The organism is Streptomyces tropicalis, assembly GCF_029269835.1.
Lineage (GTDB): Bacteria > Actinomycetota > Actinomycetes > Streptomycetales > Streptomycetaceae > Streptomyces > Streptomyces tropicalis.
This window is the reverse complement of record NZ_JARJBB010000001.1, coordinates 341,686-397,197: the sequence shown is the minus strand read 5'-3', so window position 1 is coordinate 397,197 and position 55,512 is coordinate 341,686. Positions and strand designations below refer to the sequence as shown.

Below are 55,512 nucleotides of genomic sequence, written 5' to 3'. Positions count from 1 at the left end.
ATCGTCGCCCATCAGGGGCGTGGTCGCGCGGGTCGGTGGGGGTGCGGTGGGCGGGTGCCGGGGGAGCACGGGCCGGAGTGCGACGGGGTGGGGTGGGACAGTGTTCGCCCCGGCGGCCTCCGCGGCTACTCACCGGGGTGACAAATTCCGGGTGGGATCGGCAACAGTGAACGCCTCTTGACGGAGCGTCAAAGACCACTCGACACTGGGCCGACGACGGGCAGGGGCGGAGTGCCGGGGTGGGACGACCGCCGGTGCGGCTCCGGACCGGCTTCTCGGACAGAGAGGCAGACCCTGCGATGTCACAACCGCACACGCACATCCTCGCTCCCTCCGCCGCGCACGCCCGCGCGCCGTTCGCCGCGCCGCCCGCCCTGCGCGCCGCCGTGTGCGCCCGCCCCACCCGCCGGCGGGCCGGCCGGAAGGGCTGACCCGTGCCCGTCCCCCACCGGGCCTCCGCCCCCCACACCGGTCCCTCATCCCCCCACCCCCACCACTCCACCCCCCGCGCCGTCCCCTCCCTCCCTCACCCGGATCCCTCCGACCCGCCCCCGCCGCCCGTGTCCTGCGCGCCGGACACCCCCGCACGTTCCGCCTGGCGCGACGTGCCGCGGACACGGGTCCGGCAGTTCGTGGCCGTGGCGCTCGCCGAGACGCCCGCGCTGGCCGAGGAGATCCTGCGGGAGATCCGGCGGGAGCACCCGCACCTGCCCTTCGTCGTCGACGCGAGCGGCCGCCCCGTCGCGCTGCTCGGCATACGCCGGGCCATCGAGGTGTTCGTGCGCCGGCTGGAGCGCCCCGGGGACCGGGCCGGCGGCCCCACCGTCCCGCCCGACGTCTTCCACGAGTTCGGACGCGGCGAGGGCCTGCACGGCCGCAGCCTCGACTCGCTCCAGGCGGTCTACCGGCTGGGCGTCCGCCTGGCCTGGCGCCGGCTCGCCGACATCGGCCAGCGGGTGGGCATCCCGGCCCCCGCCATGTACGAACTCGTCGACGCCGGTTACGCCTACCTGGACGGCCTGGTCGAACGGTCCCTGCGCGGCTATGCCGAGGCCGCCGCCCGCCAGGCCGGCGAGCGCCTGCGGCTCCAGCGCCGGCTGATGGAGCTGCTCCTGGCCGAGCGGCACCGCGGCGACCGGCCCGACGCGCTCGCCGAGCGTGCCGCGCGGATCGGCTGGCCGCTGCCGCGCCGGGTCGCCGCCGGGGTGCTGCTGCGCCCCGCGCCGGAGGCGATGGCGCCGGCGGTCGGCCACGGGGTGCTGCTGGACATGGAGTACGAGCGTCCGCGTCTGGTCGTGCCCGAGCCGGACGCCGCCGGACGCCCCGGGATGCTGCACCGGGCCCTGGCCGGCTGGGCGGGGGCCATCGGGCCGCCGGTGCCGCTCGCCGACGCGGCGAAGTCGCTGCGCTGGGCGGAGGTCGCGGTCGGCCTGATGGAGCGGGGCCTGCTGCCCTCGGGCCGGGTGCTCCACTGCGCCGAGCACACCCAGGCCCTCGTCCTGCTCCAGCCGGAGGAGCTCGTCGAGGACCTCGCCGCGCGCTGCCTGGCGCCCCTGGAGCACTGCGGCGCCGGCCACGCGCGGCGGCTGGAGGAGACCCTGCTGGCCTGGCTGGAGACCCGCGGCGGCGCCCCGGAGGTGGCCGCCCGGCTGGGTGTCCACCCGCAGACCGTCCGCTACCGCCTGCGCCAGATCAGGGAGTTGTGGGGCGGAGAGATCGACGACCCGGACCGCCGCTTCGAACTGGAACTGGTCCTGCGGGCCCGGCGCCTGCGCGCCGCCCCCGGCACCTCCGGAGCGCGCAGGTAGGTGCCCCGCCGCCCCCGGACCGGCGGGCCGCCCCGACCCGCGCGTACGGGTCCCCGTGACTCCGCGCGGGCGCCGTCCGCCCATGGCCCGGGTACCGCGCGGTGGCCAGCCTGTGTTCGCCCCGACGTCAGCTGTGTCGCCGCGCCCGTGCGCGACCGCGCCGGCCAGGTGGTCGCGGCCCTGTCCGTCTCGGTGCCGATGGTCCGCTGGAGCGAGGAGCGCCGGGCGGAGCTGGAGCGGCTCGCCGTGCGGGGCGCCGCCGAGCTGTCCGAGCGGCTCGGCCACCCGGGCGCGACGTGACGTACGAGGTGGCGGTGCCCGCCGGAGCGGCCCTCGGTGAGGGGCCGACCCGGGACCCGGCGGCCGGGCGGGGCTGCTCTGGGTGGACATCCCCGGCGCGCGGGTGCACGGCTACGACCCGGTGGTGGCCCTGTGGGACGGCGGCGCCGTACGCCGCTGCACGCCCGCCGGCACGCTGGACCGGGTGGTCGGGTTGCCGGTGACGCGCCCGACGGCCTGCGCCTTCGGCGGCGCCGGGCTCACCGACCTGTACGTCACCACGGCCCGCTCCGGCCGGTCCGCGTCCCACCCGCTGGCGGGCTCGCTGCTGGTGCTCCCGTCGGCCTGACGGGGCCTGCCCCAGCCGCCGTTCGCGGGCTGACCCCCGTCGCACCAGCCTCTCCCAGCCTGCCCGCGGCCGCCTCGGCCCCACCACCGGCACGCCCGTGGTGGGCCCGGGTCAGGCGGAGGACCGCGGTACGGGCTGCACCGGACGCGCCGCCGAGACCGGTGGGACGGGACGCCCCGCACGCGGAGCCCCGCCCGGGCCCCCGGCGGAAGGGCCGCCCCCGCCGGAGGGACCGCCCCCGCCGGAGGGACCGCCCCCCGTGGCCAGGTAGGGCCGGAAGGCCGTGGCCAGGCCGTGGCCGAAGGCGTCGGCCTCGGCCTCGTCCCGTTCGCGTGAACCGCCGCGCGCGGCACCGGCCGTGCCGCCCTGCGTCGGCACGGCGGGAAGCCCGGGGGAGGGGCCCGCCCCCGACAGCCGGGCCGACAGTCCCGCCGCCGTGAACCGGGCCGACAGTCCCGCGGCCGACAGCCGCGGCAGGAACCCCGGGGGCGGGGACGGGGGCGGCGGCAGGAGTGCGGGCTCGGCGGCCCGGGGGAGCCGGTCGGCCGCGGCGCCTGCGGGTGCCCCGCCCGGCCCCGCGGACCCGGTGGCACGGCCCGGGCGGTGATGCCGGTGCCCGGCGTGCAGATGCCACAACTCGTGCCCGAAGATGATCAGTTGCTGCACCGCCTCGGCCCGTTCCTCGACGATGACGAGGTCGAAGTCCTGGAACTCCACCCACAGCCCGGTGGTCTCGATCTCGTCCGGGAAGCGTTCGAAGCGCAGCTCCACGGGCCGCCCGCCGCGCCGTGCGGCCATCTCCTCGCACAGGGCGCGGCACAGTTCGCGCACATCGCCGGGGCGGCGGGGGCGGGAGCGCAGTGCGGCGGCGAGATCGCAGGTCAGGGCGCGCATGGCGGATCCGGTGCGGCTCCTGCCGCCGGCCCGGTCGGGGCCGGCCCTCCGCCCGGCCCGCCGCAGCGCCCCGCCGAGCCGGGCCGCCGTCCTGCGCGCGCCCGCGAAAGCCATCGCCGCACCTTTCCGCCGCCCGTGCCGGGGCGAGCCGTACGAGCCTACGCGGCCGTAAGTGCTCGCGTCATGCGATCCGTTGAGCGTTGTTCAACCACGAACGACCGGGCGGTGCCACCCGGTCCGGCAGGACGCCGTGCCGTGGCGGGCGGACCCCGCGAGGGGCCCGCCCCGGTGCCGGCACGGCCTCCGCGGCCTCACCGCCCCGGCGCCGGCACCGGCGTCACCCGGACTCCGCCGGCGGTCACGCCGAGCAGCGTGAGGCGGACCCGGCCGGGCCCGGACGGCGTGCTCGGCTCGGACAGCACGGCGAGGGCGAGGGTGTTGGTGCCCCGGGTGCGCAGGATCCCGTTCGGCAGGACGAAGGTGTGCTGCGGGCCGACGTCGTTGATGTACTGGCCCATGTTCCAGCCGTTGAGGAAGATCTGCACGCGGTAGGCGCGCCGCGGGTCGTCCTCCAGGACCAGCCCGACGGAGGCGTCGGTGCCCGGGTCCACCGCGAGCGGGAAGGTGGTCCGGTACCAGGCCACGCCCTGCCGCTGCTCGGCGCGCGGGAGGCCGACGGCCTGCCAGTCGTGGTCGGGGAAGCCGGGCAGGTGCCAGCCCTCCCGTTCGCCGTGCAGGCCGCCGTTGTTCATCGGCCCGCGCACCGGGTCCGGTGCGGCCTCGCCCCGGATCCGCCAGGTCACCTCGGGGGAGTCCCCGGCGAAGGTGACCGCGGTCAGGCCGCGGGCCGCCTTGTGGGTGTCGAGGGCCGCGCCGTCCTGGTCGTGCTGCATGCGCCGGACCAGGACCGACAGCACGTGCCGCCCGGGGGTGCGCAGTTCGGGCCGCACCGGGAGGACGGCCGTGTCGGTCCAGGTGCCCCGGCGGACCGTCGCGCGGTCCGGCACCGGCATCCGGTGCGTGCCGATCGGACGGCCGTCGAGCCACGCCATCAGCATCCCCTGGGTGCCGGTGCTGTAGGCGAGGCGGACGGCCTCGACGCCGGTGGCGCCGGTGAAGGTCCCGCGGTACCAGACGTCCCCGTAGTGGAAGCCGTAGTCGTCGGCGAACAGCACCGGCTGCCCCTGCGGGACCGGTGTGGTGCTGTGGGACGTGGTCCGGTCGGCGGTGCGCCAGCCGGAGTCGTCGTAGCCGGGCTCGGCCTCGGGGTTCTCGGTGCGGGTCCGCCAGCCGTCCAGCTCGGGCAGCGCCACCGCGCCCACGGCGGGCAGCGGCGCGGTGGCGCGCAGGCTCCCGGAGGCGGTGGGCGAGGTGGGCACCGCGCGGCCGTTCCACTCGACCCGGTCGATGCCGGCGCCCGGCGGCCCCCACACCTCCAGCGGGGCCGCGCCCGTGGTGTCGCCGGTGAGCCGGAGCGTGGAGCCCTGCAGGGCGGCGGTGCGCAGCAGGTCGGGGCCGTGCACCAGCAGGGTGCCGGAGGGGGTGTCGCGGGGCCACAGGCGCAGGGAGGACGCCTCGTCGGCGAAGAGCAGCAGCAGCGGGCGGTCCGCGTCCTCGCCCTGGACCAGGAGCCGGACCGGCCAGTTGCCGCCGAGGGGCGCGGTCACCCGCAGCAGGCCCTGGTCGTAGACGTACGCGGCCGCCTGGTCCAGCCGGGTGACCGTCGGCTCGTCGGCGGACGTCAGGGCCAGGTGCGCCATCTCGCCGCGCCAGCCGGTGAACACGGCGACGTCCACGCTGCCGGTGGTCAGGAAGGCCATCGGCTGGGCGGTGCTGTGGTGCAGGGTGCGCTGCCCGAGGGCGAGCCCGGTGACCATCAGCCGGGCGTCCCGGGAGGGCACGTGCACCGGGAGGTCCTCGCCGGCCGCCGGGAGCGTGGTGGTGACGTCCTCGTCGTGGTCGTTGCGCAGGACGTAGACGTGTGCTCCGGTGTCCGGGTTGACCAGGTGGCGGACGGTGAGACCGGCGGCCTTCACGTCCGCGGCCCGGTCCAGCCGGGCGAAGTCGGGGATGCGCTGGAGCATGTGCCCGATCTGGTGCATCGGGACGAGCTTCTCGGTCGGCCGTCGCCCCTCGTCGATGGCCGCCCCGTAGTCGTACGACGTGTAGACGTCCGGGGCCGGCAGCCAGCCCCAGGAGGTGCCCCCGAAGGTCATGTAGGCGTTGTGCAGGGTGATGCCGTTGGCGAGGTGGGTGAGGTAGCAGCGCCGTTCGTAGGCCGCGTCCCGGGTCCGCCGCGACTCGGCGTACCCCTTGCCGCCGGACTCCGGGCCGCCCCACGCGTCGGACCGGCCGCCCCCGGACTCGGGCATGAAGCCGGGGGTGCGGGGGCTGGCGGTCGCCCCGCCGCTCCTCCCGCCCCTGCCGAAGTGCCCCCAGTCGGGCGGGGTCTGCGACGGCGAGGGGTCCCCGTCGAACCCGTACAGCCAGCGGCCCCGCTCCCCGCCGGTGTCGAACGACCCGGGCACCCAGGCGCCGTCGCGGCCCCCGTCGTTGTGGAAGAGCGGTATGTCGATGCCGTCGCGGCGCACCTTGCGGTAGAGGTGGGACAGGTAGGCGCGGCCGGCCGGTTCGCCGGCGTGGGCGTCGTACGCGTTCTCGATCTGGTAGAGCAGGACCGTGCCGGTGCCCCGGGTGAACAGGTGCCGGGAGACGACGGCGTCGACCTCGGTGAGCCACTCGTCGGCGTGCCGCAGGTAGGCCGGGTCGGCCGTCCGGGCGGTGCCCGCGGTGGCCGTCAGCCAGCCGGGGAGGCCGCCGCCGTCGACGTCGGCGCCGATGTACGGACCGGGGCGCACCACGACGTACAGGCCGCACTCGGCGGCCGTGCGCAGGAACAGGCCGAGGTCCCGCACCCCGCCGAAGTCGTACTGTCCGGGGGCGGGGGAGTGGTGGTTCCACGCGACGTGGATGCTGACGGCGTTGTACCCGTGCGCCCGCATCTTCTGCAGCACGTCCCGCCACAGCGACGGGCTGGGCAGCCGGAAGGGGTGCATCTCGCCCGACCACAGGACCAGCCGGCTGCCGTCCACCAGCAGGGAGTAGCGGTCGAAGCCGACGGTGTGCGGCTGCCCGTCGGCGCCCGGCGGGGCGGGCGGGGGGCCGGTCGGCACGGGCCGCGCCGCGTAGGCCGACGGTGCCCCCGGTCCGCCACTGCCGCCCAGGGCCAGGCCGAGTGCGGTGGTGCCGGCGAGGGCGCTGAAGGAACGTCTGCTGAGCGCCAAAGGTGTGCCTCCCGGGCGATCTTACGGGGCGCGGGTCCGGCCATTGTCCACTGTCCGGAACACCCCTCCGGACGCCCGGGGTCCGGCTCGGCCGCCCGACCCGGCCGCGGTGCCCCCGGAGCGCTCCGCCGCCCTGTGAAAGCCCCGGCGGCGGGCGCGGTGTGAATGGCCGGGCAATGCCCTGTCCCCCTCATGAGCTGCTGCGTACGATGCGACCGCTCCCGGCCTTCACGCTCGGTCCATGGTTCCTCCACGGGCGGGGAGTGTGTGTGCCGCGTTCTTGGCATGCCCATGTCTATCGACGGCGCCCCGGGACCGGGACCGCCGCACCCCCCACGGAAAAGAATGGGAGAACCATGGCTGGTGGACTGCTCGTGAGCGGCGCGGCCGCCGCGCTCCTCACCACCGCGCTGCTGCCCGCGCACTCCTCCCCGGTGGTGACCGACCCGCCCCCGGACAAGATCGTCATCGACGTCGCCACGGTGAACGGCTCCGGCTGTCCCCAGGGCACGGCCGCCGTCGCCGTCTCCCCGGACAACACCGCCTTCACCGTCACCTACAGCGACTACCTCGCCCAGGCCGGCGGCAACTCCGACCCGACGGCCTTCCGCAAGAACTGCCAGCTCAACCTGGTCGTGCACGTCCCGCAGGGCTTCACCTACGCCGTCGCCAGCGCCGACTACCGGGGCTTCCTCTCGCTCCAGCCCGGCGCGAGCGCCACCCAGAAGGCCTCGTACTACTTCCAGGGCTCGTCGAGCACGGCGGCCCGCACCCACCCCTTCTCCGGCTCCTACAACGACGACTGGCAGGCCACCGACACCACCGACTGGGCCCAACTGGTCTGGGCCCCGTGCGGAGTCCTGCGCAACTTCAACATCAACACGGAGCTGCGGGTCAACGCGGGCTCCTCGCCCGGCAAGGTCAGCTTCATGACGATGGACTCCACCGACGGGGACATCAGCACCGTCTACCACCTCGCCTGGAGGCAGTGCCCGGCGTCCTGACCGGAGGGTGGGGCGGCCCGGCACCGGGCCGCCCCACCGTCCGCCCGGCCGCTCCCGGGCCGCGGCGCAACCGACCGGCCGCCGGGCGAGTCTGACCCTGCATGGGCATCGGACGGGCGGGCGGGAAACGGTGGTACGCGGCGGCGGCCTGCGCCGCGGCACTGGTGGCGGCCCTCGCGGGGGCCGTGACCCTCGGCAGCGGCGGGACCGGCACGCCCGGCCGCGCGGCCACGGGGAAGGGTGTCCTGACGATCCGATCCGCGCTGAACGTCTTCTACCTGCCGCGCTTCGGCCCGCCCGACGGGGCGCCCCTCGCCCCCGAGTACACCGTCGACCTGGAGGCGTCCGCGGCCCGGCCCGGCGGCGGCCCCGGAGCCGTCAGGAAGGTGCGGCTCTCCTTCGACCTCTCCGCCTTCAGGGGCAGGGCGGAGATCTACGGGGTGCACCGGGGCTACGGCTGCGTCCGCCACGGCTTCCGGGTCGACTGCTCCCCCGGGGACATCGGGTTCGGCGAGGGGGCCGTCTTCCTCCCCTTCTCCGTCAAACCCCTGCCCGACACCGCCCCCGGGCCCGCCGGAACCGTCTCGATGACCGTGCGCAGCGCCGACGCGCCCACCCTCCACCACACCACCCGCGTGATCGTCGGCTCGCCCTTCCTCACCGCCCGCCGGTACGACCGCCCGGTCACCGGAGTGCGCCCCGGGGGCGAGGTCCGCCTCACCCCGGGCTTCGGCAACAAGGGGGACACCGGTGTCGACGGCGGAGTCACCCTCCTGCTCTCGGCCACGGAGGCCACGCTTCCGCTCCGGTACGCGAACTGCCGCTACGACAGGCCGCGGTGGGCCACGCGGGCGCAGTGCGACCTGCCCGGCCCGTTCCCCGCGGGCTCGGCGTACGAGACCGACCGCCCCGTCGTCGCGGTCACCGACCGGACGGCGAAGGAAGGCAGCGTGGGCTTCGGCATCCAGCGCACGGTGGATCTCGATCCGCTGGACCGGCTGCCCGCGTCGGCTCCGCGAGGCACCGGTGCACGCCTGGGGCTGCGGCCCGTCGACGGCAGCGACTTCACCGCCGACAACGTCTTCCGGAGCAAGGGCGCCGGCGGAGCCCTGAAGTTCGGGACCACGACGAAGAACGACGTCGAGGCCGTCGGCTTCACCATCAAGGGCAGGGTCGGCCAGGTGGTCGACGTGCCCGTCCCGTACCCGAGAGGCGCCGGCTGGACCTGGAAACCCGGGTACGCAAAGCTGCAAGTGACCCTTCCGGAGGGCGTCGACCTCGTCACTGTGCCGCCGGAGAGTCACTCGAGCGACTTCCTCTACTGCTATCCGGGCGCGCACGCACCCGACCCCGTCGTCTGCCCCGGCCCGGAGGCGGGCGGCACGCTGATGCGGGTGCGCATCGACCGGCGCGTCGACGGGGCCCGCGGCAGCGTCACCGTCCCGTCCGACCCGGCCGAGGACCCCGACCGCGACGACAACACGGCACCCGTGCGCGTCGAGTACGTCGAGTAGCGTCCGGCGCGGGGGAGTGCGCGCGCCCCCGGCGCGGTCGGCCGCGCCTGAGGGGGCAACCCTGAGTACTCGTCGTTCGTCTGACGCCGTATGAGCCGATGGTGGGGGAGTCAGCGGACCTGGCCGTGGCGGTACCTCGCCGCCGGCGGTGCGGCGCTGGTCGTGCTCGCGGTCGTCCTGGCGATCGTGACGAGCGACGGCGCCGGGCGGCACCCGGACCGTGCGGGTGCCGCGCGTCCCCGCACTCCGTACCCGAGCCCGGCCGCGGCACAGGTCGTCACCCCCGCGGCCGCGTCGTCCGGCCCGGCCGTCCTCACCTTCCGGTCCGCGCCGAACGTCTCCTACCTGCCCCGCCACGGCACCTTCGACCGGGCGCCGTACGCCCCCGACTGGGAGCTCGACCTGGCGACGTCCGCCTCGGGCACGGGCCCGCCCCGCAGTCCCGAGCTGACGGTCGACCTGTCGGGCCTGGCCGGGAAGGCGGAGATCGACTGGGTGGACAAGGCATGGGCGTGCAGCCGTTCGGGCCTGCTGGTGCGGTGCGACCTGAGCCGGGGCACGCGATGGAACTTCTCTCCGTTCTCCCTCAGGCCCGCCCCCGGAGCGGTCCGGGGCGCTACCGCGAGGGTCACCGCGACCCTGCGCGCCGCGGGCACGCCCACCGTCCGGCACACCACCCGGGTGATCGTCGGCGCGCCCGTCCTGACGGCGCGGGAGCGGTACCCCGATCTCGCCGGCGTCCGCCCCGGAGGCCGGGTGGGGATCACCCCGGCCTTCGGCAACAAGGGGGACACCGGCGTCCGTGGCGGCGTCAGCGTCGTGGTCACCGCCGAGGGGGCCGCCTTCGTGAAGCGGTACCGGAACTGCCGCTATGGCACGGTCGGGCAGGAGCCCAGGGCGCAGTGCGACTTCCCGGGACCGCTGGCGGCGGGGGCGGCCTTCGAGACGGACGCCCCCCTGTCCGCCACGGCCGGTGCCGACACGCGGAGCGGGAAGCTCAGCTACTTCGTGTACCGCACCACCGACGTGTCCACGCTGTCCGCCGTCCCCGCCACGGCCCCGCACGGCACCGGCGCGGCCCTGCGGCTGCGGCCGGTCGACGGCGGCCCGCTCACCGACCGCGGCGACCCGGCGCGCAGCGACAGGGCCGACAGCTTCGGGGTGGCCTTCGCGACCACGCGCGTCCACGACGTGACGGCCGTCGGCTTCACCATCAAGGGCAGGGTCGGCCAGGTGGTCGACCTGACCGTGCCGTACCCCGAGGGCGACGACTGGGGCGCCGGCGGGTCCCGGTCCGCCACGATGCGCGTGGTGCTGCCGCCCGGCCTCACCCTGGTCGAGGTGGGCCCCGGGGAGCACGAGAGCGACATCCCCTACTGCTACGCGAACCCCTCGGGCGACGGCTCCGTCCTGTGCCCGGGACCCGCGGCGCCCGGCACCGGCCTGCGGGTGCGCGTCGACCGGCGGGTGGAGGGCGCCCGCGGCACCGTCACCGTGACCTCGGACCCGGCCACCGACCCCGACCAGGCGGACAACACCGCCCCGGTCACGGTGGAGTACCTCCCCTGAACCGCGGGGGAGGCCACCGCGGTTCACCGCGCCGCGTACGCCAGGAAGTCGGCCCACCCGGCGGGCGACACGGCGAGCCGGGGCCCCTGCCGGTCCTTGGAGTCCCGGACGTGGACGACGGAGGGGGCGAGGGCGACCTCGACGCAGTCGCCCTGACTGCCGCTGCTGTGGCTGCTTTTGAACCAGACCAGTCGGGACGTGTTCATAGCGCTCCTCGCATCCGCTCCAGCAGGCGCCGGGAGTCCTCGGGAGTCAGGGCCTGCGAGCGCAGTTTCGCATACCGCTGATGGAGCACGCTGATCTCTTTCGGATCGGAGATGAGGCGGCCGTTGTTCTGCCCCTCGGAGTACGCGAACCAGTGGTGCTCCGGCGTCTCCAGCAGTTGCAACGGGCCGTCGAGGCCCGCGTGGACGGGCTGGCACAGCGGCATCACCTGGACCTCGACGTTCCCGTACCCCTCGCCCACCTCCAGCAGGCGGCCGACGACCTCCCGCGTGACGTCCGGCCCGCCCGTCTGCCGCTCCAGCACGGACTGTTCGACGATGAAGCTGAAGGCGCACGGCGGCCTGCGCCGCGCCGACAGCAGCTCCTGGCGCGCCAGTCGCGCCGCGATCCGCTCGGCGAGCTGCTCCCCGTCCGGGATCGGCGGCACGCTCGTCGCCATGGCCCGCGCATACGCCTCCGTCTGCAACAGGCCCGGCACCACCCGGCATTCGTAGGTGCACAGGGTGACCGCCACCTGCTCCATCCGCGCCCACTGCCGGAACCAGGCCGCCAGGCCCGGCTGCCGTGCGAGGTGGCCGGCCGCCCTGCGCAGCGCCCCCGTGTTGCCGAGGGCCTCCTCCGCCCGCTCCACGAACGCCGGATCCGGCATCCGCCTGCCCAACTCCACGGACGCCACCGTGTGCCTGGAGTACCGCACCCGCGCGCCGAACTCCTCGCGGCTCAGCCCGGCGTGCTCCCGCAGCCCCTGGACCACCGCCCCGAACGTCCGCAGACTGTCGGACGACTCCGGCTCCCCGCCCGAACCCGCACCACCCGTAACCGCCACGCCGTCGACCACCGTCGGTCACCTCCCGCGACCATGCTCACGGAGGGTCATCGGTACTGTCCAGTGGGTGACCGCGTACGCTCGTCCCGCGTACGCGGCGCCGGCCTGGTGAAGTGGACCGCCGGGGCGCCAGATTGGGCGCATGCCAGCACGCACGACTCCCCGAGATCCGGTCACCGTACGCACGTTCGTCCGGCGGTTCGGTGCCACACCCCGCGGTGCCCGGCTCGCCCGGCACCTCGTCCTGCGCCGGCTCGACGCCTGGCGGATCCCGCACGGCTCGGCCCCGTCCGACGCGGTCGCCGTGATCGTGGCCGAACTCGCCGCCAACGCCGTGACCCACGGACGGGTCCCCGGGCGCGACTTCGAGGTGAGGCTGTCCCTGGTGACGGGCGGCGTCCGGGTCGAGGTGACGGACACCCGGTCCGGGCCACCGCTCCCGCCGGGCCCCCGCGACCTGCGACCGCCGGACCCCCTGGCCGAACGCGGCCGCGGTCTCGCCCTCGTCGACGCACTCGCCGCCCGCTGGGAGGTGTGTGAGCGCGTCCCCCCGCCCGGCAAGACGATCCGCGCCGAGATCGACCTGCCCCCCGGCTGGCACCGCCGGCGCGTCCCGGACCGCGACGCGGTGCCGGAGTAGCGCCGGTCCGTCGGCGGGCGGACGGGGCGGGGTCAGCGGGTGGTCGCCGCGGGGTGGTACGGGGGTCTGGTGCCGACCGGGCGGTGGGCGGCCGCGTCGGCGAACAGGGCCTGGGCGTCCTTGCCGTAGAGCGGGGCGTACGTCACCCAGTCCACGTCGCCGCCGGCGAGGTACCCGCCCGTGTTGCCGATCAGCCTGCCGCGGCCGGTGGCGCGGTCGTAGCCCTCGATCCACGGGCCGCCGGAGACGCCTCCGTAGAAGCCGGTGCAGAGCATGCGCATCTGGCGGTAGCCGGACAGGCGCGTGGTGGTGACCGGGCAGCGGATCGCCCGGTGCCTGGGGTTGACCGAGGCGGAGCTGGGATAGCCGATGACGGTGACCTTGCGGATGTAGCCGGTCGAGGGCGTGAAGGCCAGCGCGCCCGTGAGGTCCTCCACCCTGCCCCGGCCGTTGGCGCCGACCCGGGCGAAGGCCAGGTCGAGGTCGGAGGTCGCCGCCCTGGTGTTCGTCGTGTAGCGCGGGTCGATGTACGTCGTCGTCACGGGGAAGACGCCGAAGGGCTGGGCGGCGGCGGACCGCCCGTAGCGGTACTGCGGCACGAAGACGCGGTGCGTGGCCCTCTCCAGGCCGCGGCCGCAGTGGCCCGCGGTCAGCACGATGTCGTGGGCCGCCGTGTGGACGACGCTGCCCGTGCAGTACGTGCTGCCGCCCCCCAGCGGCCTGCCGTCGAAGAAGAAGGTGCCCACCATCGGGTGGCCGTTGAAGTGCTCGGGCGCGGGCGTGCCGGCCGGCGGGCCGTGCCGCGCACCGGCACGCAGGGGCGGCGGTGCGGCCGCGTCGGCGGGGACCGCGCGGGCCATGCGGTCCGCCGTCCAGTACGTCTCCTCCGCGCGCAGGCTCCGCAGGGCCGTGGAACCCGCCGTGACCGCCGCCGGGCCGCGGACCCCGGCACCCACGGCGGACGCGGCGGAGGCCGCCGGCACCGTGGCGCCCGGTGCGGCCGGCGCGGCTCCGGTGCCGAGCGCGCCGGCGCACAGGCCGATCGCGAGGGCCGGAATCCATCTGGAGCTGGAACTCAACGAAGTGTCTTCCCGTCTTGGAGGGAGCCGAACGTCCGGGCGGATCCGATCCCCGTCATCGCGCACACGTTCGACGCGAGAGTCGGCAGCGTTCCGTCACACCCTGCCTGACGGAACATCAGAAAACGGACAGACAGGCGGATGATGGGGCGAATGTGCACGGCGGCGGTCGCGACACTGCCGCTCCTGCTGCACGCGCTGACGGCCGGGACCGCCTCGGCCGCGCCCGCGGATCCCGCACCCCCGCCGCTGCCCCTGCCGTACAGCGGCGTGCGGTCCGTGCACCCGGGCGACACGCTGGCCGTGGCCGCCCGGACCGGACGGCTCGCCGACGGTGAGGCCGTCGACTCCGCGGCCTTCCTCGCGCCGGGCCGCCTGCGGATGATGGCGCCCGTGCTGACGGCGGCCGTCACCGTGGCCTGCGACGTGCGCCCCGGCACGTACCCGGTCCGGCTCACCGCATCCCGGGGCGACGCCGAACGCCCGCCCGGGCAGGGCGGCTTCTGGGCGCGCGTGCGCGTCGAACCGGCCGGGGCGGCGGCCCGCCGCGCCTGCCGGAAGAAGGTCGAGCGGCTCCCTCCGCCCGAACGGGAGGAACGCTGGGCGCCCGGCACCGGCTGGCCCCAGACCGAGTGGGACGTCCGGACCTTCCGCGCCGGCAGCCGTGTCGCGGTCACGGACGACTTCGACGAGGGCCTGGACGGCGAAGTCGCCCTGACCTCGGAGGCGTTCACCGGCCGGGTCGTCCTGCGCGGAGCACGCGCCGTCCTCACCGCGACCGCGGTGATCCGGTGCGGGGCCGCGCCGGGCCTGTACCCGGTGTACCGGCACGGCCCGGGCGGCGCGGCGGACCCGGACCCCTGGGCCCGGCTCCGCGTCGCCGCCGCGCCTCCCGGAGCCGTCTGCCCCCCGCCGCAGGCCGACGGCCGCGGCTCGGCCCTCGCGGCGGCCGACCTGGCCGGCTGGACCGCGGGCGGCGCGCTGCTGGCCGGCACGCTCACGATCCTCCTCACCCGCAGGACCCGGTCCCGCCGCCGCACGGAGGTTCCGGGCACACCGCCGCCCGCGGACGGCTGAGACCCGGACCCCGGCACGGGTCCGGGTCGCCGTCGCGCCCCGTTCGGCGCACGGTCCGCGCCGCCTACCCGGCCTGCCCCATCCCCGCCGCGTTCGGCCAGTTCTGCGGGCTCGGCCAGCCGGTGGCGGGGGCCGGGGTGAGGCCGGAGGGCGGGGCCGTCATGCCGCGGACCTGGGCCGCGGTCAGGCCGCCGCGGGCCGGGACCCCGGCCGGGGTCGGTCCGGGCAGGGCGGCCGCGGGCGGCTGCACGGCACCCGGCACCCCCGGGACCGGCACCGGACTCGGCAGCCGGTCCGGGCCCGGCACCGGTGCCGCCGCCGGCATGGGCGGTACGGGCTGCAGGGGCGGGGCGGGTTGCAGGGGCGGGACCGCGACCGCGGGCGCGACCGGCTGCGGGAGCGGCGGAAGCCGCTGCGCGGCCGCCGGCACCGGCACCGGCACCGGCACCGGCATCGGCGGCGGCATCGGCGGCGGGGCCGCGGGCTGCGGTGGGGACGGGGGCCGGACCGGCGCCGCGGGCGGCACCGTGGGGAGCGGCTGCTGCGGCGCCTGGGCCGGCAGCGGCATCCCGCCGTCCTGCTGCGCGGGCGGCGCGGCGACCGCGGCGGCCGGAAGCGGCACGCCGGTGCCGGCGGCCGGCGCGGCGGGGAGTCCCGGCGCGGCACCGGCGGACCGGCCGGGCTGCGCCCGCAGGCCGGAGCCGTTGGTCTCGCTGACCAGGCGGTCGACCGCCGCCGTACCCGAGCTGTAGCCGGTCCCGAGGCCCGGCTCGGGCACGGCGGCTCCCCTCCTGGGCTCGTAGAGCACCGACTCCAGGCCGGACACCAGGCGGCGCACGTCGGCCTGGGGGCGCACCACGAGCCGCAGGAAGCGGCTGGAGGAACCGATCTTGTTGCCGCACTCGCGGACCAGGATCCGGTGCTCGGCGAGCATCCGGTCGCGGACCACGGTGCCCTCGGCGCCCACGGGAAGGCGCACGAAGAGGAAGTTGCCCTGGGAGGGGTAGACCGTCAGGCCGGGCAGCGTGGCCAGGTGGGCGGCCATCTCCTGGCGGTCGTACCGCACCTGCGCCAGGCTCTGCCGGTACAGGGCGGCGTTCTCCCGCAGCATGAACACCACCTGCTCGGCGAGGGAGTTGACGTTCCGCTTCGGGAGCATCGCGCGGATCCGGCCGGCCAGCGCCGGGTTGGCGACCAGGTAGCCGAGGCGGACCCCGTGCAGGCCGAGGTTCTTGCCCAGGCTGCGCAGGACGACGACGTTGGGGCGGAGCATCGCCTCCTGGACGACGCTCGCCTCGCCCTCGGCGTCCGCGAACTCCAGGAAGCACTCGTCGACGACGATCAGGTCCAGGTCCGCCATCGCGTCGAGGAACTGCACGACACTGTGCCGGGGCAGGAAGCCGCCGTCGGGGTTGTTCGGGTTGCAGACCACCGCGACCCGGGTGCCCCGCTTGCGCAGGAACTCCGCGTACACCCCCGGGTCGAGCGCGAATCCGCCCGACTCGGGCAGCGGGAACATGTCGACCCGCTTGCCCGTCTCCATCGGCTGGTCGGTCCAGCGGCCGAAGGTGGGGACGGGGACGGCGAGCGACTCACGGACCATCAGGTGGTCGATCCAGGTGATCAGTTCCGTCGAGCCGTTGCCCAGGGCCACGCACTGCGGGGGGAGCTGGAGCAGCCCGCACAGCTCCGCGGCGATCGTGTCCGAGCCGCTCGGGTAGGTGGTGGCGATGTCCCGCAGGCGGGCCGCCATCTCCTGGAACATCTCCGGGGTGGGGAAGTACGGGTTGCAGGGGACGCTGAAGTCCATGGGGCCGGTCCCGTCACCCTCCCGCGCCGGTGCCCCCGACGGGCCGGCGGCCGCGGTGCCGCGGAACAGCGAGGTGACGTTGTCGGCCATGGAACCTCCGTGCGGGGCGGGCCCGGCCGGGGGACGGCCGGGCCCGTCTGTGGGGGCGGCCCGCGCGGGGGAGCGCGGGCCGCCCATGGATACGGAGGCGGACACGGTGGCGTTCAGCGTGCGCCGGCGCACCGGCGGGGGCGACCCCGGCCGCGGCACGCCCCCCGCGCCGTGCCGCGGCCGCCGGAGTCCCCGGCACGCCCCGGCGCCGTGCCGCGGCCCTACGGGCCGGACCTGCGCTTGTCCCACACGTCGAAGCCGACCGCCACCAGCAGGGCCGGCCCCTTGATGACCTGCTGCCGGTCGGTGCCGACGCTCAGCAGGTTCATGCCGTTGTCGGGCACGCCCAGGACGAGACCGCCGATGATCGCGCCGAGGACCGTGCCGACCCCGCCGCTCGTCGAGGCGCCGCCGATGAACGACGAGGCGATCGCCTCCAGTTCGAAGTTCACCCCCCGCCTTCGGCGACGCCGCGTTCAGCCGGGCGGCGACCACCAGGCCGGCCAGGGCGGCCAGGACGCCCATGTTGAGGAACACCTGGAAGGTGACCCGCCGGTCCTTCACGCCGGACAGCTTCGCCGCGGGCAGGTTGCCGCCGATGGCGTGGATGTGCCGGCCGAAGACGGCGTTGCTCATCACATAGCCGTAGCCGGCCACCAGGACGCCGAGGACGATCAGCGCGATCGGCGCGCCCTTGTGGCCGGCGAGCAGCAGGGTGAGCGCGAGGACCGCGGCGACCAGGGCGGCCGGCTTCACCGCGAACAGCTGCGGGGGCGGCACGTCGAGGGAGAACTCCCGCTGCCGGCGCCGGTCCCGCACCTCCTGCCGCACCACGGCGGCGATCAGCACCAGGCCGAGCAGCATGGTGAGGTTGTGGTAGCCGGTGGCGGGGCCGACCTCCGGAAGGAAGCCGTCGCCGATCCGCTGGAGGCCGTCCGGGAAGGGGCCCAGGGTCCGCCCCTGGAGAAGGATCTCCGTCAGCCCGCGGAAGAGCGGAGCGTGTCAATGGGGCGCGCGCGTCACGGTTTCGGCGGGTCCCGCGAGAGTTTCTTCCGATCTCCCACAGAACCTTCACAGAGGTGCCTAGGAACGTGACCGGCCGGGAACTTACTCTTCCCGCGTCATGGACTACTGCCACCCGTGCCGACGGCACCTCAACGGCGCCCTCGCCTGCCCCGGGTGCGGCGCACAGGCCCGGACCCCCGCCCTCCCCGCGGAGCCCGTCGACGGGCACGTCCCGGCCGACGGGGCGGCCGAGCCCCCCGAGGGGGAGGAGGGTGCGGACCCCGGCGGCGGCCACGGCGCCCCGCTCGGACGCGCGGCCCGGCGCCGCGGCCAGGGCCGGGCCCGCGGACGCGGGCGAGGCCGCGCCGAGGACGAGGGCGAGGACGAGGACGCACCGACGGGCGCGGCGGCGAGCCGGCGCGACCGGAAGGCGGCGGCGCACCGCAGGCGCCGGCGCCGCATGCTCCTGCTCACCGCCGGGTTCGTCCTGGCCGCGAGCGCGCTGAGCCTGGCCGAACTCGGCGTCGACGCACCGGGTCTGCCCGGGTTCTCCAGCCCCGACTCGGCCGCGGCGGGCGACCCGGGCGGCGGCGCCACGTCCTCGGCGGGCAAGGGCGGGGCGGTCCGCCCCGTCGGCGACACCTCGCCCGGCGCGGGGACGGGCACGGCCTCGCCGGACGCGTCGGCCTCCCCGTCGGCGGCGAAGCCCTCCGGCACCGGCAGCCCGCAGCCGAAGGCGAGTGCGTCGCACGCGCCGCAGCCGACGGCCACCGCGACGGCGGACGCGGGCGGGGGCGCCGCTCCGGCCCCCACGACCGCGCAGGCCCCGCCGCCCGCCTCCGGCCCGGCCACCCCGGCCCCGTCCGCCCCCGCCCCCCAGCCCACCCCGACCCGAAGCTGCCGCCGCTTCCTGTGGTGGTGCTCCTGACCGCCGCGCACCCCGCAGCCCTGCGCCGCGCCCGTGGCCGGGCGGCGCTGCGGGCGCTGGGTGGGCTCCTCGCCGGCCGGGCCGGCGTCCCGGGCCGCCGCGGCGCCAGGCCCACCTGGGGCCCGCCCGCCCGGGTCGCGCCGCACCACCTCACGGCGACGGGCTGACCGCCGCCCGCGTCACCCCGCCAGCATCCGCCGCAGGAGGTCCCGCAGGGACCGCCGCTCCTCCTCGGAGAGGCCCGCGAGCGGTTCGTGGGCGAAGCGGAGGCCCTCGCGCAGGTCGAGGGCCATCCGCTGGCCCTCCTCCGTGGCCGCCGCCAGCTTCACCCGGCGGTCCGCCGGGTCCGGGCGCCGCTCCACCAGGCCCCGCGCCTCCAGCCGGTCCACGATGCCGGTGACGTTGGACGGCTCGCACTTCAGCCTCTGGGCCAGCTTGCGCATCGGCAGCGACTCCAGTGACAGCAGGTTCAGCAGCCGCGCCTGCGCGCCGGTGAGGGCGTGCTGGCCGGCCGCTTCCTCGTAGTCCTCGTGGAACCGGGTCACGACGTCGCCGATGAGCTCGACGACCTCCATGGTCAACGGGTCCGGGCGGCGGGTCTGTGGTGGAGTGGCCATGAGGTTCAGACTACCCCTTTACTTGACATCCTGAAATATTCAGGAGCATGGTTGTTTCAGGTACTGAAGTATTCGCCGGTCTCCCCGGCCGTCACCAGGAAGGGCGCATCCATGTCCGACACCCCCACTCTCCCCGCCGTCAGCCGTGAATGGCACCTCGTGAACCGTCCGACCGGCTGGCCGAAGCCCGAGGACTTCGCCCTGGTCGAGGTGGAGCTGCCGCAGCCGGGCGAGGGCCAGGTACTCGTGCGCAACACGTACGTCTCCGTCGACCCGTACATGCGGGGCCGGATGAGCGCGGCCAAGTCCTACGCGGCGCCGTACGGGCTGAACGAGCCGATGCAGGGCGGAGCCGTCGGCGAGGTCGTCGCCTCCCGCGCCGAGGGCGTCGCCGTCGGCGACCACGTCCTTCACTTCGGCGGCTGGCGCGAGTACGCGGCCGTCGACGCCGCGCAGACCGTCAAGGTCGACCCGGCGGCCGCCCCCCTGTCCGCGTACCTCGGCGTCCTCGGCATGACCGGCCTCACCGCCTACGCCGGCCTGCTGCGCACCGCCGCCTTCAAGGAGGGCGACGTGGTCTTCGTGTCCGGCGCGGCGGGCGCGGTGGGCAGCCAGGTCGGCCAGATCGCCAAGCTCAAGGGCGCCTCGCGCGTGATCGGCTCGGCCGGCTCCGACGAGAAGGTCAAGCTGCTGGTGGAGGAGTACGGCTTCGACGCCGCCTTCAACTACAAGAACGGCCCGGTCGGCGAGCAGCTCCGCGCCGCCGCCCCCGACGGCATCGACGTCTACTTCGACAACGTCGGCGGCGACCACCTGGAGGCCGCCATCGGCTCCCTCAACCTCGGCGGCCGGATCGCGGTCTGCGGCATGATCTCGGTCTACAACAACACCGAGCCCGCCCCCGGCCCGCGCAACCTCACCCGGCTGATCCAGACCCGCGGCCGCATCGAGGGCTTCCTCGTCGGCGACCACTACGACCTCCAGCCGCAGTTCGTCCAGGAGGTCGGCCCGTGGGTCGCCTCGGGCGAGCTGAAGTACCGCGAGACGGTCGTCGAGGGCATCGAGAACAACCTGGAGGCCTTCCTCGGCGTCCTGCGCGGCGACAACACCGGCAAGATGATCGTCAAGCTCTGACCGGCCGCGGCCGTCGTCCCCGGACGGCGACGGCACCGTGACGCCCGCCCCGCCGCGGTCGTTGCACACGACGGAGGCCGCACCCCTGGACGTGGGGTGCGGCCCCTTCGTGCGTCCGCGGCGGCCGCACGGCCCGGGCGCCGGGGGTCAGTCCCGCAGCGCCGCCCGGTGCACCGCACGGGCCAGCCGGCCGTTCTCCGGGGCGGGACCGCGGGTCCGGGTGCCGGGGCGCCGGACGTAGCCGTAGGCCAGACCCACCGCCGGATCGGCGAACCCCTGCGCACCCGCCGCCCCGCTCTGCCCGATCGCACCGGCGCCCAGGAACGGGTGCCAGGTGTCCCCGGTCGCCTCGAAACCCAGCCCGTACGAGGCATGGCCCCGCGTCACCAGGTCGTACCCGGTGGAGTGCAGCTGCCCGAACTCCGCGACCGTGTCCGGTTTCAGCAGCGGCGCCTTCCCGTCGACCTCGCAGACCGCCGCCGCGTACAGCCCCGCGAGCCCGCGCGCCGACGCGACCCCGCCCATGGACGCCGGACCCCGGGCGCGGATCATCCGCTCGTCGGTCAGCCGCTCCGGGCCGGCCGGTCCCGCGCCCTGGCGGTTCAGGGCGACGGAGGCGAGCGTGTGCGGCCCCTCCGGCGGCGCGTCCGACGCGTCCGGCAGCCCCGCCGGTCCCGGCGGGCCGTCGGCCGCCGGGGCCGCGGCGCGGAACCGTGGCTCCCGCGTGGCGGGCAGCCCGAGGAAGAAGTCCAGGCCGTAGGGCACGCGGACCCGCTCCTCGTACAGCTCCTGGAGGGTGTGGCCGGTGGCCCGCCGGACGATCTCGCCGGTCAGCGCCCCGATGACGAGGACGTGGTGGCCGAAGGCGGTGCCGGGCCGCCAGAACGGCCTCTGGTCCGCCAGCCGTTCGGCGACCACCCGGTCGTCGGCGAGCTCCGCGAGGGTGAACCCGGTGTCGGTGCCGACCACGCCCGCCCGGTGCGCCAGCAGGTCGCGCAGGGTCAGCGTCCCCTTGCCCTCCGCCCCGAACTCCGGCCAGTAGTACGTCACCCGGCGGTCCAGCTCCAGCGTGCCGTCCTGCACGAGCAGGGCGACGGCCAGGTGGGCGGCACCCTGGGTCGCGGAGTCCACCCCGTGGAGCGCACCCCCGTCGCCCTGCGGCCCCGCCCACAGGTCGACCACTCTGCGCCCCCGGACATGGGCGCACAGCTGGCCTTCGTAGTCGGGCCGTTCCCCCGCCACGAAGGCGGCGAACTCCGCCCGCACCGATGCGTAGCCGTCGGCGACGGTGCCGTGGATCTCCTTCGTCATCCGCTCTCCTCCACCTGACCCGGGGGGTGCTTCCCCGGATCGGTACGGCGAGGCGCACCTCTTCGACTCAACCGCCCGCGCAGCGAGCCCCGCGTGCCAAGGGTCCGGCGGGCGGCCCGCGGCAGCCGCACCGGCCCCGCATTGATGCCGAACCTCTGGGTAAAGTTTTCCCATGCGTGATCTCGGGGTGGGCTTCGGATATCTCCTGCAGGGCCAGCGATGGATGGCTCGGCACGGCAGGTCCTACGGCTTCGGGCTGCTCCCGGGCCTGGTCACGCTCGTCCTCTACGCGGCCGCGCTCACCTCCCTCGCCCTGTGGGGCGAGGACGCGGTCGCCTGGGCCACCCCGTTCGCCGACGGCTGGCCCGGGCCCTGGTCCGGCCTGTTCCGCGGCTTCCTCACCGCGGTCCTGTTCGCCCTCGGGCTGCTGCTCGCCGTCGTCACCTTCACCGCGGTCACCCTGCTGGTCGGCCAGCCCTTCTACGAGAACCTCTCGGCGAAGGTCGACCGCGACGTGTCCCCGGACGGGACCGCGCCCGAGCCTGACCTGCCGCTCTGGCACGAGCTGTGGATATCCGCCCGGGACGGCCTGCGCATCGTGGTCCGGGCCGCGGTGTGGGGCGTGCTGCTCTTCGCGCTCGGCTTCCTCCCCTTCGTCGGCCAGACGGCCGTCCCGGTGATCGGCTTCTTCGTCACGGGCTTCTTCCTCACCGAGGAGCTCGCCGGCGTCGCCCTGCAGCGCCGGGGCATCGACCTGCGCCCCCGCCTGGCCCTCCTGCGCTCCCGCCGGACGCTGGTCTGGGGCTTCGGCACCCCCCTGGGCCTGGCCTTCCTGGTCCCCTTCGTCGCGGTGCTGCTGATGCCGGGAGCGGTCGCCGGCGCGACCCTGCTCGCCCGCGACCTGCTCGGCGAGGAGACCACCGGCGGCGGGCGGGGGACCGGCACCGGGCACGAGACCGTCACCCCGCACGGGAGCGGTACCGTCACCGGCGCCGGGCGGCCCGGCCCGGCGGGGCCCTCCGCACCGGCCGACGGGACCGGGCCCGCCGCCTGACGCGCGAGGCGGGTCAGCGCCCCGCCCGCTCCCGCGCCGCGGCCTCGACGGCGACCCCCAGAATGGCCCGCACCTGCGCCACGATGTCCAGCTGGTTGCGCACGAACTCCGGGTCGGTGACCGTGCCGGTCGCCGGATCGGTGTTGCCCGCGCCGAACTCCAGCACCGGCGTGTGCACATGGCCGCCCGGCAGCGTGCCGTGCAGCCCCAGGCGGTCGCGCAGCAGCGTGGCCCGGTAGGCGATCTCGTTGGAGAGGTAGTCGCCGCCGCCTCCCGCGCGGGCCGTGGAGCCGGGCGTCGGCCCGTCGGGACGGACGACCGGGTCCGTGCCGCCCGCCGGGACCTCGGTGACCGCGGTGTGGTCGTACACCGGGAAGCGCCCGGTGTCCGCGGCCACGATGTCCCGGTACGGCAGGGTCGTCGTCGTCCACTGCGGCTGCGAGGCCGGATCGGCGACCGGGACGGTCCCGGTGCTGCTCGCGTTCTCGTTGTCGGGGAAGCCGCCGCGCCACGCCCCGTTGGTCCGCTCCACGTCGAACCGGCCGGCCCGGCCCTGGCTCACCGTGGTGAACAGGTCCACGTGCGGCAGGTACGGGCGCAGCGCCCGCTCCACCACCCCGTCGGCGAAGTCCCGCCAGCGCACCGGGAAGACGACGGCCTCCACCCGTACCGGCCCGCCCGGCGTGCGGAGCACCGTGCCGTCCAGGGCCAGCGCGGACGCGCCGGAGGGGTTGGAGATCCGGATGTCCCGGTCCAGTGTGAACGGGTCGAAGCCGGTGACCAGGACCCGCCGCATCGCCCGGCCGGCGGGGAAGCGGACGTCGTCCTGCCCGCGGGAGGTCCGCTCCAGCGTGTCGAGCAGTCCCGCCCGCCGGGGGCCGTCGAGACCGAAGTCCGGCTCCCAGGTGCGCAGCGCTCGGGTCATCGCCAGCCGCGCCCAGTACAGCGGCCGGTCGTCGTCCCGGCTGAGGTCCCCGGCGGCCGGGCCGCGCCCCTGGACCCGGTCCACCGCCCGCCGCCACAGCCCGGACCCGTCCGCCGCGACGACGCGGCGGGCCTGCGCGTAGGAGCGGACCCGGGCGAGCTCGCCGGTGAAGCCGGCGGCCACCGTGTCGAACCCGGACCGCCGGAGGATCTCCTGCGGCACGGCCCCGTCGAGCCGCAGTTCCTCCGCGGTCGGCGCGGGGGCCGGTCCGGCCGTGGCCGCCGCCGCGGGGGTGGTGAGGCCCGCCAGCAGGGCCAGGCCGAGGACGCCGATGCGAACGCGTAGCGCTGTCACGGGAGTTGTGGTCCTTCCGTCGCAGGGGTGCGTACTGCCGGACCGCCGCAGTATCGCGTGACGGAAGGGGCGCCCGCCACGGGGCGTGTCCCGTGGGGCCGGGCGGACCCGTGGGCGTGTGTGAAGGGTTCGTACGAGGTTGCCGCCTGACGGCCGATCACCGGTCACCGTGCCGGTGCGGCGATTAACGTCTGTTCCGGGACAAGCCTCCCACGAGCAGCCCCGGTCCGGGACCTGACACCCGGGCCGGGGCTCGTGGCCCCTCCCGCGGGCCCCGGCGGCTGCGGCCGTCGCGCCGGGCAGGCCCGCTTCACGGCGCCGTGGAGCCGTGCACGGTCTCCGAGCGGTGGACCGCGCCGGGCCGCAGCACGGTGGACGGGGGGTCCGGCCGGTCGGGGGAGTCCGGGAAGTGCCGCACCCCGCCCCGCTCCAGGGGCAAGCGGTGGACCGGGGTGCCGTCGGGAAGTGCGCCGAAAAGATCGTTCATGTGCGAAACCCTGGAACCCGGCCCGTACCCGGGGCCCCGGATGGCGGGACGGGAGGGCCTAGGAGACGGGGTCCTTCGCGGTGACCGTGCGGTAGGCGATCTCGGCGATGCGGGCCTGGCCGTCCCGGCTCGGGTGGAACCAGTCCCAGTGGCTGAGCTGGTCCGTGCCGAAGCGGTAGTCGTACACCGCGTTGTGGTCGAAGCGGCACCGGCGGTCCTTCGCGCAGACCTCCCTCAGCACCCCGTTGTACGCCTCCACCCGCGCCTGCACCGCGTCGCGCCGCTGCGTCGCCGCCGTGTCCAGGGCGTCGGCGTCGCCCAGCATCGACCGGCAGAACCCCAGCTTCCACACCTGCTTGCCCAGCGGGTTGGTCCGGCCCTGCGACCACAGCCGCTTCAGGTTCGGCACGCTGGAGACGTACACCTCCGTGCCGGGCAGGGACTGACGCAGTGTCCTCATCGCGTCCTGGAACTGGCCGCGGAAGTCCGCCACGGACGTCATCGCGCCGACGGACGAGCGGCAGGCGTCGTTGGCCCCCGCCATCACCGTCACCAGCTGCGGCCGGTGCGGCACCGCCTGGTCCATCTGGTCGGCCAGATCGGCCATCCGGGAACCGGTCACCGCGTAGTTCCAGCTGCGCTCGGCCGCGCCGGTCACCCCCAGCAGGCGCACCGCCAGGCTGTTGACGGCCGTGTCACCCCCCGTGGCCCACGAGGAGTCCGGGCAGTCCGACAGCACCATGCACGCGTCGAACCCGCGGGTGATGGAGTCGCCGACGGCGACGATCGAGTCCGGGCTGGTGTCCCACACCGGCGTCGGCGTCGGCGACGGCCGCGCCGCCTCCGTGCTCGCGCCGCCCGGCCCCGAGGCGTCGTCACCGACGATGCCGCAGCCCGCCGTCGCCAGCGCGGCGGCCGCCAGGACGGAGACGCGGACCCGCCTACGGTGCCTTCGCTTCCGCATCGTGTGAGGTCCCCTCGGTCGTCGTCGCAGTGCTGTCCCCTCCATAACAACGCCTGGAGGTTCCCGAGCCCACCCGATCCGACGCTCCGGACCCGTACAAGCGTCCCCCTGGGTGAATGGCGGGCGTTTCCGGCCCCCCGGACCGACGGTACGTCACACTCCTTGCCCCGCCACACGGTAGCCTCGCCCTCAACGTGGCCCACCGGCCACAGCCGTCCGCCCGCCCGCACCATGTCCCGCTCTGCCCGGAGGTTCCGGTGACGACACGTGGAGTTCTGTACGTGCACTCCGCGCCGCGCGCGCTGTGCCCGCACGTCGAGTGGGCCGTCGCCGGGGTGCTCGGCACGCGCGTCAACCTCGACTGGATCCGGCAGCCCGCCGCCCCCGGGACCTGGCGCTCGGAGTTCTCCTGGCAGGGCCAGGCAGGCACCGCCTCCAAGCTCGCCTCCGCGCTGCGCGGCTGGCAGCTGCTCCGCTTCGAGGTCACCTCCGAGCCCTGCCCCACCGCCGAGGGCGAGCGCTACAGCTGCACCCCCGACCTCGGCATCTTCCACGCCGTCACCGGCATCCACGGCGACATCCTGATCCCCGAGGACCGGCTGCGCGCCGCCCTGGTGCGCTCCCAGCGCGGCGAGACCGACCTGGAGGCCGAGCTGGCCAAACTGCTCGGCAAGCCCTGGGACGACGAGCTGGAGTCCTTCCGCCACGCCGGCGAGGGCGCCCCGGTGCGCTGGCTGCACCAGGTGGTCTGACCCCGCCCCCACCCGGCCGCCCCCGCGCGACACGCCGGGCACCCGACGCGAAAGGGCCCCCACCGACCGGTGGGGGCCCTTTCACACGACCGGCGGTGCTCAGACCGTCCGGAACGCGAGCACCACGTTGTGGCCGCCGAAGCCGAACGAGTCGTTCAGCGCCGCGATCCGGCCCTCGACGGGCAGCTTGCGCGCCTCGCCGCGGACGACGTCGGCGTTCGCCTCGGCCTCGGGGTCGATGTTCTCGACGTTGATCGTCGGCGGGGCGAGGCGGTGGTACAGGGCCAGCACGGCCGCCACGGACTCCACGCCGCCCGCGCCACCGAGCAGGTGGCCGGTCATGGACTTGGTGGCGGAGACCGCCATGTGGTCGGCGTCGTCGCCGAAGACCTTGCGCAGCGCCTTCAGCTCGGCGATGTCACCGGCCGGCGTCGACGTGGCGTGCGCGTTGACGTGCACGATCTCCGCCGGGTCCAGGTCGGTGCGGTCCATCAGGTTCTGCAGGGCGTGCGAGATGCCGCGGCCCTCCGGCTCCGGCTGCACGATGTCGTGGCTGTCGGCGGAGACGCCCTGGCCGACCGCCTCCGCGTACACGCGGGCGCCGCGCCGGGCGGCGTGCTCGGCGGACTCCAGGACGATCACGCCGGCGCCCTCGCCGAGGACGAAGCCGTCCCGGGCGACGTCGTAGGGACGCGAGGCGCCCTGCGGGTCGTCGTTGTTCTTGGACATCGCCATCATGTTGCCGAACGCGGCGATCGGCAGCGGGTGGATCGCCGCCTCCGTGCCACCCGCGACGACGACGTCGGCGCGGCCGGTGCGGATCATCTCGATGGCGTAGCCGATGGCCTCGGCGCCCGACGCGCAGGCGGAGACCGGGGTGTGCACGCCCGCACGGGCGCCCACGGCCAGACCCACGTTGGCGGAGGGGCCGTTCGGCATCAGCATGGGCACGGTGTGCGGGGAGACGCGGCGGACGCCCTTCTCCTTCAGCACGTCGTACTGGTCCAGCAGGGTCGTCACACCGCCGATGCCGGAGGCGATGACGGCGCCGAGCCGGTCGGGGTCGACGCTGTCGTCCTCACCGGCACGGGCCGTGAAGCCGGCGTCGGCCCAGGCCTCCTGCGCGGCGATCAGCGCGAACTGCGCGGAGCGGTCCAGGCGGCGCGCCTGCGGCCGCGGGATGACCTCGCTGGGCTCCACGGCGACGGGGGCGGCGATCCGGACGGCCTGGTCGGCCGCCCAGTCCTGCTCGAGGGGCTTGACGCCGGACCGGCCGGCGACCAGGCCCTCCCAGGTGGAGGCTGCGTCGCCACCCAGCGGTGTGGTTGCGCCGATACCGGTGACGACCACGGTGCGATTGGTCGAGCTCACGGGAATTCTTTCTCCAACGGATACGAGGATTCAGCGGCGCCACCGCCGGGTGGCGGGGCAGATGGCCCGGGGCGCCGGCCGGCGGGCCGGCCGGCTCCGGGTACTCAGCCCAGGTGATCGGCTGATCAGGCCTGGTGCTTGAGGATGTAGTCGGTGGCGTCACCGACGGTCTTGAGGTTCTTGACGTCCTCGTCCGGGATCTTCACGTCGAAGCGCTCCTCGGCGGCGACGACGACCTCGACCATGGACAGCGAGTCGACGTCCAGGTCGTCGGTGAAGGACTTGTCCAGCTGGACGTCCTCGGTGGGGATCCCGGCGATCTCGTTCACGATCTCCGCGAGACCGGCGACGATCTCTTCCTGAGTGGCGGCCATGTCGGCGCTCCTTCGTTGATATCCAGAATGTGCGGCGCCCGCCGCGTCAGCGGCAGGTTGGTGCGTGTCCGTGCCGGACGCATGATCCGGCACGGAGTGCCTAGGGGAGGGTAACGACCGTGGCGGCGTACACCAGACCCGCCCCGAATCCGATGACGAGCGCGGTGTCGCCGCTCTTCGCCTCACCGGTCGCCAGGAGCCGCTCCATCGCGAGCGGGATCGAGGCGGCCGAGGTGTTGCCGGTGGTGCGGATGTCACGGGCGACCGTGACGTGCTCCGGCAGTTTCAGCGTCTTCACCATCGAGTCGATGATCCGCACGTTGGCCTGGTGCGGGATGAAGACGTCCAGGTCGTCCGAGCTGATCCCGGCCGCGTCCAGCGCCTGCTGGGCGACCTTCGCCATCTCGAACACGGCCCAGCGGAACACCGCCTGGCCCTCCTGCGTGATCGCAGGGAACTTGACGTTGCCCTCGCTGTCCAGGGGGAGCTCGGACACATCGCCGATCCTGAAGCGGTCCCAGGGCACGGTCTGCTTGATCGTCTCGGACTTGTCGCCCTCGGAGCCCCACACGGTCGGGCCGATCGCGGGTTCCCGGGACGGGCCGACCACGACCGCGCCCGCACCGTCGCCGAACAGGAAGGCCGTGGCGCGGTCCTCCAGGTCGGTCAGGTCCGAGAGCCGCTCGACGCCGATGACCAGCACGTACTCCGCCGAACCCTCGACGACCATGCCCTTGGCGAGGGTGAGGCCGTAGCCGAAGCCGGCGCAGCCCGCGGAGATGTCGAAGGCGGCCGCCCGGTCGGTGCCCAGCTTGTCGGCGATCTCGGTGGCGACGGCCGGGGTCTGGCTGAAGTGCGACACCGTGGAGACGACCACCGCGCCGATCTGCTCGGCGGCGATCCCGGCGTCCGCGATCGCCTTGCCCGCGGCCTCGACCGACATCGCCGCGACCGTCTCCCCGGGGCCCGCCCAGTGCCGGGTCTCGATGCCGGAGCGCGAGCGGATCCACTCGTCGGACGAGTCGATCTTCTCGAGGATCACCTCGTTGGGCACCACCCGCGTGGGCCGGTAGCCGCCCACGCCGAGGATGCGCGCATACGGGGCACCCTTGCTGGGCTTGATCTTCGACATGGTCGGTCGGCTCCTCAGGGTCAGGCGCGGGTGTGCTCGGCGATGAGTTCGCGGGCCGCGTCGAGGTCGTCGGGGGTCTTCAGCGCCAGCGTCCGGACGCCGGGCATCGCCCGCTTGGCGAGCCCGGTGAGCGTGCCGCCGGGGCACACCTCGACGAGCGCGGTCGCGCCGATCTCCTGGAAGGTCCCCATGCACAGGTCCCAGCGGACCGGGTTGGCGACCTGGCCCACGAGCCGGTCCAGCACCTCGCCGCCGGTCGTGACGACCGAGCCGTCGCGGTTGGAGACGTAGGCGACCTTCGGGTCGGCCGGCGCGAGCGCCGCGGCGGCCTCGGCCAGCCGGTCCACCGCCGGTGCCATGTGGTGCGTGTGGAAGGCGCCGGCCACCTTGAGCGGGACGATCTTGCGCACCCCCTCGGGCTTGTCCTCGTTCAGCGCGGCGAGCTGCTCCAGCGTGCCCGCGGCGACGATCTGGCCGGCGCCGTTGATGTTCGCCGGGGTCAGACCCAGCTTCTCCAGGTGCGCGACCGAGACCTCGGGGTCGCCGCCGAGCAGCGCCGACATGCCGGTCCCGGTGATCGCGGCCGCCTCGGCCATCGCCAGGCCGCGGGTGCGGACGAGGGTCAGCGCGGCGACCTCGTCGAGGACGCCCGCGAAGACGGCCGCGGTGATCTCGCCCACGCTGTGGCCCGCGACCGCGCCGGGCGCGATGTCACCGAGTGCCGCGGCGGACAGGAGTCCGGCGGCGACGAGCAGCGGCTGCGCCACGGCGGTGTCGCGGATCGCGTCCGCGTCGGCCTGCGTTCCGTAGCGGGCGAGGTCCAAACCGATGGCGTCCGACCACGCGGCGACGCGGTCGGCGGCGCCGGGCAGTTCGAGCCAGGGAGTCAGGAAGCCGGGCGTCTGGGCGCCCTGGCCGGGAGCGACGAGTACGAGCACTCTCACACTCTCTCTTGGGGACGGGCGCGGCCGCCCGTGGGGACAGGGACGAAGAACACGAAGGGGTTTTGTGGGCCTCCGACAAAAGGCTAGGCCTGGGTATCCCCATCGGCCAGACGCCCCAGGATCAGTGCGATCCGCAGCGTGAACGCGGATCGTACATCGGATGGTGACCAACCGGTGACGTCAGTCACACGTCGGAGCCGGTAGCGCACGGTGTTCGGGTGAACGAAGAGCATGCGTGCCGCGCCCTCCAGGCTGCTCGCCTGTTCCAGATAGACGCTGAGCGTTTCCAGCAGCGCGGAGCCGGCCTCCTCCAGCGGTCTGTAGATCTCCTCCACCAACTGCTCGCGTGCGCTCGGATCACCGGCGATGGCGCGCTCCGGCAGGAGGTCGTCCGCCAGGACGGGCCTCGGGGCGTCCTGCCAGGCGGAGCACGCCTTCAGCCCGGCGGCCGCCGCCTGCGCGGACCGGGTGGCGGCGAGCAGGTCGGGCACGATCGGGCCGGCCACGACGGGTCCGGCGGCGTACGGGCCGATCAGCGACTTGGCGACGGCCAGCGGGTTGTCGCTGCCGCCGGCGATGACGACGAGCCGGTCGCCGAGCACCCCGGTCAGCACCTGGAGCTTGGCGTGCCGGGCCGCCCGCCGGATGGCCTCCACGGTCAGCTCGGAGTCGCCGTCCGGTGCGGTGCCCAGCACGACGCACACGTGCTCCGGGGAGTTCCAGCCCAGCGCGGCGGCACGCGAGACGGCGCCCTCGTCGGCCTCGCCGGACAGCACCGCGTTGACCACGAGGGACTCCAGCCGGGCGTCCCACGCGCCCCGGGCCTCGGCCGCCTGTGCGTACACCTGGGCGGTGGCGAAGGCGATCTCCCGGGCGTAGACGAGCAGGGCCTCGCGCAGCACCGACTCGTCGCCGGGCGCCGCCACCTCGTCGATGGCGGACTCCATGACCTCGATGGTGGTGCGCACCATCTCCACGGTCTGCCGCAGCGTGATCGCCCGGGTCAGCTCCCGGGGCGCGGTGCCGAAGACGTCGGTGGAGATCGCCTGCGGGGCGTCGGGATAGCGGAACCACTCGGTGAACGCGGCGATGCCCGCCTGGGCGACCAGCCCGATCCAGGAACGGTTCTCCGGGGGCATGGCCCGGTACCACGGCAGCGTCTCGTCCATGCGGGCGATGGCCTGCGCGGCGAGCGATCCGGCGGACTTCTCCAGCCGTTTCAGGGTCGCCGCGTGCTGGTGGACGCCGTGCACTGCAGCTTCGGGCTTGCGTGATTCGGGTTCGGGCACGGGGACAAGACTGCCTTATCCGGACTCCCGTGCGTGCCGCCGGGTGGCCGCCCGGGTCCCCGGTGCAGGTCTACGGTGGTGTGCGTGATGGACGTACGGCGCGCGGACGAGCGGTACCGGGGAGGCGAGGAGGCGGCCGGGATCGACTCCTGGCACGCCTTCTCCTTCGGCCCGCACTACGACCCCGGCAACCTCCGCTTCGGTGCGGTGATCGCCTGCAACGAGGAGCGCCTCGCCCCCGGTGCCGGCTTCGGCGAACACCCGCACAGCCACACCGAGATCGTCACGTGGGTGGTCGAGGGCGAGCTGACCCACCGGGACTCCGCGGGCCACGTGACGGTGGTCCGCCCCGGCGACGTGCAGCGGCTGAGCGCGGCGGGCGGCGTCCGCCACGTGGAGCGCAACGACGGCTCCCGGCCGCTGACCTTCGTGCAGATGTGGCTGGCGCCGCTGCGGCCGGGCGGCGACCCGGCCTACGAGATCGTCCGCGGCATCGCCGACTCCACGCCGTACGCGGTACCGGAGGCGGGGGCGATGCTGCACGTGCGGAGGCTCGCAGCGGGGGAGCGCACCGCGGTTCCCGACGCGGCCCGCCTCTACGTGCACGTGGTCCGCGGCGAGGTGCGCCTGGACGGCACCGTGCTCGGGCCGTCGGACGCCGCCCGGATCACGGACGCCGAGGGCGTGGAGGCCGTCGGCGTCACCGACGCGGAACTGCTGGTGTGGGAGATGCCCGGGACCGGCGAGGACCGGTCCGGGGCCTGAGGTCAGCGCAGTTCCGCGAGGACCGCGTCCGTGAAGGCCGGCCAGGCCTCGACCGCCCACGGTCCGAACGCCCGGTCCGTCAGGGCCACGCAGGCCGCCTGCGCGGCGGGGTCGATCCACAGGAAGGTGCCGGACTGGCCGAAGTGGCCGAAGGTGCCCGGGGAGGACGAAGAGCCCGTCCAGTGCGGGGACTTGGCGTCCCGGATCTCGAAGCCGAGCCCCCAGTCGTTGGGGTTCTGGTGGCCGTAGCCCGGCAGGACGCCCTTGGTGCCCGGGTACTGGACCGTCATCGCGGCCGCGACCGTGCGCGGGTCCAGCAGACGCGGCGCCTGGACCTCGGCGGCGAACCGCAGCAGGTCCTCCACCGTGGACACGCCGTCCCTGGCGGGGGAGCCGTCCAGCCGCGTCGCCGTCATGCCGAGCGGCTCCAGCACCGCCTCGCGCAGGTACTCGGCGAAGGGGATGTCGGTGGCCTTCGCGACATGGTCCCCGAGCTGCTCGAAACCGGCGTTGGAGTACAGCCGGCGCTCCCCGGGGGGCGCCGTCGCGCGGTGCTCGTCGAAGGCCAGGCCCGAGGTGTGCGCGAGCAGATGGCGCACCGTCGACCCGGGCGGGCCGGCCGGGTCGTCGAGTTCGAGCGCGCCCTCCTCGTAGGCGACGAGGACCGCGTACGCGGCCAGCGGCTTGGTCACGGACGCCAGCGGGAAGGGCCGTCCGGCCGGGCCGTGGGTGCCCAGGACCGTGCCGTCCGCCCGGACGGCACCCGCCGCCGCGGTGGGAACCGGCCACTTCTCGATCGACGCCAGGCTGTTCAACGACATGGTGCCGAGCCTATGCGGTCACAGCGTCAGCTCCAGCAAGGGGTCGGGCTTGGGCCGGAAGCCGAGCGAGGCGTACAGCGCGGCGCCGTCGGCCGACGCGGTGAGCTGGACGCGCCCGGCCCCGCGCGAGCGGAACCACTCCAGCAGCGCGTCCATGCCCGCCCGCGCGTACCCGCGGCGGCGCGCGTCCGGGTCGGTGGCCACACTGAACACGTAGCCGACCGTGCCCCGCGGATTGCCCGACCGCCCGATGCGGTACTCGACCGTCCCGGCCACCAGCGCGGCCAGCGTCCCCGGCCGCCCGGGGTGGTCCACGACGAACGCCGCGAAGTCCCCCTCCGGTTCGGTGAGCCGGGCCCGCAGCGTGGGCAGGGACTCGGCATGCCAGTCGGTGGAGGGGTCGGCGGCGGACATCGAGTCGATCATCACCTGGCGCAGCCGCAGGACTTCCTCGGCGTCCTCGCGGCGGGCCCGTCGCACACAGCTCATGGGGCGCACGCTAGCCACCGGGACGGCCGTGCGTCCTGTGCTTTTCTTACCCGTCCCGCTTGCTTGGAGTGCACTCCAGCGTTCTAGCGTGGAGGTCATGACGGTGACGCAGACCACGGCCGCGGCACCCGGTGGGACCGGGGGACACGCGGCACCGGCCGCGGACGGGGTCCGGATCTGCTCCGGACCGCCCCCGCACCCCCGTCCCGAGGGGCAGGACAGCTACTCGATCAGCGAGGTCGTCGCCCTGACCGGGCTGACGGCCCACACCCTGCGGTGGTACGAGCGCATCGGCCTCATGGCGCACGTGGACCGCTCGCACACCGGCCAGCGCCGCTACACCAACCGCGACCTGGACTGGCTCGACCTCGTCGGCAAGCTCCGGCTCACCGGCATGCCGGTGGCGGACATGGTCCGGTACGCCGAGCTGGTGCGCGAGGGCGAGAGCACCTACGCGGAGCGGCGCGCGCTGCTGGAGGCCACCCGGCGGGACGTCCTGAACCGGATCGCCGAGCTCCAGGACACGGTCGCGGTGCTCGACCGCAAGATCGGCTTCTACGCGGACGCCGGACGCCACCCCGAAGCGGAGAGGACACGATGAACGACAGCAGGATCCCGGCGGCACGGCTCGGCGAGGGCGGCCCGCAGGTCGGCGTCCAGGGCCTGGGCTGCATGGGCATGAGCTTCGCCTACGGCCCGACGGACGCCGACGCCGCGCGCGCCACCCTGGAGCGGGCCCTGGAACTGGGCGTGACGCTCTACGACACGGCGGACGCCTACGGGGCCGGGGACAACGAACGGTTCCTCGCACCGTTCTTCGGGGCGCACCGCGACGAGGTGGTCGTCGCCACCAAGTTCGCCGTGTCGATCCCGCCGGACGAGCCCACGAAGCGGATCGTCCGCAACGACGCGCCCTACGTAAGGGAGGCCGTCGACGCGAGCCTGAAGCGCCTCGGCGTCGACGTCATCGACCTCTACTACATGCACCGGCGCGACGTGGACGTCCCCATCGAGGACACCGTCGGGACCATGGCCGAGCTGGTGCGCGAGGGCAAGGTGAAGCACCTGGGGCTCAGCGAGGTCACGGCCGGCGAGCTGCGGGCGGCGCACGCCGTGCACCCGATCGCCGCGGTGCAGTCGGAATGGTCGCTGTTCAGCCGCGACATCGAGGCGCAGGTCGTGCCGGCCGCCCGCGACCTGGGCGTGGCGCTGGTGCCGTACTCGCCGCTCGGCCGGGGCTTCCTCACGGGCGCCCTCACCGACGCGCCGACGGAGCTGGCGAGCGACGACGTGCGCCGCACGCTGCCCCGCTTCCAGGGCGGCAACGCGGCCGCGAACGCGGCGCTGCTGGAGCCGGTGCGCGCCGTCGCCGCGGCCCACGGCGTCTCCCTCGCGCAGGTCGCGCTGGCCTGGGTGCAGCAGCAGGCGTCCGTGCACGGCCTCACCGTCGTCCCGATCCCGGGCACCCGCAGGCCGCAGCGGGTGGAGGAGAACACGGCGGCCGCCCGGATCGCCCTGACCGACGACCAACTGGCGCTGCTGGAGCCGATCGCGGCGAAGGTCTCCGGGACGCGCTACCCCGACATGCGGTTCGCGTCGGCGGGCCGGGAGTAGCCGTCGCGCCCAAAGCGGCCGCTCGCTCCTCCGGGCGCCCGGCCGCCGGGGCCGCGCCGGCCCGCGCTACAGCTCCGCCAGCAGCTCCGCCTTCTTCGCGGAGAACTCCTCGTCGGTGACGAGCCCCGCCTCGTGCAGCTCCCCGAGGTGGCGGATGCGCTCGGCGATGTCCGCGGGATCGCGGCGCCCGGCCGCGGCCGCGGCCGGGGTGGCCGGGGCGCTCTCCCGCACCGCCGCCAGCACGGCCGCCGCGAACGGCAGCGACTCGTGCACCGGGCCGTAGCCGAGCCCGAAGACGACCGTGGCCGGGTCCTGGTCCGGCTGCGCGGGCGCGGCGGTGCCCGGGTCGCGGGGCAGCAGCCGCAGATGCCCCTCGACGGCCTCCGAGGAACGCCATTCCACCCCGCCGAGCGCGTCCACCGGGAAACTCTGGTCGCCGGCCTTCCACTTCGCCGACGACGCGCCCGTCCACGACCACCGGAACCGCACCGCCGAGCCGTCGAAGGACGCCTTGGCGTCGTACGCCTTGAACTGCAGCGGCGCCTCGGGCGCGGCCACCAGGTGGCGGTCGGCGGGCCCGGTGTCGGTGATCCGGGAGCGCAGTGCGTCCGCGCAGTGCTCCGCGAGCGCCGCGCGGTCGGCGGGCAGCACCAGCCGGTACGGGTCGCAGCCCTCCTTCAGCTGGCCGTCGGCCGCGTCCATCAGCGGATCGGCGCCCGCCCGGGGCTCGGCCCGCAGGACGACCGTCCCGCGCCGGCCGGGGGAGAGCGTCACCCCGGCGAGCGCCTGGAGCGGCACCCGGCGCTCCCCGAGCGCCTGGAACAGCTTCGGCGTGCGAATCCCCCGTTCGTAGCGGATGAGCACGGAATCGGACGCGAACTCCCAGGCAGCATGAAATCCGGCCAGTACGTCACCCATGCGGCTCATCGTAGGCGGCACGAGCCCTTCCGTCCCTCCCCGCGCGGACCGCACTTCCTGCTGTCTCTACGCGCGTCCGGCCTTCGCCGTACGGGGCAGACCGCCCCGGCAGGCATCGTCGTCGTGGGCGCAGCGCACCGAGTGGTAGGCGCCGACGCCGATCTCCGCGAAGTTGGCCAGACTCGTGGTGCCCGGCTGGAAGTAGCCGGCGTGGCCCTGTGCGCCCCGCGCCGACAGCACCCGCGCCCCGAAGGCCGCGGAGACCGGGTCGGCGCCGTGGCCGAGCCCGCCGAGCTCCATGTACGGCACGTCCTGGATCCAGTCGGTGGCGTCCCGCATCGCCCACACGCGGGCGGAGGTCCGCAGGTGGGACGCCCTCTGCACGCGCATGCCGGGGCTGGCCGCCACGGCTATGTCGGACACCCGGCCCGGCAGCGAGGGCGCGGCGACCCCGCAGACCACGGAGCCGTAGCTGTGGCAGAACAGGGCGACCGGCGCGCGGCCGGGCAGGGCCCGCAGCAGCGCGTTCAGCCGGACGGCGCCGTCCTCGGCGCGCACCCCGGTGGCGGCGTCCACACCGAGCCCGCTCGGCGCGGTGTAGTCGGCCCAGGCGATCACGGCCGTACGCGTCCGGGGGCTCGCGGTGCGCTCGGCGCCGTAGAGCGAGGACGCCATGCCGACCGGCGCCGAGTAGGGGCGCCCGGTCTTCTCGAAGGTGAGCAGGTCGGTGTCGACACCGGGGACGACCACGGAGACCCGCTCGGCCCGCCGCAGGTCGCCGAAGACCTCGGCCACCCGGCCCGACCCCTCCGGGTCGAACGCGAGGATCTGGCGGTCCTCGGCCATCAGCGCGGTGAAGCGGTGCATGCGCTGGCCGGCGTCCTGCTGCCCGGCCGGGGTGAGCCGGCTGTCGTGCATGCGGGCGAGCTCGGTCGTGCGCGCCGTGTGCAGCGCGAGGCGGTTCGCCTCGTAGCGCAGGTCCACCGGGGCGCCGTTCATGTTGCCCACCGCGAGCGGGTAGCGGTGGACGAGACGGCTGCGATCCTCGGCGGTCAGAGCGGCGAAGAACCGCGCCAGCCGCGACGGCGAGGCGTCCGGGCCCGGCAGCCGCTCGCCGTGCAGGCGCCCGTGCTGCCACGCGGAGCGGGAGTCCTGCAGTGCGGTACTCCCGCGGTGGCTGTGCACGGCCGTCCAGCCCGTGGTCGCGAGCATCACGAAGACCACGGACAGGGCGAGCAGAGCCCGCCAGACATTGAGGGGCGGGGAGGTGTCGAAGGAAGTCACTGGGAGGACACACTAGGAGAACGAGCGGGTCTCGCGTTAACCGAGTGGCGGGGATCACGTTTCAGAAGGCGTGACAAGTCCCTCAGTCCGTACGCCAGTTCAAGATCGACGCTTCGCACGTCCGTTCAAGGCCGGGTGTCCGCCCGCCAGTTCCCGGCGAGCGCCGGACCCACCTGGTCGAGGTGGGCGGCGGTGAGCGCGCGCATCTCCTCCAGGCCCAGGTCCTCGCCCGTGCTCCACAGCCGGCCCGTGACGCGCATCACCGCGCCGAAGACGGCGACCGCGAGGCGCGGGCGCGGGTCGGTGTCCACGTCGAGGCCCTCGCGCGCGGCGAGCAGCCGCGCGATCTGCTCCTCGGTCCGCGCCGAGCGGCCCAGGTGCGCGGCCAGCAGCACGGGCGTCGACTCGATCACCCGGAACATGCGCAGGTACAGCTCGACCGGTACGACCGCGCCGACCGCGTCGCTGATCGTGTCCCAGCCCTCCAGCACGGCCCGGCGCAGCGCCTCCAGCGGGGCCTCCCCGGCCGGGCGGCCGCGCAGCGCGGTGACGAAGTGGGCCTCCACCATGTCCTGCAGGGCGAAGGCGGCGTCCTCCTTGCCGGCGAAGTGGCGGAAGAAGGTGCGCTGGGAGACGTCGACGGCCTCCGCGATCTCGTCGACCGTCGTCCGCTCGTACCCCTGGGTGGTGAACAGCTCGAGCGCGGCCCGCAGCAGCGCGTCCCGGGTGCGCCGCTTCTTGCGCTCACGCAGTCCCGGCCGCGGTGCCGCCTCGGCGGTCTCCGCCGTCTCCATGTGTCTCCCGGGTCGGTGCGGTGAACTGTTTCCCCAGCTCAGCTTAAGGGCGGGGTGACGTGTCAGTTACCGACGAGTGAATTGGTTTGTCAACTGTCAGTCGCTGTCATTAACCTCCAGGGTATGACTAGTCAGACCATCGAAACGACGGGGCCCGGGGACGGCACGCCGGCGGACCCGTCGGACGCCGCGCCCCCCGCGGGGCTGCGGGGGCATCCGTGGTTCACCCTGATCACCGTCGCCGTGGGCGTCATGATGGTGGCCCTGGACGGCACCATCGTGGCGATCGCCAACCCGGCCATCGCCAAGGACCTCGGCGCGAGCTTCTCCGACGTCCAGTGGATCACCAACGCCTACTTCCTCGCCCTGGCGGTCTCGCTGATCACCGCGGGCAAGCTCGGTGACCGCTTCGGGCACCGGCAGACGTTCCTCGTCGGCGTGACCGGCTTCGCCGCCGCCTCGGGCGCCATCGGCCTGTCCCACAGCATCGCGATGGTCGTCACCTTCCGCGTCTTCCAGGGCCTCTTCGGCGCCCTGCTGATGCCCGCCGCGCTCGGCCTGCTGCGCGCCACCTTCCCGGCCGAGAAGCTCAACATGGCCATCGGTATCTGGGGCATGGTCATCGGCGCCTCCACGGCGGGCGGCCCGATCCTCGGCGGTGTCCTCGTCGAGCGGGTCGACTGGCAGTCGGTGTTCTTCGTCAACGTGCCGGTCGGGGCCCTGGCCCTCCTCCTCGGCGCGCTGATCCTCGCCGACCACCGCGCGGAGAAGGCGCCCCGCTCCTTCGACGTCCTGGGCATCCTGCTGCTGTCCGCCGCGATGTTCTGCCTGGTCTGGGCGCTCATCAAGGCCCCGGCGTGGGGCTGGGGCGACGGCCGCACCTGGGCCTTCGTCGCGGCCTCCGTGCTCGGCTTCGCCGCGTTCTCCTTCTGGGAGACCCGGGTGCGGGAGCCGCTGATCCCGCTGGCGCTCTTCCGCTCCGTCCCGCTGTCGGCCGGTGTGGTCCTGATGGTCCTCATGGCCATCGCCTTCATGGGCGGCCTGTTCTTCGTCACCTTCTACCTGCAGAACGTGCACGGCATGAGCCCGATCGACGCCGGCCTGCACCTCCTGCCGCTCACCGGCATGATGATCGTCGGCTCCCCGCTCGCCGGCGTGCTGATCACCAAGCTCGGTCCGCGCGTCCCGCTGGCCGGCGGCATGATCGCCACCGCCGTCGCCATGTACGGCATGTCCACGCTCAAGGCGGGCACCGGCAGCGCCACCATGTCGCTGTGGTTCGCGCTCCTCGGCCTCGGCCTGGCACCGGTCATGGTCGGCGCCACCGAGGTCATCGTCGGCAACGCGCCGATGGAGTTGTCCGGGGTCGCGGGCGGACTCCAGCAGGCCGCCATGCAGATCGGCGGCAGCCTCGGCACGGCGGTGCTCGGAGCCGTGATGGCGTCCAAGGTCGACCACGACCTCGCGGGCAACTGGACGGGCGCGGGCCTGCCCCCGCTCGCACCGGCCCAGCTGGACCGGGCGTCCGAGGCGGTCCAGGTCGGGGTGGCTCCGGTGCCGCCGGGCACCCCCGCAGCCTTCGCCGAGAAGATCACGTCCGTCGCGCACGACACGTTCGTCTCGGGCATGAGCCTCGCCTCCCTGGTCGCCGCGGCGGTGGCGGCCGCGGCGGTCGTGGTCGCGCTCTTCACCAAGCGCGGCCGGAACGCCGAGGCGGGCGCAGGCGTCGGCCACATCTGACCGCCCGGATTCCCTCATCAGGGTGACTCCGCTCAAGATCGCTCGCCCCCGGCGCGCGCCGCAGGTCACAGTGGGTCACGTCCTCCGCAGGGATGGAGGACGCCACGGCTGCGGCGCGCTGCCGGAGGGGGGCAGCGCGCAGGCAGCGGTGGTCGAAGACGGGCACCGGGGCCTGCCCCCCGGTCCGCCCCGGCTCACCACTCCGGAGCCGAGCCCTCCGGCAGGACCCCGCTGCGCGGCTCGCGCAGCGGCCTCCACTCCACCGGGTGGGGCTCCGCCCCCGCCGTCCGCCGGGCCGCGTCCGGTCCCGGGGGACCGGACGGCGCCGGCTGCGCCGACCGGGTGACCGGCGCTTCCTGCGCGGACCGTGCCGGACGAGCGGCGAGCGCGGCCACCTGCGCCCGCAGCGCCCGCACCTCCTCCGTCAGCCGCTCGATCGCCTCCGTCTGCCGCCGTTCCTCCACGTCGTCCTTCTCGAACCGGGAGATGAACCAGGCGGCGATGTTCGCGGTCACCACACCCAGCAGGGCGATCCCGGACAGCATCAGCCCCACGGCCAGCATCCGCCCGAGCCCGGTGGTCGGCGCGTGGTCGCCGTACCCGACGGTCGTCATCGTCGTGAACGACCACCAGACCGCGTCCCCCAGCGTCCGGATGTTGCCGTTCGGCGAGTCCCGCTCCACCGACAGCACCGCCAGCGAACCGAACATCAGCAGCCCGACCACGGCCCCGGCCACGTACGTCGTCAGCCGGATCTGCTCCGCCATCCGCGCCCGCCGCCCGACCAGCAGCACGGTCGCCACCACCCGCAGCAGCCGCAGCGGCTGCAGCAGCGGCAGCACCACCGCGCACAGGTCCAGCCAGTTGCGGCGCACGAACTCCCGCCGCTGCCCGGTCAGCGACAGCCGTACCAGGTAGTCCGCCGCGAACGAGCCCCACACCACCCACTCCACGACCGTGCACGCCGTCGTCACCGCCCGGCTCGCGGAGGCGTCCACGATCGGCACCGCGTAGGCGGCCGCGAACGCCAGCGCGAGCGCCAGCAGGGGCCGTTGAGTGCGCCGCTCCCAGCGGGTCCGCGCCGAGTTGTGCTCCATGGCCGCATCGTAAGGAACCGGGAGGAAGCGGACGCGGGGAAGGGCGGCGGAGCCGAGGGCCCCACCGCCCTTCCGGTGGTCCGGCGGGCGCACCGTCCGGTGCGCCCGGCGCGCCTTCCTACGCGTCGCCTCCCGCCGCCCCCGGGTCCGCCGCCGTGACGTCCAGAAGCTGGTAGCGGTCGACGGCCTGCTTCAGGACCGAGCGGTCGAGGCGGCCCTCGCGGGCCAGTTCGGTCAGGACGGCCACCACGATGGACTCCGCGTCGATGTGGAAGAAGCGGCGGGCCGCGCCGCGGGTGTCCGCGAAGCCGAAACCGTCGGCGCCGAGCGACTGGTACGGGCCCGGCACCCAGCGCGCGATCTGGTCGGGCACCGACCGCATCCAGTCGGAGACGGCCACGAACGGGCCCTCGGTCTCACCGAGCCTGCGGGTCACGTACGGCACCCGCTGCTCCTCCTCCGGGTGCAGCAGGTTGTGCTCCTCGCAGGCCACGGCCTCGCGGCGCAGCTCGTTCCAGGAGGTGGCGGACCAGACGTCGGCCCGCACGTCCCAGTCCTCGGCGAGGATCCGCTGCGCCTCCAGCGCCCACGGCACCGCCACGCCGGACGCCATGATCTGCGCCGGCATCGAGCCCGTCGCGCCGGGGCTCAGGCGGTGGATGCCCTTGAGGATGCCCTCGACGTCCACGCCCTCCGGCTCGGCCGGCTGCTGGATCGGCTCGTTGTAGACCGTGAGGTAGTAGAAGACGTCCTCGCCGTGCGGGTGTTCGGCGTCGCCACCGTACATCCGGCGCAGGCCGTCCTGGACGATGTGGGCGATCTCGTACCCGTAGGCCGGGTCGTACGCCACGCACGCCGGGTTGGTCGAGGCCAGCAGCTGCGAGTGGCCGTCCGCGTGCTGCAGGCCCTCGCCGGTGAGGGTCGTCCGTCCCGCGGTGGCACCCAGCACGAAGCCGCGCGACAGCTGGTCGGCCATCTGCCAGAACTGGTCGCCGGTGCGCTGGAAGCCGAACATCGAGTAGAAGACGTACACCGGGATGAGCGGCTCGCCGTGCGTCGCGTAGGCCGAGCCCGCCGCGACGAGCGAGGCCGTGCAGCCCGCCTCGGAGATGCCGTCGTGCAGCATCTGCCCGGTCGGCGACTCCTTGTACGCCAGCAGCAGGTCGCGGTCCACGGACTCGTACTGCTGGCCGAGCGGGTTGTAGATCTTCGCACTCGGGAAGAAGGAGTCCATGCCGAACGTGCGGTACTCGTCCGGCGCGATCAGCACGAACCGCTTGCCGAGCTCCTTGTCCCGCATGAGGTCCTTCAGCAGCCGCACGAAGGCCATCGTGGTGGCGATCGACTGCTGTCCCGAGCCCTTCTTCACGGACGCGTACGCCTTGTCGTCCGGCAGCTGCAGCGGCTGGGAGCGCACGACCCGGGTCGGCACGTAGCCGCCGTGCGACCGGCGCCGGTCGTGCATGTACTGGATCTCCTCCGAGTCGCGGCCCGGGTGGTAGTACGGCGGCGGGCCGGACTCCAGGTCCCGGTCGGAGATCGGCAGGTGCAGCCGGTCCCGGAAGCGCTTGAGGTCGTCGACCGTCAGCTTCTTCATCTGGTGCGTGGCGTTGCGGCCCTCGAAGTTCGGGCCGAGCGTCCAGCCCTTGATCGTCTTGGCCAGGATGACGGTCGGCTGGCCCCTGTGCTCCACCGCCGCCTTGAACGCCGCGTAGATCTTCCGGTGGTCGTGGCCGCCGCGCCCCAGGTGCAGGATCTGGTCGTCGGTCATGTTCTCGACCATGGCGCGCAGCCGGTGGTCGTCGCCGAAGAAGTGCTCGCGGATGTACGCGCCGGACTCGGTGGCGTACGTCTGGAACTGGCCGTCCGGCGTGGTGTTCATCCGGTTGACCAGGATGCCGTCGCGGTCCTGGGCCAGCAGCGGGTCCCAGGTGCGGTCCCAGATCAGCTTGATGACGTTCCAGCCGGCGCCGCGGAAGACCGACTCCAGCTCCTGGACGATCTTGCCGTTGCCGCGCACCGGGCCGTCCAGGCGCTGCAGGTTGCAGTTGACCACGAAGGTCAGGTTGTCCAGGCCCTCGCGAGCGGCGATGGAGAGCTGGCCGAGCGACTCCGGCTCGTCCATCTCGCCGTCCCCGAGGAACGCCCACACGTGCGACCGGGAGGTGTCGGCGATCCCGCGCGCCTGCATGTAGCGGTTCATCCGGGCCTGGTAGATCGCGCCGATCGGGCCGAGGCCCATGGAGACCGTCGGGAACTCCCAGAAGTCCGGCATCGAGCGCGGGTGCGGGTAGCTGGAGAGGCCGAAGGGCGCCTTGGACTTCTCCTGGCGGAAGCCGTCCAGGTGCTGCTCGGTGAGGCGGTCCAGCAGGTAGGCGCGGGCGTAGATGCCCGGCGAGGCGTGCCCCTGGAAGAAGACCTGGTCGCCGCCGTCGCCCTCGTCCTTGCCCCGGAAGAAGTGGTTGAAGCCGACGTCGTAGAGCGAGGCGGAGGAGGCGAAGGTCGCGATGTGGCCGCCGACGCCGATGCCGGGCCGCTGGGCGCGGGAGACCATCACCGCCGCGTTCCAGCGGGTCGCGTTGAGGATCCGGCGCTCGATCTCCTCGTTGCCCGGGAAGAACGGCTCGCTCTTGGTGGGGATGGTGTTGACGTAGTCCGTACTGCGCATCTCCGGGACGGCCACGCGCCGCTCGCGGGCGCGCTCGATCAGCCGGAGCATGAGAAAGCGGGCCCGCTCCCGGCCCCGCTCGTCGACGGCGGCGTCGAGCGAGTCGAGCCACTCCCGGGTCTCCTCGGGATCGAAGTCAGGAACCTGACTCGGAAGGCCGCCAATGATGATCGGGTTTCGATCGGATCCGGAAGCCACGCTGGTCCTTACCTGTCAGAGGGCGACTATTTTGAGCTTTCTGTGGTTCTGATGGCCTTGCGCAGGTTCTCGGCCTGTGCCCGCACCGTTCCCCATCGTGTACCTCGGGGGAGGCAATCGTCATCTCTACCGGGGGGTAATCGGGATACCGTGCCCGTATGCCCCGGCCGTGCTGCATTTCCAAGGGGGCAAACCGGACAGAGCGGTGTGGTGTGTGCCACCCCTGATCGCGATACCGTGTCAGGAGTTGCGCCGACACAGTCGGGATCGTCACCGTTTCGGCGGTCCGAACCGCCGGGTACTTGCGCGATCCGGCCCGCCCGTGTGGACTACGGCCAATGCTTCGCGCACGCGCGTGGCTGAAGACCCATTACGCAACATGATCAGGAGGCACCCCGTGAGCGCGACCGCGGACCACGCGGAGGAGCGGACCAACCCGGCCGGCCGGCTGGGATTCCAGCCCGGACAGGTGGTCCAGGAGATCGGCTTCGACGACGACGTCGACCAGGAGCTCCGCGAGGCCATCGAGGAGGCTGTCGGCACGGAGCTCGTCGACGAGGACTACGACGACGTGGCCGACGCCGTGGTGCTGTGGTTCCGCGACGAGGACGGCGATCTGACCGACGCGCTGGTGGATGCCACCGCGTACATCGAGGAGGGCGGCATGATCCTGCTGCTCACCCCGAAGACCGGCCGGGACGGCTACGTGGAGCCGAGCGACATCTCGGAGGCCGCGACGACGGCGGGCCTCACGGCCAGCAAGAGCGTCAGCGTCGGCAAGGACTGGAGTGGCTCCCGTCTGGCGACGCCGAAGGCGGCCAAGCCGAAGAAGTGACCGGGTCCGGGGGCCCTGTGCCGGCCCCCGGACGTCCCGGCCCGGACCCGGACGGGCCGGAGTGTTCACGGCCCGTCCCCCCGCCCGCGGTGGGCGCTGCATAGGGTGGTCCCACCCCAACAGCCCCATCGAAGGGATTCCAGGACGATGGCGATCCAGGTCGGCGACAAGGCCCCCGACTTCGAGCTCAAGGACAACCACGGCCGTGCCGTGAAGCTGTCCGACTTCCGCGGTGAGAAGAACGTGGTGCTGCTCTTCTACCCGTTCGCCTTCACGGGGGTGTGCACCGGCGAGCTGTGCGCGCTGCGCGACAACCTGCCGACGTTCGTCAACGACGACACCCAGTTGCTCGCGGTGTCCAACGACTCCATCCACACCCTGCGCGTCTTCGGCGAGCAGGAGGGTCTGGAGTACCCGCTGCTGAGCGACTTCTGGCCGCACGGCGAGGTCTCCCGCGCCTACGGCGTCTTCGACGAGGACAAGGGCTGCGCCGTCCGCGGCACCTTCATCGTCGACAAGGAGGGCGTGGTCCGCTGGACCGTCCTCAACGCTCTGCCGGACGCCCGTGACCTGAACGAGTACGTCGCGGCGCTCGGCGCCCTCTGACCGCCCCGCGCACGCCCCGCCCGGACGCCCGGGCGGGGCGACGCGCGCGCCGACGGCCTCCAGGGCCTGCGTGCGGCGGGAACCCGTCACTAGGATCGACACGTTGATCCCATATCCGATGCACGACGGGGCTCCCTGCCCCCGTACACCAAGGGAGGACTCGTGGGAGTCAGCCTCAGCAAGGGCGGCAACGTATCGCTGACGAAGGAGGCCCCGGGCATGACGGCTGTCGTCGTCGGTCTGGGGTGGGACGTGCGGACCACGACCGGCACGGACTTCGACCTGGACGCCAGCGCCCTGCTGCTGAACACGTCCGGCAAGGTCGCCAGCGACCAGCACTTCGTCTTCTTCAACAACCTCAAGTCCCCCGACGGCTCGGTCGAGCACACCGGTGACAACCTCACCGGTGAGGGCGAGGGCGACGACGAGCAGATCAAGGTGAATCTCGCGGGGGTGCCGGCCGACGTCGACAAGATCGTCTTCCCGGTCTCGATCTACGACGCCGACAACCGCCAGCAGTCCTTCGGCCAGGTGCGCAACGCGTTCATCCGCGTGGTCAACCAGGCCAACCAGCAGGAGATCGCCCGGTACGACCTCAGCGAGGACGCCTCGACGGAGACCGCCATGGTCTTCGGCGAGCTGTACCGCAGCGGCGCGGAGTGGAAGTTCCGCGCCATCGGCCAGGGGTACGCCTCGGGCCTGCGCGGCATCGCCCAGGACTTCGGCGTCAACGTCTGAGGCGCGACAGCGCATCCGTCCGGCGTCGCACGGTTTGCGTGCGGCGCCGGACGCGCAGGACAACAGCAGAAGCACCATCTCGGGGAGGACCAGCATCATGGGCGTCACGCTCGCCAAGGGGGGCAACGTCTCCCTGTCCAAAGCCGCACCCAACCTGACCAACGTCATGGTCGGGCTCGGCTGGGACGCGCGCTCCACCACCGGAGCCCCTTTCGACCTGGACGCCAGCGCGCTGCTGTGCGGCGGCACCAACCGGGTGCTGGGGGACGAGTGGTTCGTGTTCTACAACCAGCTCACGAGCCCCGACGGCTCCGTGGAGCACACCGGCGACAACCTCACCGGTGAGGGCGAGGGCGACGACGAGTCGGTCCTGGTGGACCTGAGCCGGGTGCCGGACCGCTGCGAGAAGATCGTCTTCCCGGTCTCCATCCACATGGCCGACGAGCGCGGCCAGACCTTCGGCCAGGTCAGCAACGCGTTCATCCGCGTGGTCAACCAGGCCGACGGCCAGGAGCTCGCGCGCTACGACCTGAGCGAGGACGCCAGCACGGAAACGGCCATGATCTTCGGGGAGCTCTACCGCTACCAGGGCGAATGGAAGTTCCGGGCCGTGGGGCAGGGGTACGCGTCGGGGCTGCGGGGCATCGCTCTAGACTTCGGAGTCAACGTTTCGTAAAGCCGCGACGGCGCGGGGGAGTCCCCGTACACACACGATGGGGTAGCCAGTGCTTCTCAAAACCTTCGGCTGGTCGTTCGCGGTCACCGCGGTCGGACTGGTCGCGGCGGTCTTGTACGGGGGGTGGGAGGCCTTCGGCATCGTCGCGATCCTCTCCGTCCTGGAGATCTCGCTGTCGTTCGACAACGCGGTGGTCAACGCCGGGATCCTGAAGAAGATGAACGCCTTCTGGCAGAAGATCTTCCTCACGGTCGGTGTGCTCATCGCCGTCTTCGGCATGCGCCTGGTCTTCCCCGTCGTGATCGTCGCCATCAGCGCCAAGATGGGCCCGATCCAGGCCGTCGACCTGGCGCTGAACAACAAGGACCGCTACCAGGAACTGGTCACCGACGCCCACCCGGCGATCGCCGCGTTCGGTGGCATGTTCCTGCTGATGATCTTCCTCGACTTCATCTTCGAGGACCGGGACATCCAGTGGCTGCGCTGGATCGAGCGGCCTCTGGCGAAGCTCGGCAAGGTCGACATGCTGTCGGTCTGCATCTCCCTGATCGTCCTGCTGATCACCTCCTTCACCTTCGCCACCCACGCCCACCAGCACGGCGGCGCGCACGTCGACAAGGCCCAGACGGTGCTGATCGCCGGCATCGCCGGCCTGATCACGTACATGATCGTCGGCGGACTCTCCGGCTACTTCGAGGACAAGCTGGAGGAAGAGGAGGAGCGCGAGCACGAGGAGGAGGAAGAGGCGGCGCGCACCGGCAAGAAGCGCTCGCCCGTCGTGCTGGCCGGCCAGGCCGCGTTCTTCATGTTCCTCTACCTGGAGGTCCTGGACGCGTCCTTCTCCTTCGACGGCGTGATCGGCGCCTTCGCGATCACCAACGACATCGTCCTCATGGCCCTCGGTCTCGGCATCGGCGCCATGTACGTCCGGTCGCTCACCGTCTACCTGGTCCGCCAGGGCACCCTCGACGACTACGTCTTCCTGGAGCACGGCGCGCACTACGCGATCGGCGCGCTGGCCGTGATCCTCATGGTGACCATCCAGTACCAGATCAACGAGGTGATCACCGGCCTGGTCGGCGTGGTGCTGATCGCCTGGTCGTTCTGGTCCTCCGTGCGCCGCAACCGCGCACTGGAGGCGGCCGGAGGCACGGCCGCCGGCTCGGACGACAAGACCGAGGTGTCCTCCGGAGTGTGACGGCCCTCCGGGCGAGGAACGCTCCAAGCGGGGCGGCCGACGAGGACGACGGCTTCGGCCGGGTCCTCCGGCCGCCCCGCGGCACGTGCACGGGGCCGGTCGGCGGGTGAAGGTGGGGGCGGGCAGGACATGGGGTTCTTCGACGGGCTGCTGGGCGGACGGGTGGCCGACTTCGACTCGGGCAGCGCCGCGACCAACGCCATCGAGCTGACCAAGCGGCACCACCAGGTGTCGCTGACCCGGCAGGGAGCGGCCGGCGGGCACCTCCGCGTCAACCTGACCTGGCGGATGCGGACCTCCGACATCGGCGGCCCCACCCGGGAGAGCCTGCTGCGGCACCCCTTCAAGGCGCTCAAGCCGCCGGAGGTCATGGGGCACAGCCAGTCCATGGTCAACGTGGACCTGGACCTCGGCTGCCTGTACGAGCTGGCCGACGGCACCAAGGGCGTCGTCCAGCCGCTCGGCGGCTTCCTCGGCGACGTGAACTCCCCGCCGTACGTCAAGATCAGCGGTGACGACCGCTTCGGCTCGGCGTCGGGCGAGACGATGTACGTCAATCTCGACCACCGCGAGGCGATCAAGCGGCTGCTGGTCTTCGTGTACATCTACGACCAGACCCCGGCCTTCGACCGCACCCACGCCATCGTCACCCTCTACCCGAGCAACGGACCCCGCATCGAGATCGGACTCGACGAGCGCCACCCTCAGGCCCGCTCCTGCGCGGTGGTCCTGATCGAGAACGTGAAGGGCGAGCTGGTCGTCCGCCGCGAGGTGAAGTTCGTGTACGGCTTCCAGTCCGAGCTGGACCGGCTGTACGGATGGGGCCTGCAGTGGGGCCGGGGCTACAAGTCCACCGCCGAGCGCTGACGGCCCGCCGGGCCGCGGGCGTGCCGCGGCTCAGCGCCCGATGAACTGCGGCCCCTGCGGCGGCAGCCGGAAGTCGGGGTCGGGCGCCTGCGTCACCGGCTGCGGGTAGCCGTAGCCGGACGCCGCGCCCGCGGTCGCCACGGCCGAGGGGTGCTGCGGATAGCCGTACGCGGGCTGTGCCGCGGCGGGCTGCGGGTAGCCCTGGGTGGGCTGCTCCGGCGGCAGCGGCTGGGCGGTCGTGGGCGCACCGGCCGGGGCCGCACCGGTGGCGGGGGACGCGGTCGCTGCGGACCGCTGCCCCTCGGCCTCCTCGGACTCGTCCACCGAGATCCCGAAGTCGGTCGCCAGCCCCTTCAGCCCGTTCGAGTAGCCCTCGCCGAGCGCGCGGAACTTCCACCCCTCGCCCCGCCGGTACAGCTCCCCGCAGATCAGCGCGGTCTCCTGCCCGGTCTCCGGAGTGATCTCGAAGACGGCCAGCGGCTCCGCGTCGGCCACGGCCGCGTCGTAGATCAGGACGGACAGGTCCCGCACCCGGTCGAAGGCGACCCCGTCCGCCGAGGCCACCAGCAGGACGCGGCCGACGCCGGACTCCGTACCGGCGAGGTCCGTCTGGACCGTGTCGGTCAGAGCGTCGGCGACCCGCTTCTTGCCGAGCCGCCAGACCGTGCCCGAGGGGTGCCGGGGCTGGTTGTAGAAGACGAAGTCCTCGTCCGAGCGCACACGGCCGTCGGGTCCGAGGAGCAGCGCCGAGGCGTCGACGTCCGGGACGCCCTGGCCGGGCGTCCAGCGCAGCACGGCGCGCACCGTGGTGACCTCCAGGGGGACGTTCGACCCCTTCTGCATCGCGTGCGTCATGCGGTCATCCTGCCTTCTCGGTCCTGGTCACGACAACGCGGGGGTGGACCGCCGCCCGGCCGGGTACACGACGGTGAACAGCGCGCCGACATGGCCCGGTTACCAGGAATTCATGCCCGGCCGGAACCCCCGACATGGATTTCTACGTACTATTACCGGCCACACTGCGACGGTTTTCGGCGGCCGCCTACGCCAGCACGGGGGAGATCCATGCGTCACTTCGGGCACATCGCCCCCGAGACGCGCCGGCGTCTCTTCCACCGGGAGCCGTGCGCCTTCACCGCGGACGCCCCGGCCCGGCTGCTGTCCTCGGCCCTCGGGGCCACGCTCTACAGCCCGGCCACGCGGCCCAGGCTCGCCGACGACGTCGTCAAGCAGGCCGGGCGCGGCGTGGTGTCGATGGTGCTGTGCCTGGAGGACTCGATCGACGACGCGGACGTGGTGCACGGCGAGGAGAACCTGGTCCGCCAGTTCGCCGACCTGGCCGGGCGGTTCCCGGTCGACGGCCCCGGCCGCCCCGACGGTGCCGACGCCCCCGGGGGCGGCGTGCCGCTGCTGTTCGTCCGGGTGCGCACGCCCGAGCAGATCCCCGACCTGGTGCGCCGACTCGGCCCCTCCGTGCGGCTGCTGTCCGGCTTCGTCCTGCCGAAGTTCACCGAGGAGCGGGGCGTCCCCTTCCTGGAGGCGCTCCAGGGCGCCGAGGCGTCCTCCGGCCGGCGGCTGTTCGCCATGCCGGTGCTGGAGTCGCCCGAGCTGCTCTACCGCGAGTCGCGCGTGGAGACCCTGGAGGGCATCCTCCGCGCCGTCGGCAAGTACCGGGACCGGGTCCTCGCGCTGCGCCTGGGCGTCACCGACTTCTGCTCCTCCTACGGCCTGCGCCGGGCGCCCGACATGACCGCCTACGACGTCCAGATCGTCGCCTCCGTGATCGCCGACGTGGTGAACATGCTGGGGCGCGCCGACGGTACCGGGTTCACCGTGACGGGCCCGGTGTGGGAGTACTTCCGGGCACCGGAGCGCATGTTCAAGCCGCAGTTGCGGCAGAGCCCGTTCCTGGAGGTGCAGGCGGTCGGGCTGAGGGAGAGACTGATCGAGCACGCGATGGACGGGCTGCTGCGGGAGATCTCCCTGGACCAGGCCAACGGGCTGCTGGGCAAGACCTGCATCCACCCCTCGCACGTGCTGCCCGTGCACGCGCTGTCCGTCGTCAGCCACGAGGAGTTCAGTGACGCCGAGGACATCCTGCGGCCGGAGCGCGGCGGGGGAGGCGTGATGCGGTCCGTGTACACGAACAAGATGAACGAGGTGAAGCCGCACCGCGCCTGGGCGGAGCGCACCATGCTGCGCGCCGAGGTGTTCGGCGTCGCCCGCGAGGACGTCGGCTTCGTGGAACTCCTCGCCGCCGGCATACCCGGCTGACCACGCACACCACAGGGAACGCATGAACCACGCAGTGAACAACGGGGTCTGGTCCGGCACCTGGGTCGCCGAGCGGCTCGGCGTCGCACTCGACGGCGACGACGGGCTGACGGACCTGCTGGGGCTGGCGCTGCGCCGCAACCCCAGGCGGGCGCACCTGCTCGTCTCCCACGTGCTCGGCAAACACGTCCCCCAGTCGCCGGCCGTGGTCCACGGCCACGGGGTCGCCCTCGGCCGCCGGGTGCGTGCCCTGCTGGGCGAGGAGGAGGCGGCCCGGGCCGTCGTCCTCGGCTACGCGGAGACCGCCACCGGGCTCGGCCACTCGGTCGCCGACGGCCTCGGCCTCGCGCCCTGCCTGCACTCCACCCGCCGCCCGGTCCCCGGTGTCGCCCCGGCGGGCGGCTTCGAGGAGGCCCACTCGCACGCCACCTCGCACCTGCTGCTGCCGGAGGACCCCGCGCTGCTGTCCGGGGACGGGCCGCTGGTCCTCGTCGACGACGAGTTCTCCACCGGCAACACCGTGCTGAACACCATCCGCGACCTGCACGCGCGCCACCCGCGCGGCCGGTACGTCGTGGTCGCCCTGGTCGACATGCGCTCCGCCGCCGACACGGCCCGGCTCACCGACTTCGCCCGCGGGCTCGGCGCCCGCGTGGACCTGGTGGCGGCCGCCTCCGGGACGGTGCGGTTGCCGGAGGACGTCCTGGAGAGAGGCCGGGAACTGGTGGCCCGGCACGAGCGGCCGGCACCTCAGGACCCCCGGCAGCCGGATTCCGCGGGGCCGGACCCCGTGCCCGGGGCGCCCGCCGCCCGGCCGGAGGCGGGCGTGCCCGCACAGCGCTCCCGCGGGCGGGTCGCCCGTGTCGGGCTGCCCTGGCCGCGGGACCTGCCCGACGGCGGACGGCACGGCTTCACGCCCGCGCACCGGGAGCGGCTGGAGCGGGCCCTGCCCGGCCTGGCCGCGCCGATCGCCGCGGCGCTGCCCGCGGACGCCGGCCGGATCCTGGTCCTCGGCTTCGAGGAGCTGATGTACGCGCCGCTGCGGATCGCCTGCGCCCTGGAACAGACCGTCCCCGCCGAGGTGCGCTTCTCCACCACCACCCGCTCCCCGGTCCTCGCGGTCGACGACCCGGGCTACGCGATCCGCAGCCGCCTGGTCTTCCCGGCCCACGACGACCCGGCCGACGGGCCCGGGGACCGCTACGCCTACAACGTGGCCGGGGCGGGCTTCGACGCGGTCGTCGCCGTCGTCGACTCGGCCGGCGACACCCCCGCCCTGCACGCGGCCGGCGGCCTGCTGGACCGGCTCGCCGCGCACACCCCGCACGTCCTGCTCGCGGTCGTGCCGTCCCACGTGCCCGGCCCGTCCGGCTCCCACTCCGCCCCCGAAAGGCCCTCCATGCTGCCCGAGCCGCTGCGCGGCCCCGCCTTCTCCTCGTACGCGCCCGAGGAGGTCGGCTGGCTGCTCCAGGACCTCTCGGACGTGACGCTGGAGGCGCCGACCGAGGAGCGCGAGGAGGCCATCCAGGGCGGCGGCGCGCACTACGCCGAGTCGCTCCCGGTGGAGTACCAGCCCAGCGAGCGCTACCAGGGGCTCTTCCACGCCGCCCTGGACGCCTCGGCGGCCCGGATCGCGCGGGCGGTGGGCGTGGTCACCGAGACGGTCCTCGCCGAGCGGTCCCCGCGTCCCGTCCTGGTGTCGCTGGCCCGCGCCGGCACCCCGGTCGGTGTGCTGATGCGCCGGTGGGCGCTGGACCGGCACGGGCTGGACCTGCCGCACTACGCGGTCTCCATCGTGCGCGGCCGCGGCATCGACGCCAACGCGCTGCGCTGGCTGTCCCGCCGGTACGACCCCTCGGACGTGGTCTTCGTCGACGGCTGGACCGGCAAGGGCGCCATCACCCGCGAACTCACCGACGCGATCAGGGACTTCGAGCGGGCCGAGGGCGTCACCGGCTTCGACCCGGAGATCGCGGTCCTCGCCGACCCGGGCGGATGCGTGCGGACCTACGGCACCCGCGAGGACTTCCTGATCCCCTCCGCCTGCCTCAACTCCACCGTCTCCGGCCTGATCTCGCGGACCGTGCTGCGCGCGGACCTGGTCGGCCCGGACGACTTCCACGGCGCGAAGTTCTACCGCGAACTCGCCGGCGCCGACGTGTCGCCGGTCTTCCTCGACACCGTCTCCGCCCGCTTCGCGGAGGTCGCGGCGGAGGTCGGCACGGCGGTCAAGGAACTGCTGTCCGCGGACCGCACCCCGACCTGGGAGGGCTGGGCGGCCGTGGAGCGCATCAGCGAGGAGTACGGCATCCACGACGTGAACCTCGTCAAGCCCGGGGTCGGCGAGACCACCCGGGTCCTGCTGCGCCGGGTGCCCTGGAAGATCCTGGCGCGGGCCGGGGCGGGCGCCGACCTGGACCATGTGCGCCTGCTCGCCGAGCAGCGCGGGGTGCCGGTCGAGGAGGTCGGTGAACTGCCCTACACCTGCGTGGGCCTGATCCACCCCCGTTTCACGCGCGGGGCGACCGGCGCCGACGGCCGGGCGGTGGCCCGGTGACCCCCGTGCTGGTGGCCAGCGACCTCGACCGCACGCTCATCTACTCGGCCGCGGCCCTGTCGCTGACCATGCCGGACGCGCGGGCACCCCGGCTGCTCTGCGTCGAGGTGCACGAGAGCCGCCCCCTGTCCTACATGACGGAGTCGGCGGCCGGACTGCTCACCGAACTCGCCGACGCGGCGGTGTTCGTGCCGGCCACGACCCGCACCCGCAAGCAGTACCTGCGCATCAACCTGCCCGGCCCGGCACCGGGCTACGCGATCTGCGCCAACGGCGGCCACCTGCTGGTGGACGGGGAGTCGGACCGGGACTGGCACCGGCAGGTGACCGCGCGGCTGGCCCGTGAGTGCGCGTCCCTGGAGGAGGTGCGCGGACATCTGCTGCACAGCGCCGACCCGGCGTGGGCGCGCAAGCACCGCACCGCCGAGGACCTGTTCGCCTACCTGGTCGTGGAGCGCGAACTGCTGCCCGGGGACTGGGTGAAGGAACTCCAGGCGTGGGCGGAGCCGCGCGGCTGGACGGTGTCCCTGCAGGGCCGCAAGCTCTACGCCGTGCCCCGGCCGCTCACCAAGAGCGCGGCCGTGCGGGAGGTCGCACGCCGCACCGGGGCCGCCCTCACGCTCGGCGCCGGGGACTCGCTGCTGGACGCCGATCTGCTGCTGGCCGTGGACCGGGGCTGGCGGCCGGGCCACGGCGAACTCGCGGACGCCGGCTGGACGTCCCCCACCGTCGCCGCGCTGCCCGAGCGCGGGGTGCAGGCCGGCGAGCGGATCGTCCGGGAGTTCCTGAGCGCGGCGCGCCGCCGGGAGCAGTGACCCGCGGGACGGAACGGCCTCAGCCGCAGCAGCCGCCGCCGCAGCAGCCGCCCCCGCCACCGGCGCGGGGTGCGGCCGACGGCGCGGACGCCGCGCCGCCCACGGCGACCGTGGACAGAAGTTTTACCGTGTCGCCGTGGCCCGCGGGGCAGGCGGCCGGAGCGGACGACTCCGCCATCGGACGGCTCAGTTCGAAGGTGTCGCCGCAGGTCCGGCAGCGGTACTCGTAGCGAGGCATGGCCTCAGATTAGCGGGCGTGACCGGACACACAGGCTCCATGCTTCCCATGTGATGGTTTCTGTCCAGTTCTTGTGCGGAGAAATTGAAAAGATCGCTGATATTACTATAGTGCCGCGAGGGGCGCGAGGCCGCTGATGACCAGGGGGCTGGCGGCCGCTTCTGCGGCGGCTGTGTCGACCCGCGCGAGCAAGACGGAGTGCGGAGGGAGACTCAGTCGTGACCGAGGAAGGGCAGGGGGCGGGCCCCTCGGAGGACGGCCGGCGTGCGCGCCGGGCCGCGCCGAAACGGCTGCGCCGTACGGAGAGTCCGGACGACGGCCGGGCCGGGCCGCCCGTACCGCCGGACGTCACCATGCAGCTCAAGGTCGGCGACGCGCTGAAGGGCGCCACGCCGAGGCCCGACGCCACCATGCAGCTCAATGTCGAGGCGCTGCGCCGGGCGAAGGCGGCCAAGGCGGCGAAGGCCTCGGAGGCCGGGGCGGCGGACCGGTCCGCCGGTGACCCCGACGCCGGCGCGCCCGACGCCACCATGCAACTGCGGGTCATGCCGCGGCCGGTGGGCGCCCGCACCGCGCGCCGCTCGGAGCGCCGCGGTCCGGCACTGCCCCCGGCCGTGACCCGGGCGGCCGCCGCGGTGGCGGAGCGCTGCGCGCCGCTCGTCCGCCCGCTCGCCCCCCACGCCCGGCGCCTCGCGCCCTACGCCCGCCGCCTGAAGCCGGCGTACCCGCGCCCGGGCCGCGACGGCTGGCGCCGCTGGGTCCCCTCCTGGCGGCAGTGGCTGGGCGCCGTCCTGGCGTCCGTCGGCCTGAGCGGGGCGTTCCTCGCCGTCGCCTACGCCGCCACCGACATCCCGCAGAACCTGAACGCCTACGCCACCCAGCAGGACAACGTCTACTTCTGGTCCGACGGCACGCCCATGGCCCGCACCGGCTGGGTGCAGCGCCAGGCCATGCCGCTGAAGGACATACCCCAGGACGTGCGCTGGGCGGTGCTGGCCGCGGAGAACGAGAGCTTCTACAGCGATCCCGGCATCTCCTTCAAGGGCCTCACGCGCGCCCTGTGGCGCACGGTCGGCGAGGGCGACACCCAGGGCGGCTCCACCATCACCCAGCAGTACGTGAAGAACGTCTACCTGACCCAGAACCAGACGGTCGGCCGGAAGTTCACCGAGGCCATGATCGCCCTCAAGCTCGACAACCGGATGAGCAAGGACCAGATCCTCGAGGGCTA

Annotated in this window: 50 protein-coding genes and 4 pseudogenes (1 of these 54 only partly in view); 28 read left to right on the top strand and 26 right to left on the bottom strand. The window is 74.1% G+C overall.

Annotated elements, in window-relative coordinates; translation table 11 throughout:
* Window positions 1-299 precede the first annotated feature (299 nt).
* From P3H78_RS01800 to P3H78_RS01785, 4 genes and pseudogenes are all read left to right on the top strand, one after another.
* On the top strand, window positions 300-431 hold the full coding sequence (locus P3H78_RS01800) for a hypothetical protein (RefSeq protein WP_276106919.1): 132 nt from the start codon (window positions 300-302) through the stop codon (window positions 429-431).
* A 129-nt stretch (window positions 432-560) separates the two neighbouring features.
* Entirely contained in the window at window positions 561-1,808 is a 1,248-nt protein-coding gene (locus P3H78_RS01795) for a PucR family transcriptional regulator (RefSeq protein ID WP_276106918.1), read from the top strand.
* 120 nt (window positions 1,809-1,928) lie between these two features.
* Window positions 1,929-2,108: pseudogene (locus P3H78_RS01790) on the top strand (IclR family transcriptional regulator domain-containing protein); the annotation flags it as partial.
* Window positions 2,109-2,232: 124 nt separating this feature from the next.
* Window positions 2,233-2,436 (top strand): annotated as a pseudogene (locus P3H78_RS01785) (SMP-30/gluconolactonase/LRE family protein); the annotation flags it as partial.
* Window positions 2,437-3,000: 564 nt separating this feature from the next.
* On the opposite strand, the pseudogene P3H78_RS33475 reads toward P3H78_RS01785, so the two are convergent.
* Both P3H78_RS33475 and P3H78_RS01775 read right to left on the bottom strand, forming a co-directional pair.
* Window positions 3,001-3,444 (bottom strand): annotated as a pseudogene (locus tag P3H78_RS33475) (toxin-antitoxin system, toxin component family protein); the annotation flags it as partial.
* A gap of 197 nt (window positions 3,445-3,641) precedes the next feature.
* Entirely contained in the window at window positions 3,642-6,614 is a 2,973-nt protein-coding gene (locus P3H78_RS01775; RefSeq protein WP_276106916.1) for a glycoside hydrolase family 35 protein, read from the bottom strand.
* Between the two features lie 356 nt (window positions 6,615-6,970).
* On the opposite strand from P3H78_RS01775, the gene P3H78_RS01770 reads away from it, so the two are divergent.
* The 3 genes from P3H78_RS01770 (at window position 6,971) to P3H78_RS01760 (ending at window position 10,701) form a co-directional block, all read left to right on the top strand.
* Complete coding sequence (locus P3H78_RS01770) at window positions 6,971-7,618, top strand: DUF4360 domain-containing protein (RefSeq protein WP_276106915.1); 648 nt, start codon at window positions 6,971-6,973, stop codon at window positions 7,616-7,618.
* A gap of 101 nt (window positions 7,619-7,719) precedes the next feature.
* Window positions 7,720-9,132 (top strand): hypothetical protein, encoded by a 1,413-nt coding sequence (locus P3H78_RS01765; protein ID WP_276106913.1) that lies wholly within the window; start codon window positions 7,720-7,722, stop codon window positions 9,130-9,132.
* Between the two features lie 90 nt (window positions 9,133-9,222).
* Complete coding sequence (locus P3H78_RS01760; protein ID WP_276106912.1) at window positions 9,223-10,701, top strand: hypothetical protein; 1,479 nt, start codon at window positions 9,223-9,225, stop codon at window positions 10,699-10,701.
* A 23-nt stretch (window positions 10,702-10,724) separates the two neighbouring features.
* On the opposite strand, the gene P3H78_RS01755 is transcribed toward P3H78_RS01760, so the two are convergent.
* Together P3H78_RS01755 and P3H78_RS01750 are read right to left on the bottom strand one after the other, a co-directional pair.
* A complete protein-coding gene (locus P3H78_RS01755; RefSeq protein WP_276106911.1) occupies window positions 10,725-10,907 on the bottom strand; it encodes a DUF397 domain-containing protein in 183 nt (60 codons plus the stop codon).
* Window positions 10,904-11,764: a helix-turn-helix domain-containing protein gene (locus P3H78_RS01750; RefSeq protein WP_276106910.1), complete on the bottom strand. Its 861-nt coding sequence runs from the start codon at window positions 11,762-11,764 to the stop codon at window positions 10,904-10,906. Before P3H78_RS01750 ends, P3H78_RS01755 begins: the two co-directional genes overlap by 4 nt.
* A gap of 130 nt (window positions 11,765-11,894) precedes the next feature.
* On the opposite strand from P3H78_RS01750, the gene P3H78_RS01745 reads away from it, so the two are divergent.
* Window positions 11,895-12,392, top strand: coding sequence for an ATP-binding protein (locus tag P3H78_RS01745; RefSeq protein ID WP_276106909.1), 498 nt, complete (start codon window positions 11,895-11,897; stop codon window positions 12,390-12,392).
* Window positions 12,393-12,424: 32 nt separating this feature from the next.
* Here the strand turns inward: P3H78_RS01745 and P3H78_RS01740 are convergent, their stop codons facing one another.
* Window positions 12,425-13,471, bottom strand: coding sequence for a trypsin-like serine peptidase (locus P3H78_RS01740; protein WP_276106908.1), 1,047 nt, complete (start codon window positions 13,469-13,471; stop codon window positions 12,425-12,427).
* 153 nt (window positions 13,472-13,624) lie between these two features.
* Here P3H78_RS01740 and P3H78_RS01735 point away from each other — a divergent pair, with 153 nt between their 5' ends.
* Window positions 13,625-14,548 carry a hypothetical protein gene (locus P3H78_RS01735; protein ID WP_276106907.1) on the top strand — a complete coding sequence of 308 codons (924 nt, stop codon included), beginning with the start codon at window positions 13,625-13,627 and terminating at the stop codon, window positions 14,546-14,548.
* A gap of 64 nt (window positions 14,549-14,612) precedes the next feature.
* Here P3H78_RS01735 and P3H78_RS01730 read toward each other — a convergent pair whose 3' ends face one another.
* Both P3H78_RS01730 and P3H78_RS01725 read right to left on the bottom strand, forming a co-directional pair.
* On the bottom strand, window positions 14,613-16,448 hold the full coding sequence (locus tag P3H78_RS01730; RefSeq protein ID WP_276106906.1) for a pyridoxal phosphate-dependent aminotransferase: 1,836 nt from the start codon (window positions 16,446-16,448) through the stop codon (window positions 14,613-14,615).
* Window positions 16,449-16,669: 221 nt separating this feature from the next.
* Window positions 16,670-17,441 (bottom strand): annotated as a pseudogene (locus P3H78_RS01725) (ABC transporter permease subunit); the annotation flags it as partial.
* Window positions 17,442-17,571: 130 nt separating this feature from the next.
* Between P3H78_RS01725 and P3H78_RS01720 the strand changes: the two are divergent.
* Window positions 17,572-18,381, top strand: coding sequence for an SCO2400 family protein (locus P3H78_RS01720; protein WP_276106905.1), 810 nt, complete (start codon window positions 17,572-17,574; stop codon window positions 18,379-18,381).
* Window positions 18,369-18,548 carry a hypothetical protein gene (locus P3H78_RS01715; RefSeq protein WP_276106904.1) on the top strand — a complete coding sequence of 60 codons (180 nt, stop codon included), beginning with the start codon at window positions 18,369-18,371 and terminating at the stop codon, window positions 18,546-18,548. Before P3H78_RS01720 ends, P3H78_RS01715 begins: the two co-directional genes overlap by 13 nt.
* A gap of 12 nt (window positions 18,549-18,560) precedes the next feature.
* On the opposite strand, the gene P3H78_RS01710 is transcribed toward P3H78_RS01715, so the two are convergent.
* Window positions 18,561-18,998, bottom strand: coding sequence for a MarR family winged helix-turn-helix transcriptional regulator (locus P3H78_RS01710; RefSeq protein WP_276106903.1), 438 nt, complete (start codon window positions 18,996-18,998; stop codon window positions 18,561-18,563).
* A 111-nt stretch (window positions 18,999-19,109) separates the two neighbouring features.
* Between P3H78_RS01710 and P3H78_RS01705 the strand changes: the two genes are divergently transcribed.
* A complete protein-coding gene (locus P3H78_RS01705) occupies window positions 19,110-20,132 on the top strand; it encodes an NADP-dependent oxidoreductase (RefSeq protein WP_276106902.1) in 1,023 nt (340 codons plus the stop codon).
* A gap of 147 nt (window positions 20,133-20,279) precedes the next feature.
* On the opposite strand, the gene P3H78_RS01700 is transcribed toward P3H78_RS01705, so the two are convergent.
* Entirely contained in the window at window positions 20,280-21,443 is a 1,164-nt protein-coding gene (locus P3H78_RS01700; protein WP_276106901.1) for a serine hydrolase domain-containing protein, read from the bottom strand.
* A gap of 172 nt (window positions 21,444-21,615) precedes the next feature.
* On the opposite strand from P3H78_RS01700, the gene P3H78_RS01695 reads away from it, so the two are divergent.
* Window positions 21,616-22,497 carry an EI24 domain-containing protein gene (locus tag P3H78_RS01695; RefSeq protein ID WP_276106900.1) on the top strand — a complete coding sequence of 294 codons (882 nt, stop codon included), beginning with the start codon at window positions 21,616-21,618 and terminating at the stop codon, window positions 22,495-22,497.
* A 13-nt stretch (window positions 22,498-22,510) separates the two neighbouring features.
* Here P3H78_RS01695 and P3H78_RS01690 read toward each other — a convergent pair whose 3' ends face one another.
* The 3 genes from P3H78_RS01690 to P3H78_RS01680 all read right to left on the bottom strand — a co-directional run bounded on the left by P3H78_RS01690 (window position 22,511) and on the right by P3H78_RS01680 (window position 25,227).
* Complete coding sequence (locus tag P3H78_RS01690; protein ID WP_276106899.1) at window positions 22,511-23,776, bottom strand: pyroglutamyl-peptidase I; 1,266 nt, start codon at window positions 23,774-23,776, stop codon at window positions 22,511-22,513.
* Window positions 23,777-24,086: 310 nt separating this feature from the next.
* A complete protein-coding gene (locus tag P3H78_RS33470; protein WP_438827888.1) occupies window positions 24,087-24,263 on the bottom strand; it encodes a hypothetical protein in 177 nt (58 codons plus the stop codon).
* A 58-nt stretch (window positions 24,264-24,321) separates the two neighbouring features.
* Window positions 24,322-25,227 (bottom strand): SGNH/GDSL hydrolase family protein, encoded by a 906-nt coding sequence (locus tag P3H78_RS01680; RefSeq protein WP_276106898.1) that lies wholly within the window; start codon window positions 25,225-25,227, stop codon window positions 24,322-24,324.
* Window positions 25,228-25,484: 257 nt separating this feature from the next.
* Between P3H78_RS01680 and P3H78_RS01675 the strand changes: the two genes are divergently transcribed.
* The gene (locus P3H78_RS01675) at window positions 25,485-25,979 is read left to right on the top strand and encodes a DUF3145 domain-containing protein (RefSeq protein WP_276106897.1); all 495 of its coding nucleotides are present in this window, start codon (window positions 25,485-25,487) and stop codon (window positions 25,977-25,979) included.
* A gap of 99 nt (window positions 25,980-26,078) precedes the next feature.
* Here the strand turns inward: P3H78_RS01675 and P3H78_RS01670 are convergent, their stop codons facing one another.
* From P3H78_RS01670 to fasR, 5 genes are all read right to left on the bottom strand, one after another.
* Window positions 26,079-27,350 (bottom strand): beta-ketoacyl-[acyl-carrier-protein] synthase family protein, encoded by a 1,272-nt coding sequence (locus tag P3H78_RS01670; RefSeq protein ID WP_276106896.1) that lies wholly within the window; start codon window positions 27,348-27,350, stop codon window positions 26,079-26,081.
* 125 nt (window positions 27,351-27,475) lie between these two features.
* Window positions 27,476-27,724, bottom strand: a complete 249-nt coding sequence (locus P3H78_RS01665) for an acyl carrier protein (RefSeq protein ID WP_018545314.1) — start codon at window positions 27,722-27,724, stop codon at window positions 27,476-27,478.
* A gap of 100 nt (window positions 27,725-27,824) precedes the next feature.
* Entirely contained in the window at window positions 27,825-28,856 is a 1,032-nt protein-coding gene (locus P3H78_RS01660; protein ID WP_276106894.1) for a ketoacyl-ACP synthase III, read from the bottom strand.
* A gap of 20 nt (window positions 28,857-28,876) precedes the next feature.
* Window positions 28,877-29,794: an ACP S-malonyltransferase gene (locus tag P3H78_RS01655; RefSeq protein WP_276106893.1), complete on the bottom strand. Its 918-nt coding sequence runs from the start codon at window positions 29,792-29,794 to the stop codon at window positions 28,877-28,879.
* Between the two features lie 89 nt (window positions 29,795-29,883).
* Entirely contained in the window at window positions 29,884-31,089 is a 1,206-nt protein-coding gene (gene fasR, locus P3H78_RS01650) for a fatty acid biosynthesis transcriptional regulator FasR (RefSeq protein ID WP_276106892.1), read from the bottom strand.
* An 87-nt stretch (window positions 31,090-31,176) separates the two neighbouring features.
* On the opposite strand from fasR, the gene P3H78_RS01645 reads away from it, so the two are divergent.
* Window positions 31,177-31,854: a pirin family protein gene (locus P3H78_RS01645; protein ID WP_276107322.1), complete on the top strand. Its 678-nt coding sequence runs from the start codon at window positions 31,177-31,179 to the stop codon at window positions 31,852-31,854.
* Window positions 31,855-31,856: 2 nt separating this feature from the next.
* On the opposite strand, the gene P3H78_RS01640 is transcribed toward P3H78_RS01645, so the two are convergent.
* Window positions 31,857-32,675: a serine hydrolase domain-containing protein gene (locus P3H78_RS01640; protein WP_276106891.1), complete on the bottom strand. Its 819-nt coding sequence runs from the start codon at window positions 32,673-32,675 to the stop codon at window positions 31,857-31,859.
* Between the two features lie 18 nt (window positions 32,676-32,693).
* Window positions 32,694-33,164, bottom strand: a complete 471-nt coding sequence (locus tag P3H78_RS01635; RefSeq protein WP_276106890.1) for a GNAT family N-acetyltransferase — start codon at window positions 33,162-33,164, stop codon at window positions 32,694-32,696.
* Between the two features lie 97 nt (window positions 33,165-33,261).
* On the opposite strand from P3H78_RS01635, the gene P3H78_RS01630 reads away from it, so the two are divergent.
* Both P3H78_RS01630 and P3H78_RS01625 read left to right on the top strand, forming a co-directional pair.
* Window positions 33,262-33,765, top strand: a complete 504-nt coding sequence (locus P3H78_RS01630) for a MerR family transcriptional regulator (RefSeq protein WP_276106889.1) — start codon at window positions 33,262-33,264, stop codon at window positions 33,763-33,765.
* Window positions 33,762-34,778: an aldo/keto reductase gene (locus P3H78_RS01625; RefSeq protein ID WP_276106888.1), complete on the top strand. Its 1,017-nt coding sequence runs from the start codon at window positions 33,762-33,764 to the stop codon at window positions 34,776-34,778. Before P3H78_RS01630 ends, P3H78_RS01625 begins: the two co-directional genes overlap by 4 nt.
* Before the next feature lie 66 nt (window positions 34,779-34,844).
* On the opposite strand, the gene P3H78_RS01620 is transcribed toward P3H78_RS01625, so the two are convergent.
* The 3 genes from P3H78_RS01620 to P3H78_RS01610 all read right to left on the bottom strand — a co-directional run bounded on the left by P3H78_RS01620 (window position 34,845) and on the right by P3H78_RS01610 (window position 37,774).
* The gene (locus P3H78_RS01620) at window positions 34,845-35,696 is read right to left on the bottom strand and encodes a DUF4429 domain-containing protein (RefSeq protein WP_276106887.1); all 852 of its coding nucleotides are present in this window, start codon (window positions 35,694-35,696) and stop codon (window positions 34,845-34,847) included.
* A 66-nt stretch (window positions 35,697-35,762) separates the two neighbouring features.
* Window positions 35,763-36,980 carry an alpha/beta hydrolase gene (locus P3H78_RS01615; protein WP_276106886.1) on the bottom strand — a complete coding sequence of 406 codons (1,218 nt, stop codon included), beginning with the start codon at window positions 36,978-36,980 and terminating at the stop codon, window positions 35,763-35,765.
* 125 nt (window positions 36,981-37,105) lie between these two features.
* On the bottom strand, window positions 37,106-37,774 hold the full coding sequence (locus tag P3H78_RS01610; protein WP_276106885.1) for a TetR/AcrR family transcriptional regulator: 669 nt from the start codon (window positions 37,772-37,774) through the stop codon (window positions 37,106-37,108).
* Between the two features lie 123 nt (window positions 37,775-37,897).
* Here P3H78_RS01610 and P3H78_RS01605 point away from each other — a divergent pair, with 123 nt between their 5' ends.
* Window positions 37,898-39,514 carry an MFS transporter gene (locus P3H78_RS01605; protein ID WP_276106884.1) on the top strand — a complete coding sequence of 539 codons (1,617 nt, stop codon included), beginning with the start codon at window positions 37,898-37,900 and terminating at the stop codon, window positions 39,512-39,514.
* 194 nt (window positions 39,515-39,708) lie between these two features.
* Here P3H78_RS01605 and P3H78_RS01600 read toward each other — a convergent pair whose 3' ends face one another.
* Window positions 39,709-40,611, bottom strand: coding sequence for a potassium channel family protein (locus P3H78_RS01600; protein ID WP_276106883.1), 903 nt, complete (start codon window positions 40,609-40,611; stop codon window positions 39,709-39,711).
* 118 nt (window positions 40,612-40,729) lie between these two features.
* Window positions 40,730-43,477, bottom strand: a complete 2,748-nt coding sequence (gene aceE, locus P3H78_RS01595; RefSeq protein WP_276106882.1) for a pyruvate dehydrogenase (acetyl-transferring), homodimeric type — start codon at window positions 43,475-43,477, stop codon at window positions 40,730-40,732.
* Between the two features lie 397 nt (window positions 43,478-43,874).
* Here aceE and P3H78_RS01590 point away from each other — a divergent pair, with 397 nt between their 5' ends.
* The 6 genes from P3H78_RS01590 to P3H78_RS01565 all read left to right on the top strand — a co-directional run bounded on the left by P3H78_RS01590 (window position 43,875) and on the right by P3H78_RS01565 (window position 48,397).
* Window positions 43,875-44,312, top strand: a complete 438-nt coding sequence (locus P3H78_RS01590; RefSeq protein WP_276106881.1) for a DUF3052 domain-containing protein — start codon at window positions 43,875-43,877, stop codon at window positions 44,310-44,312.
* A 147-nt stretch (window positions 44,313-44,459) separates the two neighbouring features.
* Window positions 44,460-44,918: a peroxiredoxin gene (locus P3H78_RS01585; RefSeq protein ID WP_276106880.1), complete on the top strand. Its 459-nt coding sequence runs from the start codon at window positions 44,460-44,462 to the stop codon at window positions 44,916-44,918.
* 162 nt (window positions 44,919-45,080) lie between these two features.
* Window positions 45,081-45,656, top strand: coding sequence for a TerD family protein (locus tag P3H78_RS01580; protein WP_276106879.1), 576 nt, complete (start codon window positions 45,081-45,083; stop codon window positions 45,654-45,656).
* 97 nt (window positions 45,657-45,753) lie between these two features.
* Complete coding sequence (locus P3H78_RS01575; RefSeq protein ID WP_276106878.1) at window positions 45,754-46,332, top strand: TerD family protein; 579 nt, start codon at window positions 45,754-45,756, stop codon at window positions 46,330-46,332.
* Between the two features lie 49 nt (window positions 46,333-46,381).
* Window positions 46,382-47,530 carry a DUF475 domain-containing protein gene (locus P3H78_RS01570; protein ID WP_276106877.1) on the top strand — a complete coding sequence of 383 codons (1,149 nt, stop codon included), beginning with the start codon at window positions 46,382-46,384 and terminating at the stop codon, window positions 47,528-47,530.
* A 129-nt stretch (window positions 47,531-47,659) separates the two neighbouring features.
* Entirely contained in the window at window positions 47,660-48,397 is a 738-nt protein-coding gene (locus P3H78_RS01565; RefSeq protein WP_276106876.1) for a TerD family protein, read from the top strand.
* Window positions 48,398-48,427: 30 nt separating this feature from the next.
* On the opposite strand, the gene P3H78_RS01560 is transcribed toward P3H78_RS01565, so the two are convergent.
* Window positions 48,428-49,252 (bottom strand): TerD family protein, encoded by an 825-nt coding sequence (locus P3H78_RS01560; protein ID WP_276106875.1) that lies wholly within the window; start codon window positions 49,250-49,252, stop codon window positions 48,428-48,430.
* 210 nt (window positions 49,253-49,462) lie between these two features.
* Here P3H78_RS01560 and P3H78_RS01555 point away from each other — a divergent pair, with 210 nt between their 5' ends.
* From P3H78_RS01555 to P3H78_RS01545, 3 genes are read left to right on the top strand one after another with little or no spacing between them, the layout of a single operon-like run.
* A complete protein-coding gene (locus P3H78_RS01555; protein ID WP_276106874.1) occupies window positions 49,463-50,671 on the top strand; it encodes an HpcH/HpaI aldolase/citrate lyase family protein in 1,209 nt (402 codons plus the stop codon).
* Between the two features lie 22 nt (window positions 50,672-50,693).
* Entirely contained in the window at window positions 50,694-53,228 is a 2,535-nt protein-coding gene (locus P3H78_RS01550; protein WP_276106873.1) for a phosphoribosyltransferase, read from the top strand.
* Window positions 53,225-54,043 (top strand): HAD family hydrolase, encoded by an 819-nt coding sequence (locus P3H78_RS01545; RefSeq protein ID WP_276106872.1) that lies wholly within the window; start codon window positions 53,225-53,227, stop codon window positions 54,041-54,043. The genes P3H78_RS01550 and P3H78_RS01545 overlap by 4 nt, the downstream gene beginning before the upstream one ends.
* 19 nt (window positions 54,044-54,062) lie before the next feature.
* On the opposite strand, the gene P3H78_RS01540 is transcribed toward P3H78_RS01545, so the two are convergent.
* Window positions 54,063-54,281 (bottom strand): FmdB family zinc ribbon protein, encoded by a 219-nt coding sequence (locus P3H78_RS01540; protein ID WP_276106871.1) that lies wholly within the window; start codon window positions 54,279-54,281, stop codon window positions 54,063-54,065.
* A gap of 530 nt (window positions 54,282-54,811) precedes the next feature.
* On the opposite strand from P3H78_RS01540, the gene P3H78_RS01535 reads away from it, so the two are divergent.
* On the top strand, window positions 54,812-55,512 hold the 5' end (the start) of the coding sequence (locus P3H78_RS01535; protein WP_438827899.1) for a transglycosylase domain-containing protein. The gene runs 1,408 nt beyond the window's last position; the window shows 701 of its 2,109 coding nt (coding positions 1-701); it begins with the start codon at window positions 54,812-54,814; its stop codon lies off the right edge, out of view.

What these genes read in the sequence shown, in the direction of transcription:
- P3H78_RS01800 (WP_276106919.1), top strand. Translation starts at nt 300, where the DNA reads ATGTCACAACCGCACACGCACATCCTCGCTCCCTCCGCCGCGCACGCC.
- P3H78_RS01770 (WP_276106915.1), top strand. Translation starts at nt 6,971, where the DNA reads ATGGCTGGTGGACTGCTCGTGAGCGGCGCGGCCGCCGCGCTCCTCACC.
- P3H78_RS01765 (WP_276106913.1), top strand. Translation starts at nt 7,720, where the DNA reads ATGGGCATCGGACGGGCGGGCGGGAAACGGTGGTACGCGGCGGCGGCC.
- P3H78_RS01760 (WP_276106912.1), top strand. Translation starts at nt 9,223, where the DNA reads ATGAGCCGATGGTGGGGGAGTCAGCGGACCTGGCCGTGGCGGTACCTC.
- P3H78_RS01755 (WP_276106911.1), bottom strand. Translation starts at nt 10,907, where the DNA reads ATGAACACGTCCCGACTGGTCTGGTTCAAAAGCAGCCACAGCAGCGGC.
- P3H78_RS01745 (WP_276106909.1), top strand. Translation starts at nt 11,895, where the DNA reads ATGCCAGCACGCACGACTCCCCGAGATCCGGTCACCGTACGCACGTTC.
- P3H78_RS01735 (WP_276106907.1), top strand. Translation starts at nt 13,625, where the DNA reads ATGTGCACGGCGGCGGTCGCGACACTGCCGCTCCTGCTGCACGCGCTG.
- P3H78_RS01730 (WP_276106906.1), bottom strand. Translation starts at nt 16,448, where the DNA reads ATGGCCGACAACGTCACCTCGCTGTTCCGCGGCACCGCGGCCGCCGGC.
- P3H78_RS01720 (WP_276106905.1), top strand. Translation starts at nt 17,572, where the DNA reads ATGGACTACTGCCACCCGTGCCGACGGCACCTCAACGGCGCCCTCGCC.
- P3H78_RS01710 (WP_276106903.1), bottom strand. Translation starts at nt 18,998, where the DNA reads ATGGCCACTCCACCACAGACCCGCCGCCCGGACCCGTTGACCATGGAG.
- P3H78_RS01705 (WP_276106902.1), top strand. Translation starts at nt 19,110, where the DNA reads ATGTCCGACACCCCCACTCTCCCCGCCGTCAGCCGTGAATGGCACCTC.
- P3H78_RS01700 (WP_276106901.1), bottom strand. Translation starts at nt 21,443, where the DNA reads ATGACGAAGGAGATCCACGGCACCGTCGCCGACGGCTACGCATCGGTG.
- P3H78_RS01695 (WP_276106900.1), top strand. Translation starts at nt 21,616, where the DNA reads ATGCGTGATCTCGGGGTGGGCTTCGGATATCTCCTGCAGGGCCAGCGA.
- P3H78_RS33470 (WP_438827888.1), bottom strand. Translation starts at nt 24,263, where the DNA reads ATGAACGATCTTTTCGGCGCACTTCCCGACGGCACCCCGGTCCACCGC.
- P3H78_RS01680 (WP_276106898.1), bottom strand. Translation starts at nt 25,227, where the DNA reads ATGCGGAAGCGAAGGCACCGTAGGCGGGTCCGCGTCTCCGTCCTGGCG.
- P3H78_RS01665 (WP_018545314.1), bottom strand. Translation starts at nt 27,724, where the DNA reads ATGGCCGCCACTCAGGAAGAGATCGTCGCCGGTCTCGCGGAGATCGTG.
- P3H78_RS01660 (WP_276106894.1), bottom strand. Translation starts at nt 28,856, where the DNA reads ATGTCGAAGATCAAGCCCAGCAAGGGTGCCCCGTATGCGCGCATCCTC.
- P3H78_RS01645 (WP_276107322.1), top strand. Translation starts at nt 31,177, where the DNA reads ATGGACGTACGGCGCGCGGACGAGCGGTACCGGGGAGGCGAGGAGGCG.
- P3H78_RS01640 (WP_276106891.1), bottom strand. Translation starts at nt 32,675, where the DNA reads ATGTCGTTGAACAGCCTGGCGTCGATCGAGAAGTGGCCGGTTCCCACC.
- P3H78_RS01635 (WP_276106890.1), bottom strand. Translation starts at nt 33,164, where the DNA reads ATGAGCTGTGTGCGACGGGCCCGCCGCGAGGACGCCGAGGAAGTCCTG.
- P3H78_RS01630 (WP_276106889.1), top strand. Translation starts at nt 33,262, where the DNA reads ATGACGGTGACGCAGACCACGGCCGCGGCACCCGGTGGGACCGGGGGA.
- P3H78_RS01625 (WP_276106888.1), top strand. Translation starts at nt 33,762, where the DNA reads ATGAACGACAGCAGGATCCCGGCGGCACGGCTCGGCGAGGGCGGCCCG.
- P3H78_RS01620 (WP_276106887.1), bottom strand. Translation starts at nt 35,696, where the DNA reads ATGGGTGACGTACTGGCCGGATTTCATGCTGCCTGGGAGTTCGCGTCC.
- P3H78_RS01610 (WP_276106885.1), bottom strand. Translation starts at nt 37,774, where the DNA reads ATGGAGACGGCGGAGACCGCCGAGGCGGCACCGCGGCCGGGACTGCGT.
- P3H78_RS01605 (WP_276106884.1), top strand. Translation starts at nt 37,898, where the DNA reads ATGACTAGTCAGACCATCGAAACGACGGGGCCCGGGGACGGCACGCCG.
- P3H78_RS01600 (WP_276106883.1), bottom strand. Translation starts at nt 40,611, where the DNA reads ATGGAGCACAACTCGGCGCGGACCCGCTGGGAGCGGCGCACTCAACGG.
- P3H78_RS01585 (WP_276106880.1), top strand. Translation starts at nt 44,460, where the DNA reads ATGGCGATCCAGGTCGGCGACAAGGCCCCCGACTTCGAGCTCAAGGAC.
- P3H78_RS01575 (WP_276106878.1), top strand. Translation starts at nt 45,754, where the DNA reads ATGGGCGTCACGCTCGCCAAGGGGGGCAACGTCTCCCTGTCCAAAGCC.
- P3H78_RS01565 (WP_276106876.1), top strand. Translation starts at nt 47,660, where the DNA reads ATGGGGTTCTTCGACGGGCTGCTGGGCGGACGGGTGGCCGACTTCGAC.
- P3H78_RS01560 (WP_276106875.1), bottom strand. Translation starts at nt 49,252, where the DNA reads ATGACGCACGCGATGCAGAAGGGGTCGAACGTCCCCCTGGAGGTCACC.
- P3H78_RS01555 (WP_276106874.1), top strand. Translation starts at nt 49,463, where the DNA reads ATGCGTCACTTCGGGCACATCGCCCCCGAGACGCGCCGGCGTCTCTTC.
- P3H78_RS01550 (WP_276106873.1), top strand. Translation starts at nt 50,694, where the DNA reads ATGAACCACGCAGTGAACAACGGGGTCTGGTCCGGCACCTGGGTCGCC.
- P3H78_RS01540 (WP_276106871.1), bottom strand. Translation starts at nt 54,281, where the DNA reads ATGCCTCGCTACGAGTACCGCTGCCGGACCTGCGGCGACACCTTCGAA.